General features: G+C 33.9%; 53 protein-coding genes, 2 tRNA genes and 1 other RNA gene (2 of these 56 running past the window's edge). 22 read left to right on the plus strand and 34 right to left on the minus strand.

Annotated elements, in window-relative coordinates; genetic code table 11:
* From FEZ18_RS11920 to FEZ18_RS11930, 3 genes are all read left to right on the plus strand, one after another.
* Positions 1 to 816, plus strand: partial view of a SulP family inorganic anion transporter gene (locus tag FEZ18_RS11920; protein ID WP_153268524.1) — the 3' portion only. The gene continues 840 nt to the left of window position 1, outside the view; 816 of the gene's 1,656 nt are visible here — the last part of the coding sequence; its start codon lies off the left edge, out of view; it ends in the stop codon at positions 814 to 816.
* A 169-nt stretch (positions 817 to 985) separates the two neighbouring features.
* Positions 986 to 1,240 (plus strand): hypothetical protein, encoded by a 255-nt coding sequence (locus FEZ18_RS11925; RefSeq protein ID WP_153268525.1) that lies wholly within the window; start codon positions 986 to 988, stop codon positions 1,238 to 1,240.
* Positions 1,237 to 1,533 (plus strand): type II toxin-antitoxin system RelE family toxin, encoded by a 297-nt coding sequence (locus FEZ18_RS11930; RefSeq protein WP_153268526.1) that lies wholly within the window; start codon positions 1,237 to 1,239, stop codon positions 1,531 to 1,533. Before FEZ18_RS11925 ends, FEZ18_RS11930 begins: the two co-directional genes overlap by 4 nt.
* A 75-nt stretch (positions 1,534 to 1,608) precedes the next feature.
* Here the strand turns inward: FEZ18_RS11930 and FEZ18_RS11935 are convergent, their stop codons facing one another.
* The 5 genes from FEZ18_RS11935 to rlmD all read right to left on the minus strand — a co-directional run bounded on the left by FEZ18_RS11935 (position 1,609) and on the right by rlmD (position 6,223).
* A complete protein-coding gene (locus tag FEZ18_RS11935) occupies positions 1,609 to 2,328 on the minus strand; it encodes a 3-ketoacyl-ACP reductase (RefSeq protein ID WP_153268527.1) in 720 nt (239 codons plus the stop codon).
* A 110-nt stretch (positions 2,329 to 2,438) separates the two neighbouring features.
* Positions 2,439 to 3,452 carry an AI-2E family transporter gene (locus FEZ18_RS11940; protein WP_153268528.1) on the minus strand — a complete coding sequence of 338 codons (1,014 nt, stop codon included), beginning with the start codon at positions 3,450 to 3,452 and terminating at the stop codon, positions 2,439 to 2,441.
* Positions 3,453 to 3,529: 77 nt separating this feature from the next.
* Entirely contained in the window at positions 3,530 to 4,198 is a 669-nt protein-coding gene (locus tag FEZ18_RS11945; protein ID WP_255473316.1) for a DUF6048 family protein, read from the minus strand.
* Between the two features lie 25 nt (positions 4,199 to 4,223).
* Positions 4,224 to 4,763 (minus strand): DUF6452 family protein, encoded by a 540-nt coding sequence (locus FEZ18_RS11950; RefSeq protein ID WP_153268530.1) that lies wholly within the window; start codon positions 4,761 to 4,763, stop codon positions 4,224 to 4,226.
* A gap of 47 nt (positions 4,764 to 4,810) precedes the next feature.
* Entirely contained in the window at positions 4,811 to 6,223 is a 1,413-nt protein-coding gene (gene rlmD, locus FEZ18_RS11955) for a 23S rRNA (uracil(1939)-C(5))-methyltransferase RlmD (protein ID WP_153268531.1), read from the minus strand.
* Positions 6,224 to 6,578: 355 nt separating this feature from the next.
* Here rlmD and rocD point away from each other — a divergent pair, with 355 nt between their 5' ends.
* Positions 6,579 to 7,859 (plus strand): ornithine--oxo-acid transaminase, encoded by a 1,281-nt coding sequence (rocD, locus tag FEZ18_RS11960; RefSeq protein ID WP_153268532.1) that lies wholly within the window; start codon positions 6,579 to 6,581, stop codon positions 7,857 to 7,859.
* 4 nt (positions 7,860 to 7,863) lie between these two features.
* The gene (locus tag FEZ18_RS11965) at positions 7,864 to 8,319 is read left to right on the plus strand and encodes a DUF5362 family protein (RefSeq protein WP_153268533.1); all 456 of its coding nucleotides are present in this window, start codon (positions 7,864 to 7,866) and stop codon (positions 8,317 to 8,319) included.
* A 60-nt stretch (positions 8,320 to 8,379) separates the two neighbouring features.
* Here FEZ18_RS11965 and FEZ18_RS11970 read toward each other — a convergent pair whose 3' ends face one another.
* Both FEZ18_RS11970 and FEZ18_RS11975 read right to left on the minus strand, forming a co-directional pair.
* On the minus strand, positions 8,380 to 8,709 hold the full coding sequence (locus FEZ18_RS11970; RefSeq protein WP_153268534.1) for a CCC motif membrane protein: 330 nt from the start codon (positions 8,707 to 8,709) through the stop codon (positions 8,380 to 8,382).
* A gap of 9 nt (positions 8,710 to 8,718) precedes the next feature.
* Positions 8,719 to 9,009 carry a DUF2752 domain-containing protein gene (locus tag FEZ18_RS11975; RefSeq protein ID WP_153268535.1) on the minus strand — a complete coding sequence of 97 codons (291 nt, stop codon included), beginning with the start codon at positions 9,007 to 9,009 and terminating at the stop codon, positions 8,719 to 8,721.
* A gap of 394 nt (positions 9,010 to 9,403) precedes the next feature.
* Here FEZ18_RS11975 and FEZ18_RS11980 point away from each other — a divergent pair, with 394 nt between their 5' ends.
* Positions 9,404 to 9,604: a hypothetical protein gene (locus FEZ18_RS11980; protein WP_153268536.1), complete on the plus strand. Its 201-nt coding sequence runs from the start codon at positions 9,404 to 9,406 to the stop codon at positions 9,602 to 9,604.
* Between the two features lie 2 nt (positions 9,605 to 9,606).
* Positions 9,607 to 10,170, plus strand: a complete 564-nt coding sequence (locus FEZ18_RS11985) for a Smr/MutS family protein (protein WP_153268537.1) — start codon at positions 9,607 to 9,609, stop codon at positions 10,168 to 10,170.
* Here FEZ18_RS11985 and FEZ18_RS11990 read toward each other — a convergent pair.
* Entirely contained in the window at positions 10,167 to 11,123 is a 957-nt protein-coding gene (locus FEZ18_RS11990) for a hypothetical protein (RefSeq protein WP_228122746.1), read from the minus strand. The two genes, FEZ18_RS11985 and FEZ18_RS11990, sit on opposite strands and share 4 nt — an antisense overlap.
* A gap of 71 nt (positions 11,124 to 11,194) precedes the next feature.
* Here FEZ18_RS11990 and FEZ18_RS11995 point away from each other — a divergent pair, with 71 nt between their 5' ends.
* Entirely contained in the window at positions 11,195 to 12,340 is a 1,146-nt protein-coding gene (locus FEZ18_RS11995) for a cysteine desulfurase family protein (RefSeq protein WP_153268538.1), read from the plus strand.
* Positions 12,341 to 12,436: 96 nt separating this feature from the next.
* Here FEZ18_RS11995 and FEZ18_RS12000 read toward each other — a convergent pair whose 3' ends face one another.
* Positions 12,437 to 14,122, minus strand: coding sequence for a M23 family metallopeptidase (locus FEZ18_RS12000; protein WP_153268539.1), 1,686 nt, complete (start codon positions 14,120 to 14,122; stop codon positions 12,437 to 12,439).
* Between the two features lie 213 nt (positions 14,123 to 14,335).
* On the opposite strand from FEZ18_RS12000, the gene FEZ18_RS12005 reads away from it, so the two are divergent.
* The 4 genes from FEZ18_RS12005 to rny all read left to right on the plus strand — a co-directional run bounded on the left by FEZ18_RS12005 (position 14,336) and on the right by rny (position 16,754).
* Positions 14,336 to 14,626, plus strand: coding sequence for a hypothetical protein (locus FEZ18_RS12005; RefSeq protein ID WP_153268540.1), 291 nt, complete (start codon positions 14,336 to 14,338; stop codon positions 14,624 to 14,626).
* A 15-nt stretch (positions 14,627 to 14,641) separates the two neighbouring features.
* A complete protein-coding gene (locus FEZ18_RS12010) occupies positions 14,642 to 14,935 on the plus strand; it encodes a cell division protein ZapA (protein ID WP_153268541.1) in 294 nt (97 codons plus the stop codon).
* 58 nt (positions 14,936 to 14,993) lie between these two features.
* A non-coding RNA gene (ssrS, locus tag FEZ18_RS12015) (6S RNA) lies at positions 14,994 to 15,120 on the plus strand.
* A 56-nt stretch (positions 15,121 to 15,176) separates the two neighbouring features.
* Complete coding sequence (gene rny, locus FEZ18_RS12020) at positions 15,177 to 16,754, plus strand: ribonuclease Y (protein WP_153268542.1); 1,578 nt, start codon at positions 15,177 to 15,179, stop codon at positions 16,752 to 16,754.
* A 240-nt stretch (positions 16,755 to 16,994) separates the two neighbouring features.
* On the opposite strand, the gene xerD is transcribed toward rny, so the two are convergent.
* Positions 16,995 to 17,891: a site-specific tyrosine recombinase XerD gene (gene xerD, locus FEZ18_RS12025; RefSeq protein WP_153268543.1), complete on the minus strand. Its 897-nt coding sequence runs from the start codon at positions 17,889 to 17,891 to the stop codon at positions 16,995 to 16,997.
* Between the two features lie 175 nt (positions 17,892 to 18,066).
* Between xerD and FEZ18_RS12030 the strand changes: the two genes are divergently transcribed.
* Positions 18,067 to 18,549, plus strand: a complete 483-nt coding sequence (locus FEZ18_RS12030) for a hypothetical protein (protein ID WP_194269477.1) — start codon at positions 18,067 to 18,069, stop codon at positions 18,547 to 18,549.
* Between the two features lie 242 nt (positions 18,550 to 18,791).
* Entirely contained in the window at positions 18,792 to 19,208 is a 417-nt protein-coding gene (gene aroQ / locus FEZ18_RS12035; RefSeq protein WP_153268544.1) for a type II 3-dehydroquinate dehydratase, read from the plus strand.
* A 188-nt stretch (positions 19,209 to 19,396) separates the two neighbouring features.
* Here the strand turns inward: aroQ and lpdA are convergent, their stop codons facing one another.
* Together lpdA and msrB are read right to left on the minus strand one after the other, a co-directional pair.
* On the minus strand, positions 19,397 to 20,773 hold the full coding sequence (lpdA, locus tag FEZ18_RS12040) for a dihydrolipoyl dehydrogenase (RefSeq protein ID WP_153268545.1): 1,377 nt from the start codon (positions 20,771 to 20,773) through the stop codon (positions 19,397 to 19,399).
* Positions 20,774 to 21,239: 466 nt separating this feature from the next.
* A complete protein-coding gene (msrB, locus tag FEZ18_RS12045; protein WP_153268546.1) occupies positions 21,240 to 21,722 on the minus strand; it encodes a peptide-methionine (R)-S-oxide reductase MsrB in 483 nt (160 codons plus the stop codon).
* A 162-nt stretch (positions 21,723 to 21,884) separates the two neighbouring features.
* On the opposite strand from msrB, the gene FEZ18_RS12050 reads away from it, so the two are divergent.
* Entirely contained in the window at positions 21,885 to 22,703 is an 819-nt protein-coding gene (locus FEZ18_RS12050) for a M48 family metallopeptidase (protein WP_153268547.1), read from the plus strand.
* Positions 22,704 to 22,877: 174 nt separating this feature from the next.
* Positions 22,878 to 24,212, plus strand: a complete 1,335-nt coding sequence (locus FEZ18_RS12055) for an MFS transporter (RefSeq protein WP_153268548.1) — start codon at positions 22,878 to 22,880, stop codon at positions 24,210 to 24,212.
* Positions 24,213 to 24,235: 23 nt separating this feature from the next.
* Here FEZ18_RS12055 and FEZ18_RS12060 read toward each other — a convergent pair whose 3' ends face one another.
* Genes FEZ18_RS12060 through FEZ18_RS12075 form a run of 4 tightly spaced genes read right to left on the minus strand, consistent with a single transcriptional unit; the run spans position 24,236 to position 27,215 of the window.
* Positions 24,236 to 24,970, minus strand: coding sequence for a head GIN domain-containing protein (locus tag FEZ18_RS12060; RefSeq protein ID WP_153268549.1), 735 nt, complete (start codon positions 24,968 to 24,970; stop codon positions 24,236 to 24,238).
* 51 nt (positions 24,971 to 25,021) lie between these two features.
* Positions 25,022 to 26,107, minus strand: a complete 1,086-nt coding sequence (locus FEZ18_RS12065) for a hypothetical protein (protein WP_153268550.1) — start codon at positions 26,105 to 26,107, stop codon at positions 25,022 to 25,024.
* Positions 26,085 to 26,651, minus strand: coding sequence for a hypothetical protein (locus tag FEZ18_RS12070; RefSeq protein WP_153268551.1), 567 nt, complete (start codon positions 26,649 to 26,651; stop codon positions 26,085 to 26,087). Before FEZ18_RS12070 ends, FEZ18_RS12065 begins: the two co-directional genes overlap by 23 nt.
* A gap of 6 nt (positions 26,652 to 26,657) precedes the next feature.
* Positions 26,658 to 27,215, minus strand: a complete 558-nt coding sequence (locus tag FEZ18_RS12075; RefSeq protein ID WP_153268552.1) for an RNA polymerase sigma factor — start codon at positions 27,213 to 27,215, stop codon at positions 26,658 to 26,660.
* A 495-nt stretch (positions 27,216 to 27,710) separates the two neighbouring features.
* Between FEZ18_RS12075 and FEZ18_RS12080 the strand changes: the two genes are divergently transcribed.
* Positions 27,711 to 28,988: an amidohydrolase gene (locus FEZ18_RS12080; protein ID WP_153268553.1), complete on the plus strand. Its 1,278-nt coding sequence runs from the start codon at positions 27,711 to 27,713 to the stop codon at positions 28,986 to 28,988.
* A gap of 143 nt (positions 28,989 to 29,131) precedes the next feature.
* Here the strand turns inward: FEZ18_RS12080 and FEZ18_RS12085 are convergent, their stop codons facing one another.
* Positions 29,132 to 31,681 (minus strand): ATP-dependent Clp protease ATP-binding subunit, encoded by a 2,550-nt coding sequence (locus FEZ18_RS12085; RefSeq protein WP_153268554.1) that lies wholly within the window; start codon positions 31,679 to 31,681, stop codon positions 29,132 to 29,134.
* A 246-nt stretch (positions 31,682 to 31,927) separates the two neighbouring features.
* On the opposite strand from FEZ18_RS12085, the gene gyrA reads away from it, so the two are divergent.
* Positions 31,928 to 34,483, plus strand: coding sequence for a DNA gyrase subunit A (gyrA, locus tag FEZ18_RS12090; protein ID WP_153268555.1), 2,556 nt, complete (start codon positions 31,928 to 31,930; stop codon positions 34,481 to 34,483).
* A 14-nt stretch (positions 34,484 to 34,497) separates the two neighbouring features.
* Complete coding sequence (locus FEZ18_RS12095) at positions 34,498 to 35,751, plus strand: tetratricopeptide repeat protein (protein ID WP_153268556.1); 1,254 nt, start codon at positions 34,498 to 34,500, stop codon at positions 35,749 to 35,751.
* A 53-nt stretch (positions 35,752 to 35,804) separates the two neighbouring features.
* On the opposite strand, the gene FEZ18_RS12100 is transcribed toward FEZ18_RS12095, so the two are convergent.
* Both FEZ18_RS12100 and FEZ18_RS12105 read right to left on the minus strand, forming a co-directional pair.
* A complete protein-coding gene (locus FEZ18_RS12100) occupies positions 35,805 to 36,554 on the minus strand; it encodes a C40 family peptidase (protein WP_153268557.1) in 750 nt (249 codons plus the stop codon).
* 181 nt (positions 36,555 to 36,735) lie between these two features.
* Complete coding sequence (locus FEZ18_RS12105) at positions 36,736 to 37,914, minus strand: acetyl-CoA C-acyltransferase (protein ID WP_153268558.1); 1,179 nt, start codon at positions 37,912 to 37,914, stop codon at positions 36,736 to 36,738.
* A gap of 130 nt (positions 37,915 to 38,044) precedes the next feature.
* On the opposite strand from FEZ18_RS12105, the gene FEZ18_RS12110 reads away from it, so the two are divergent.
* The 3 genes from FEZ18_RS12110 to FEZ18_RS12120 all read left to right on the plus strand — a co-directional run bounded on the left by FEZ18_RS12110 (position 38,045) and on the right by FEZ18_RS12120 (position 40,407).
* Positions 38,045 to 40,093 (plus strand): HD family phosphohydrolase, encoded by a 2,049-nt coding sequence (locus FEZ18_RS12110; protein ID WP_153269116.1) that lies wholly within the window; start codon positions 38,045 to 38,047, stop codon positions 40,091 to 40,093.
* A gap of 91 nt (positions 40,094 to 40,184) precedes the next feature.
* Positions 40,185 to 40,272, plus strand: a tRNA-Ser gene (locus FEZ18_RS12115).
* Between the two features lie 60 nt (positions 40,273 to 40,332).
* A tRNA-Pro gene (locus FEZ18_RS12120) sits at positions 40,333 to 40,407 on the plus strand.
* A 136-nt stretch (positions 40,408 to 40,543) separates the two neighbouring features.
* Here FEZ18_RS12120 and FEZ18_RS12125 read toward each other — a convergent pair.
* The 15 genes from FEZ18_RS12125 to FEZ18_RS12195 form a co-directional block, all read right to left on the minus strand.
* Positions 40,544 to 41,644, minus strand: coding sequence for a hypothetical protein (locus FEZ18_RS12125; RefSeq protein ID WP_153268559.1), 1,101 nt, complete (start codon positions 41,642 to 41,644; stop codon positions 40,544 to 40,546).
* 200 nt (positions 41,645 to 41,844) lie between these two features.
* Complete coding sequence (locus FEZ18_RS12130) at positions 41,845 to 43,044, minus strand: zinc-dependent peptidase (RefSeq protein ID WP_153268560.1); 1,200 nt, start codon at positions 43,042 to 43,044, stop codon at positions 41,845 to 41,847.
* A gap of 11 nt (positions 43,045 to 43,055) precedes the next feature.
* Positions 43,056 to 44,717 (minus strand): DUF6493 family protein, encoded by a 1,662-nt coding sequence (locus FEZ18_RS12135; protein WP_153268561.1) that lies wholly within the window; start codon positions 44,715 to 44,717, stop codon positions 43,056 to 43,058.
* Between the two features lie 12 nt (positions 44,718 to 44,729).
* Positions 44,730 to 45,026 carry a hypothetical protein gene (locus FEZ18_RS12140; RefSeq protein WP_153268562.1) on the minus strand — a complete coding sequence of 99 codons (297 nt, stop codon included), beginning with the start codon at positions 45,024 to 45,026 and terminating at the stop codon, positions 44,730 to 44,732.
* A gap of 157 nt (positions 45,027 to 45,183) precedes the next feature.
* Positions 45,184 to 45,567: a hypothetical protein gene (locus tag FEZ18_RS12145; protein ID WP_153268563.1), complete on the minus strand. Its 384-nt coding sequence runs from the start codon at positions 45,565 to 45,567 to the stop codon at positions 45,184 to 45,186.
* Positions 45,568 to 45,763: 196 nt separating this feature from the next.
* On the minus strand, positions 45,764 to 46,309 hold the full coding sequence (locus tag FEZ18_RS12150; RefSeq protein ID WP_153268564.1) for a hypothetical protein: 546 nt from the start codon (positions 46,307 to 46,309) through the stop codon (positions 45,764 to 45,766).
* Between the two features lie 85 nt (positions 46,310 to 46,394).
* On the minus strand, positions 46,395 to 47,105 hold the full coding sequence (locus FEZ18_RS12155) for a hypothetical protein (RefSeq protein ID WP_153268565.1): 711 nt from the start codon (positions 47,103 to 47,105) through the stop codon (positions 46,395 to 46,397).
* A gap of 53 nt (positions 47,106 to 47,158) precedes the next feature.
* Positions 47,159 to 47,374, minus strand: a complete 216-nt coding sequence (locus FEZ18_RS12160) for a hypothetical protein (RefSeq protein WP_153268566.1) — start codon at positions 47,372 to 47,374, stop codon at positions 47,159 to 47,161.
* Positions 47,375 to 47,452: 78 nt separating this feature from the next.
* Positions 47,453 to 48,004, minus strand: coding sequence for a hypothetical protein (locus tag FEZ18_RS12165; RefSeq protein WP_153268567.1), 552 nt, complete (start codon positions 48,002 to 48,004; stop codon positions 47,453 to 47,455).
* Between the two features lie 24 nt (positions 48,005 to 48,028).
* A complete protein-coding gene (locus FEZ18_RS12170; protein WP_153268568.1) occupies positions 48,029 to 48,931 on the minus strand; it encodes a hypothetical protein in 903 nt (300 codons plus the stop codon).
* A 297-nt stretch (positions 48,932 to 49,228) separates the two neighbouring features.
* Positions 49,229 to 49,642, minus strand: a complete 414-nt coding sequence (locus tag FEZ18_RS12175; protein WP_153268569.1) for a DUF6326 family protein — start codon at positions 49,640 to 49,642, stop codon at positions 49,229 to 49,231.
* A gap of 1,156 nt (positions 49,643 to 50,798) precedes the next feature.
* The gene (locus FEZ18_RS12180) at positions 50,799 to 53,753 is read right to left on the minus strand and encodes a response regulator (RefSeq protein WP_153268570.1); all 2,955 of its coding nucleotides are present in this window, start codon (positions 53,751 to 53,753) and stop codon (positions 50,799 to 50,801) included.
* A 473-nt stretch (positions 53,754 to 54,226) separates the two neighbouring features.
* Complete coding sequence (locus FEZ18_RS12185) at positions 54,227 to 55,813, minus strand: hypothetical protein (protein ID WP_153268571.1); 1,587 nt, start codon at positions 55,811 to 55,813, stop codon at positions 54,227 to 54,229.
* Between the two features lie 18 nt (positions 55,814 to 55,831).
* Complete coding sequence (locus tag FEZ18_RS12190; RefSeq protein ID WP_153268572.1) at positions 55,832 to 56,479, minus strand: collagen-like protein; 648 nt, start codon at positions 56,477 to 56,479, stop codon at positions 55,832 to 55,834.
* Between the two features lie 717 nt (positions 56,480 to 57,196).
* Positions 57,197 to 57,671, minus strand: the end of a protein-coding gene (locus FEZ18_RS12195; RefSeq protein ID WP_317164440.1) for a TolC family protein. It continues 848 nt past the right edge of the window; only the last 475 of its 1,323 coding nucleotides appear in the window; its start codon lies beyond the right edge, outside the window; it ends in the stop codon at positions 57,197 to 57,199.

A 57,671-nucleotide genomic window follows, 5' to 3' on the forward strand; every position in this document is an offset into this window, starting at 1 on the left:
ATGAATTTAGTAGATGAATTAACCGAAACTCGAGGCGACGGAAATAGAGAATGTATTGCCCAAGGCGCTGGGAATATTGTAAGTGGCCTTTTTGGGGGAACTGGCGGTTGTGGTATGATTGGCCAGACCGTAATTAATATTAAAGCAGGAGGACGTGGACGCCTCTCTGGAGTTGTAATGGCTGTATCTCTATTAACATTTATTCTATTCACAGATAAACTTATTGAGCAAGTACCTATCGCAGCTTTAATTGGTGTTATGTTTGTTATGGTAATTCAAACGTTTGCCTGGTCGAGTTTCAGAATTTTAAAGAAAATACCGAAATCTGACGCCTTTGTACTAATTACAGTTTCGGCAGTAACGGTTATTTACGATTTGGCTATTGCTGTTTTTGTTGGGGTTATTATTTCGGCATTATCTTTTGCTTGGGAAAGTGCTAAACGTATTCGTGCTCGTAAAATGACCCTTGAAGATGGCACGCGAGTTTATGAGGTATGGGGACCTTTATTCTTTGGTTCTATTACAGAGTTTAACGACAAATTTGATATTAAAAATGACCCCAAAAATGTGGTTATAGACTTTATTGAGTCTCGTGTAAGTGACCATTCTGCAATCGAAGCCATATATAATTTGGTGAATAAATATGAGGCCGAAGGCAAGACCGTTAAGCTAAAGCATTTAAATGAAGACTCTAAAATATTACTGTATAAATCGAACCCTAAATTTAGAGATATTGTTATTGATGATGTTGATGATCCGCGTTACAACTTAGCCAACGATCCAGATGCTTTTACGAAAGGGCTTTCAGACATATAAATTTTTAAACTGTAGTGCTGTGTTATGTTTTTGTATACACCAACTAATTAAATTATTTTAAAGCTTAGATATTGATACATCCAGACTTATAAATATGTTACAGTGTATCCTGGATTATTTGCTTTACAGCTGAAGTTTTATGTGTATATTTGATTAAATTTTGAGTGTTATGAGAAAAAATATCGATATAGACGAGTCAACCCTAACAAAACTGAAAATACTTTCGGCGTTTGAAGGGATGAGTGTAAAATCACTTATGGAAAAGGCAGTGTCTTTTTATGTGGCCTATAAAGAGCAGGAGAAATTCGAAAATATGACGGAAGAAGAAAAACACGATGCAGGGCTTTTATTTTTAATGCAGCAGTCTGATAAAGAAGATGTGGTTGGATTAAATGAAATTTTATATATTCTTGATAATAAATGAAAGTGGTCTTTTTAAAAACCCTCAAAAAAGATATTGAGAAGTTAAAAGACAACAATATCAAGATTGAGTTAAAGCAGGTTATTCAAGGTATAGAGCAAGCAAATACTTTGCAGAGTATCGATAATTTAAATAAGTTACGTGGGTATTACTCTATGACGTATCGCATAAAAATACGGGAGTATAGGCTTGGACTCTACCATCAAAATAATATAGTATATTTAGCTAGATTTGTTAAAAAGGAAGATGTACATCAAGTTTTTCCTGATAAAAGATTAAAAAAAACAGAAGTTTAGAAGATTAAAAGATAGTGATGTCATAATTAAAAACCTCGAGCTGTAAAGCTTGAGGTTTTTAATTATTATTAGGCGCTACGGATTTGTAGACCACAATGCAGCACTTTTTAGCATAGCTCTTCTTGGTAACTTTAAACCAGCCACAATAAGTTCTGCGAAGTCTTCAGGTTGCAAGACGCTGTCTTGACTGTCTTTATTAGCGATACCAAGTTCAAAAGACATATCGGTCGCTATGGTACTAGGGGTTAAAGTACACACTCTAATGTTGTTTTTACGAACTTCTTTCATTAAGGCTTCAGACATGCCGATAACCGCAAATTTTGAGGCCGAATAAGCCGATGTGTTGGCGTTGCCACTTAAGCCTGCCGTAGAAGATACATTAATTATATCGCCTTCGTTTTTAGCGATTAAGTAAGGGAGTACTTCTTTGGTGACATAATACATACCCATGACATTGGTTTGAATAATTTTATTCCATTGGCTAACCTCCATGTCATTAAAAGTTCCAAAAGCGGCAATTCCAGCGTTGTTTACAAGAATGTCGATGCTGCCAAAAGTATCTACAATGCCTTTAATACCAGTTTTTACGTCTTCATAGTTGCTAACATCAAAAACAGAATAGATGGCTTGTACACCAAGTGCTTCTATTTCAGATACCGTTTCTTTTAAAACAGTTTCATTTCTTCCCGTTATAGCAATTTTAATGCCTTCTTTAGCAAATGCGAGAGCGGTTGCTTTACCTAAGCCTCTACCTCCTCCAGTTATTATCGCTGTTTTGTTTTTTAAAGTTGTCATAATTTGTGTTTAGAAGTAAATATTTATGGTTTGTTAAGATTCTAGTTTTTTAATTGATATTATGTAGGTAGAATTAATTCGCGCTTTTAATTCTATAATAATTTAAAATTTTAATATGATTGGCCATATTCATTTTTATAAATTTTAACCAAGACAATAAAGACACTTATTAATAACGGACCAAAAATTAAACCGATAAATCCAAATAGCGGTACACCAACAATAACGCCAACTAAAGTTACTAGCGGGTGTACATTATCTAATTTTTTTAATATTAATAGCCTAATAACATTATCGGTAGAAGTAACCACCACGATACCGTAAATGAGAATGCCCCAGGCCTGGAAAGATTGTCCAGTGGACAGGGTTAATATAAACACAGGAATAATACCTACAAATGTACCTACAAAAGGAATCATAGAACCAATGGTGACAATTACAAACCAAAATAACGGATCTTTTATTCCAAAAATTAAAAAACCAACTAAAGCTATAATGCCTTGAGATAGGGCAACTAATGGAATTCCGATTGCGTTAGATTTTACCATGTTTTGAATTTCACGTCCTATTTTATTTAAGTTGTCTGTGTCCATAGGTATATAATCACGTAAGGTTTGCTTTAATTCGAAGCGATTTAAAAGCATGTAATGCAACAGAAAATACATTAAACCAATGGCTATTAGTACATTAAAAGTGTTTCCAGCCATACTCTGTAAATTAGTTGAAAGCCATGTGGTGATAGCTTGTGTATCAATTTGAGAATTGACATCAATACCAGTTTTACTTTCTATATGGCTCACTTGTTCTTTAAAAGCATTAATAACACGTTCACTATTCCTCACAGCTTCAGAGACCTTGTTACCAAGCATAAAACCAAAACCGGTTAAGGGAATAAGAACAATTACAAAAGAACCAAGCATAAGGGTTAAGGACGCAAGAACGGGTTTCCATTTGTGCACTACTATTAATTTTGTCATCAAACCTTTTAATAGAATATAAAAGGTAACGGCACCTAACACGCCACTTAAATAAGGACGCATCTCAATAAAAATTAAGCTACCCACCAGTAATATTAACAATAAAACAAAAATCTGACGAATTATTTTTGGTGCAATTTGTATCATGAGTAAATCTTATAGCCAATAGAAGCTAAATGTAAGCATTAATGAGGAGTTTACTGTACAGACACCCTGTTTTTAAGTTATCTGTGACTCTTGTACAGTGGTATGCGATAAGCAATAGTATAGCCATATCCAACGCCAATGCGGCTACTATCGAAAGTTTTATGAAACCCAGGAATGTATATGTTTTGAAAATTATCGGGTTGATTTTCGTTTGCTAAAAATTTAAGCTGCACGTTAAGCCCCATATAGAGGTTATTAAAAAGTTCGGCTTTTAATCCCAGAATAATTTCACCCCATATAGCGGTTAAACCTTCAAATTTTTCAGAGGTATTCGAAGCAAATTGATCTCCCCAGTATTGGCTGGTATTATAGGTTTTAAAACTATTTAACGTATGGTTAAAACTGCTTGCACCAACACGAAACCCAAAGTAAATCATGTTGTCCATGTCTAACCAATTTTGATAGGAGTTATAATCTATTCCAGCTTTAAAATAACTCCCACTTGTTGTAACGTTTAAATAATCTGTAACATTATCCTTTTCATCAAAACCAATTTCTCCAGCTAAGTATATGTTTTTTTTAAGGCGGTAATCGGCAGCTATTTCGAAACCCGTGTATTCGTCGTCGATAGCTGTTCTAATAAGCTTTCCAATATCACCACCAATGCGCAGTCCATATTTACGCTCAATTTTTAGCGAATCGGCATTATTACTTTTAACCGTTTCGTTTTGAGCACTTAAAGACATGCAAAAAAGTATTAAAAACGTGCTGTTAATGAAATAATTTAAAATGAGTCGCTTTTTCATCTTCTACAGATTGTGGGTTGTTTACAGGTTGGATAAATTGTATCCAATTATTAGTATCTACGGTAATTGAAACATCTTTAAAAACGGTTTTATAACCACAAGCTCGAGATACATAAACTTGTTCGGTGGTATAATTTACGGTAACGGTGTCTAGATTCCCAGTTACAATATCGTCACTCTCATCGGCTGGTGTGCCATTGTTGTCTATGGTAGAATTGGTATAAATCTTATAAACAACACTATTAGTTGCCGTATTTAAAGGTAAAACTATAGAGTCTGTGGTTACTTTTTTATAGTCTTCTAAAAACTGATCTACACCTTCTCCTTTTATGGTGACATCGAACATATTCTTTTTGTTTTCTTGTATCGAAACATCAAACGAGGTAATAATTAAATTCGGCGTAGTTGGTGTACTTTCTGGACATATGTCGTCGCGTTCGCAATTTACCAAAAGCATGCACGCGAATACCAGAAAGGGCAAAAAAAGATATTTGAAATTTTTCATTTTCATCGTATAAAAATAAATGAATTTACGTGGTCCAGTAGCATGCTTTATCGTTTTTCCAACAGTACCACATTTTCAACGTGATAGGTTTGCGGAAACATATCTACTGCTTGTGTCTTTGTAACTTTATACATACTGTTCATTAGGGCCAAATCACGAGCTTGTGTTGCGCTATTACAGCTTACATACACTATTTTTTTGGGCGCAATATTAAGTATTTGCTCCACAACGTCTTTGTGCATACCATCTCGTGGCGGATCGGTAATAACAACATCGGGTTGACCATGGGCATCTATAAATTCGGTATTAAAAACCTGTTTCATATCACCAACAAAGAACTCAACGTTATTTATCTTATTTAATTGTGCATTTTCTTTGGCAGCTTTTATGGCATCTGGTACAGCTTCTACACCTACCACTTTAAGGGCTTTTTTTGCTACAAATTGTGCTATAGTTCCTGTGCCTGTATATAAGTCGTAAACCAACTCGTTTCCTGTTAACCCAGCGAAATCTCTTGTTATTTTATACAGTTCGTAAGCTTGGTCGGAATTGGTTTGATAAAAAGATTTCGCGTTTATTTTGAAGCGCAGGCCTTCCATTTCCTCAAAAATATGATCTTGACCTTTATAGCAAATTACTTCTTGATCGTAAATGGTGTCGTTTGCTTTTTCATTAATAACATATTGTAATGAGCTGATTTCTGGAAAAGTTTTAGCGAGAAAATCTAATAGCAATTCACGCTTGAGTTTATCCTCTTTAAAAAACTGAATCATAACCATGATGTCTCCCGTGCTTGATGTGCGAATCATCATGGTTCGTAATAGGCCTGTTTGATTTCTGGTGTTGAAGAATTCTAAATTATTTTCAACAGCAAATGTTTTAACCGCATTTCTAATGGCGTTTGACGGATCGGCTTGCAAATGGCATTTTTTTATATCTAAAATTTTATCCCACATGCCTGGAATATGAAAGCCTAAAGCGTTCCGATCGCCTAAATCTGCATCCGATTGTACTTCTTCTACTGTTAGCCATCGCGAGTCGCTAAAAGAAAACTCCATTTTGTTCCTGTAAAAATAAGGATTCGAAGCACCTAAAATAGGGGTAACCTCAGGCAACTCAATGTGCCCAATACGCGTTAAATTATTTGTAACTTCTTTTTGTTTGTAGAACAACTGATGCTCGTATGCCATATCTTGCCATTTACAGCCGCCGCAAGTGCCAAAATGCTCGCAAGCAGGTTTGGTTCTCTTATCGGATAGTTTATGAAATATGGTGGCTTTCCCTTCATAATAGGCTTTGCGTTTTTTAAAGGTTTGCACATCTACCACATCACCAGGAACGGTATTGTTTAAAAAAATAACCTTGCCGTCTGGTGCTTTAGCAATACTTTTGCCTTTTGCACCAGCATCGATCACTTCGATGTTTTCAAAAATTTGTTTTCTTGTTTTTCTTCTAGACATGCTGCAAAAATACTGAACTCATTGATACTTTTTTAATTGAAGTTAAAAATAGTATCAAATAAATAAAAATAGCTCAACTAATATTTTAACAATCAAGGAGGTTGTGCAGGTTTACAGCCCTAAATAAGTAAGTTGTAAAGTAAAATAGTGTTTTAAAAATCGTAAAATTTCATTAAATTAGCAGGATTCGTAATACGATCGCTCTCGCATTGGTTTTTTTTAGGATACTTCAAACTAAATTAAGTACAAATTGAATAAATGCATAAAACATCGAGCGGGATTTAATTATTATTTTACTGCGTAATCGGTATTAATCAATGTCATTTTATGGCGTTTAACATCAAAAAAAAAAAGAATGAATATTTTAAAGCAACAAAAATCTCAAGAAGCAATAGATTTAGAAAATAAATACGGTGCACACAATTATCACCCATTACCTGTGGTATTGAGTAGAGGAGAAGGCGTTCATGTTTGGGATGTAGAAGGCAAACAATATTACGATTTTTTATCGGCATACTCGGCTGTAAACCAAGGGCATTGTCATCCAAAAATTGTGAACGCCATGGTGCAACAAGCGCAAACATTAACATTAACATCTAGAGCTTTTCATAATGATATGTTAGGCAAATATGAAAAATTTGCTTGCGAGTTTTTTAATTTCGAGAAGTTGTTACCTATGAATACGGGTGCAGAAGCTGTAGAAACCGCTTTAAAAATTTGCAGAAAATGGGCGTATGAGGTCAAAGGCATTGACGAAAACAAAGCTGAAATTATTGTCTGCGAAAACAATTTCCATGGTCGAACAACAACTATAATTTCCTTTTCTAACGATCCTGTTGCTCGAGAAAATTTTGGGCCCTTCACTAAGGGGTTTGTAAAAATTGAATACGACAATTTAGAAGCGTTAGAAGATGTTTTAAAAACGAATCCTAATGTTGCTGGTTTTTTAGTTGAACCCATTCAAGGTGAAGCTGGTGTTTACGTACCAAGCGACGACTATTTAGTTAAAGCTGAGGCCTTGTGCGAAAAATATAATGTACTATTTATAGCAGACGAAGTGCAAACAGGAATCGCTAGAACTGGGCGTTTATTAGCAACTTGCGGTAACTGCAGTTGCGAAGATAAAAATTGCTCGAACACACCAGATGTAAAGCCAGATATTTTAATACTTGGTAAGGCTTTAAGTGGTGGGGCTTATCCTGTAAGCGCTGTTTTGGCCGATAATTCTATCATGGACGTTATTAAACCTGGCAATCACGGCAGTACATTTGGAGGCAATCCTATCGCTGCTGCAGTGGCTATTGCCGCTCTTGAGGTGGTAAGAGATGAGAATTTAGCCGAAAATGCTTTTGTTTTAGGTGAATTATTTAGAAGTGAATTAAACAAATACATATCAACAAGCTCTATTGTAAAATTAGTTAGAGGTAAGGGTTTGCTTAACGCTATTGTTATTAATGATGATGAAGATAGCGATACCGCTTGGAATATTTGTTTGGCATTACGTGATAATGGATTGTTGGCAAAACCAACACATGGAAACATAATTCGTTTTGCGCCACCTTTAGTAATAACCGAAGCGCAATTGTTAGATTGCGTTAGCATTATTATTGAAACTTTAAAACAGTTTGAAAATTAAGCACATGGCAGAAAAATCTATGTTTGAAGCTTTTGAGCTAGATATTAATCAGGATGTTAGAGCACTATTAAAAGAAACGTCTAATTGGACGTATTTTCTATCTCTTATCGGGTTTATAGGAATAGCATTTATGTTTTTTTTGGGGTTGTTTTTTACGATTTTTATGGGAACTGGAGTGCTAAACAATAGTGATCTATATGGGAACATGGGGTTCTCGATGGGGTATTTAGGATTGGTATATGTAGTTCTGGCTGTGGTGTATGCGCTTCCAGTATATTACTTGTTTAATTTTTCAAGAAAGATGAAGAGTGCTTTGCGCCAATCCAATACTACAGATTTTAAATTAGCCATTTCCAGTTTAAAATCGCACTACAAATTCATGGGAATATTTACTATAATTATTATTAGTTTATATCTAATAATAATTATAGCAAGTTTATTCACAGTATTTATATTTTAAAAACTGTGAGATTAATTATCATAAAAAGCGATCGATCGATCGCTTTTTATGATAATTTTTTTAGCCCATATATTCTAGCATTCGCTCTTGCAGAAGCTCTTGATCTTGCAGGGCGTCCCAGCCAAAAGTGGCTACTAGCCAAGCAACAAATAGTAGATATAGAACACTTAATACAATACCTATGATGGCTAAGATGCGTCCTGTCGTCACATTGCTATAACCAGAATATTGTTCTGGGTTTTCGGCATAAATTTTAGAGGCTTTATTCGCTAAAACCAACGCTATAACACCAAGTGCTATACCAACTACACCATAACAACAGCAGGTAACTATCGATGCGATTCCAAAAACGAGTATCAGTGTTGCATTAGGTAATTTTGTTTGTTCCATATTCTAGTTTTATTTGATTAAAAATGTTTTACTTACAAAATGTACTACTATAATAATGACGTTTATAATAGCTAAAAAAAATATTATTTTATTGCTGTATTTAAAATTCTTAAACACGTTTATCGCGATAACTACAAAAAGTACCATGAGAGAGTAAATAGCAGGATGCATATTAAAAGCTGCGGTGAATTCTCCTTCTAAGACTAAAGAAAATGCGCGTTGCATACCACAACCCATACAATCTAAACCAAAAAGTTTTTTATTTAAACAAGGAAGCATGTACTCTTCTATTGCTGACATGACATTTTTTTTATCAAATTTAAAAAAAAATGTGAGTAAACCCTGTGTTTTATAAATTATTTGATGGTCTATAAAGTATCATTCATCTAAAAATTACTCGCGTGTAATGATATTTCTCTTTTCTTCATAAAAACAATTTTTTATTTTTCGTAAATCAGCTTAATCTGCTAGGCAATTCTGTTGGGTGCTACAATTGTTTTCCGCAGACTACGAAGAATATCGCAATGTTTTACAAATATGATAAAAAACGAATGCACAAATAATTAGCTATACTTTATTTAAGACGAAATAATAAAAACAATTTCAATAGTCATAAATAGTATATTTGCAGAAATGTAACCGTACAATCTATTTTTTTTCTGTAGCTTGTAGTGGATGATAAGATTATAATCTAATGAAGTATTTTAACTATATATTAATAATTTTAGGAGCTATTATTGCTATATATTCGAAGGCTGGTGCCAATCAAAATCAATATGTGTTAATTGGCGGAATTGTGTTATTAATGGTTGGTGTTTATCGAATTTCCAGAAATATTCCGAGTAAAAATGCAGACGAGATTGATGAGGATAATACAAATAATAAAGAAGACTAATTATGAATTTTGAATTAGACGATGCGGTATTGGTTATAGATGAAGACTTATCTGGAAAAATAAAAAAAATAAGTGGTCATGTTATAACTATTGAAACTACAGATGGATTTTTGTTAGATTTTGCTGCTGATGAATTGGTTAAGTTTAAGCCTGATAAAACCATAAAGCGGGAGCTGTTTACGCATGCTAATATTGAAACTGTCATCTCAGAAAAAGAGCAATCTAAAAAGAAATCTATAAAAAAGACAAAAGCCAAAGCACGTTACGAACCCACTATGGAAGTGGATTTACATATTCATCACTTGGTAAAATCGTCAAAAGGAATGACAAATCACGACATGCTAACCCTGCAATTAGATACAGCTAGGCGGCAATTGGAATTTGCCATAAAAAACCGCATTCAGAAAATTGTTTTTATCCATGGTGTTGGAGAAGGCGTTTTAAAAACAGAATTAGATTATCTTTTTGGGCGATATAATAATGTGAAATTCTACGATGCCAATTACCAAAAATATGGTTTAGGCGCCACCGAAGTTTACATCTATCAAAATGTGCCCGTAAATTAATTAAATGCCGGAGTAACTGTTCTGGTGCTTATTGTTTTACTATTAGTGAGTTGTCCGAAATCTAGAAAGTCTTGCGATAAAATATCTAAATTTATGTCTGTTAGTTGCAGTGTAACAATATACGTTTTACCAATAGTATGCGCTCTGTAAGCTGTGGCTGGTATAACATTGGCAACGTCCTTATTTAGGTAATCTGGACCAATATCGCTGTTTGTAATATCGTTTGTAGGATTTTGATCTTGAGAATTATTTTCTTCATCTCTTGTTTTTACACCATCACCATCATCATCGTCGTCTAAATAATTAGGTATGCCGTCGCCGTCGGTGTCATCATTGGTAAAATCGCCATCACCATTTAAATCTTCATCTTTAGTTAACACGTTGTCGCCATCATCATCGGCGTCTAAATAGTTTGGTATACCATCACCATCAGTATCATCGTTATCTAGGTTTCCGTCACCATTAATATCTTCTAAGGCGGCAGGAATCCCATCATTATCATCTTCAACCAAAGTTACGGTAATTACAGCATTAGTATTTGTACTCTCGTAATCATTAATTATTGTAATGTTAGACGGTGGTACAGCGTTGCAAAACAAGTCGCTGCCTGAGATATCATCATTGTTGTAGGTTCTGTAGTTAAAAACATTATTAAGCTTAGTTATAGTCGTGTCTTTACCTTTAAAGTCGAAAATTTGGTCTAGAGTTAAAGATTTAATAACGACTGAAAGCGATTCAGAAGGGCTATTTTTTGTTTTGTAAAACACTAAATCTGATGTCCCACAAGTTAGTGCACTAAACTCATTTTCAAAATCTAATTCAATATCAATAACATCACCATCGTTACAAGACAAAAAGGCGGTGAAGCTAAGTGTTATTAGGGCAAAATATAATTTACGCATGGGTTTTGGTTTTAAAACAAAAGTATAGAATTGTATTTTATAACGTATCATATTGCTAATAATTTTATTTAAAGTATTTTTGAGCTTTTTAACACCAACCTTAGTTACCAAATTTTTATTTTATGAAGACTTTCTATTTCGATAATGCAGCAACTACTAAAATGCGTGACGAAGTTATTGATAAAATGACTCAGGCCATGAAAGCTAACTACGGTAATGCTTCATCATCACATAGCTTTGGAAGAGCATCTAAAACCTTAATTGAAAAATCTAGAAAAACAATTGCAAGTTATCTAAACGCTTCTCCTAGCGAAATAGTGTTTACTTCGGGAGGCACAGAGGCCGATAATTTAGTCTTGTTAAGTGCCGTTCGTGATTTAAAGGTTGAGCATATTATTACTTCCAAAATTGAACATCATGCCGTTTTACATACGGTAGAGCAACTTGAAAAAGAATATAATGTAACGGTTAGTTATGTGAATATTACCAGTAATGGAAGTGTAGATTATGCACATTTAGAAACGCTGCTTCATACTTCAAAAAAAACTTTGGTTAGTTTAATGCATATTAATAACGAAATAGGTAATGTTCTAGACTTAAAAAAAGTAAGCGATTTGTGCCAGGCTAACCAGGCTTTATTTCACAGTGATACGGTGCAATCTATTGGGCATTATAAACTCGATTTACAAGCAGTAAAAATAGATTTTCTTGCTGCAGCAGCGCATAAATTTCACGGTCCAAAAGGTATTGGGTTTGTTTTTATTAGAAAAAACTCTGGTTTAAGATCTTTAATTTTTGGAGGAGAACAAGAGCGCGGTATTAGAGCAGGCACCGAATGTGTACATAATATTGTAGGTCAAGAAGTGGCTTTAAAAATGGCCTATGATAATTTAGAAAAAGAGACTGCGTACATTAAATCTTTAAAGCAGTATTTTATAACAGAACTTAAAAGAAAATTCCCTTTAGTTAAATTTAATGGTTATTCTGGCGACCTAGAAAAAAGCACGTATACTCTCGTTAATGTTTGTTTGCCCGTGGCCCCAGAAAAGGCAGCTATGTTATTGTTTCAATTAGATTTAAAAGGAATTGCCTGTTCTAAGGGTAGTGCTTGCCAGAGTGGAAGCGCAAAAGGTTCTCATGTATTATCAGAAATTTTAAGTGATGATGACATGGCAAAGCCATCCATCAGATTTTCGTTTAGCATTTATAATACCAAGGAAGAAATAGATTATGTAATTGATGTTTTAAGCGAGTTTGTCACGCATTAAAATTTGTTATAAGTCGCTTAGTACGGTTAATCTTGATTTTTTTTTTGAGCGAATCAAGCCTGTTGTTCTGTTCATGTAGAAAAGGAGATTATTAATTTATTTTCTGTAAAACATGCTTTCAAAAGTAGCGCTATTGCCAACGTTGTCGGTAACAATTAGTTTTAAATTGTTTTTAGTTTCGCTAATTAAACCGTCGTTAAAATCGTGAGTTAAGGTCTTTGTCTTGTAATCGTACTCCATTAAAATCCATTTACCGTTTACTGTAGCTCTGTAGTTTGATATTCCAGAAAGGCTATCGTCAATTTTAATTTTTAAAAATCTAAAATTACTGAGCCACTGGCCCTTTTTAAAGTTAATAGGGGTGATGGTTGGGTTTTCGGTGTCGGTAGCAAGTGCAAACGTGCCCAATGTTCTCGAATACGTTGTTAATACGTTGTCTTTACGTTTGGTTTTGGAATATGCTGGGAATTTATTGTGCCCTATCAATTTAGCGATATATAATTTCCTTTTATCGGCATCGGAATAGCTACTTACATCAAAACTAATTTGAAAATTCTTTTTTGTCGGGATGATATCTTCGTGTAAAAATAAAGTGTCGTTTTTCACCTTGAAATCCAAATAAAAATCATCATAAAACGTATTTTTATTAAAGGTGACTAAAACTTTCCCTTTTTTTAAAGTTGTTGTTTCGTTATTATTAATGAAATAAGGACTTGTTTTTTCCGGTTCTGGTGTATTTACTTTGTTTTTTTTACCCTCTATATTAATGGTTACCCAAGCGTTATTTTGTTTAAAATCGCTAACTTTTATTTTAAAAACAGAATGCGTGCTATCTTGAATAAATAAAACACCATCGTTTAAAACATTTTTATATAAGCTTAACGGTTGGTATGGTTTAAACAGCTTTTGTATGCGTTTTTTTTTAGATTTATAATGTTCATAATCAATAAGCCTATTAATATGTTTGGTTTCTCCAAAAGAAAATTTACTAAAATCAAGCTCGAAATTTTTTCTACCATTAATGAAGCTCTGGATGTTGTAAACCCCATTTTTATTTGCTGCTAAGTCTAATCGATCGATAGTTTCAACACCAAAACCTATGTGCCCATAGGCTTCAATATTTTCAACATTATAATCTCCGTTTTGCAAGGGGATTAAACGCAGTTTTTTTCTCGAATTAGAATTGTTAATAAAAGATTTATCATCAAGAGGATACGCGTAAACGGAGTACACAAAAGGGTTTATAGAATCTTTAATATCTATGCCAAATAAAAGTGGGTTAATAGGATGTTGATTTTTATCGCGAATTTCGAAATGTAAGTGCGGGCCACCAGAACCTCCCGTATTTCCGCTTAAAGCGACCATGTCACCTTTTTCTATTTTTAAATCTCCAGCTGTGGGGAATAACTCGATCTCGAAAGTTTCTTTTTGGTATTGATTCTTTTTGACGTATGCTTCAATCTCGGGCGAAAATTTATTTAAATGAGCATAAACCGTAGTGTACCCGTTAGGATGCGTAATGTATAAGGCTTTCCCATAGCCAAAATGCGAAACTTTTATTCTACTCACAAAACCTCCAGCCGCCGCATATACGTTTAAACCTACACGCTGTTGAGTTTTTATATCCAGACCAGCATGAAAGTGATTAGATCGTAGCTCTGCAAAAGTACCCGAGAGTATTAACGGTATGCCTAAAGGGCTTCCAAAATAGTCTTGCGGATAGTTGTTTTGCGCTAAAGCACTAGTAGAAATGGCTACAAAAAAAAAGAATATTAATCGCATATCTAGAAATTACTAATTGTTTTGATATTGAGCTGGTGCTGAATGGTTTTTGCGCTAAAATATCAATTTGGTATTAATAAGCCAAGTTAAAATAAAAATCAGGGCTAGGAATTGGTTTTAAATAATAACGAAATATTTAAAATTTTATTAAAAAACTGTTGTAACTTAAACAAAGGTGTGTTAACTTTGTAATATAAGTATTGAGATTTGAAGATGAGTAATATTGAAGATGTAGTTGGTTCTTTAGAAGATAAAATTGGTAAAATTTTAGAAAAATTAGAGCGTTTAGAACAAGCTAATTTAAAATTAAATAATGAGCTACTATCTTTAAAGCAAGAGCTTCTTAATAAAAATGAACAATTCGTCATTTTAGAAGAAAAACATGAAGCGCTTAAAATGACAAATGCAATACTTGGTAGTGACGAAAATAAAAGAGAAACAAAGCTTAAAATAAACGCATTAATTAGAGAAATAGACCATTGCATTGTGCAACTGTCGGATTAGTGTGCGATAGATGACATGTCAGAAAAGCTCAAAATAAAGCTGTCGATTGCAAATCGTGTTTACCCATTAACTATTGAGCCTAGCCAAGAAGAGGGGTTGCGAAAAGCTGCAAAAAATATCGATGTTATGATAAAGCAGTTTGAAAAAAGCTATTCTGTAAGAGATAAACAAGATGTACTAGCCATGTGTGCTTTACAATTTGCTTCTCAAGTTGAACAAAAATCTATTGAGAAAGCAAGTGTAAACGAGCATATAGAAAACAAAATAAAGGCTTTAAATGATTTGCTTGATAAACATTTAATCTCTTAAAACGTTCTTTAAAATAGACTAAAAAGTTACTGCCTACATTGGTTATTTTTTTTGATGAACTCAACGTTAATTCTTTAAAAAGGGTGAGTTTAAGTTGTAAAAGCATGCTGCTACTATTATTAATTTAATAGTTCGAGCAGACCCTTGATCAGCTTGTTAGCCCTAAACTTGTTTTTAAGGAGTTTATACAAAACTTTATACCGATGTAGGCTTTTTTATATATTTAAACCAACTAACAAAAATGGAAATTGACACAATAATATCAATAGTAGGAGGTCTGCTATTAGGGCTAATATTAGGTTTTATAATCGCAAAAATTCTAGAAAAAAATAAAGCTTCAAAATTAATCGCTACGGCAAAACGAAATGCTACTAGTATAATTAGAGAAGCTAAAAAAGAAGGCGAAAGCATAAAAAAAGATAAAATTCTTCAGGCCAAAGAAAAATTTATAGAGCTAAAAGCTGAGCATGAGAAAGTTATTTTATCTCGAGATAAAAAGATTTCAGAGACAGAAAAACGCACGCGCGATAAAGAATCTCAGTTGTCTAGTGAGCTTTCGAAAACTAAAAAACTTAACGATGTCATTGAGGCAAAGCAAAAAGATTATAGTTTTAGACTTGATGTTTTAGAAAAGAAGCAACAAGAACTCGACAAACTTCATAAAAGTAAAGTGCAACAACTGGAAGTCATTTCTAGTCTGTCTGCCGAAGAAGCTAAAGCACAACTTATTGAATCTTTAAAAGGCCAAGCTCAAAACGATGCCATGGCGTTTATTCAAAACGCGATGGAAGAAGCAAAAATGACGGCTCAGCAAGACGCAAAAAAAATTATAATAAATACCATTCAACGCATTGGTACAGAGGAAGCTGTAGATAATTGTGTGTCTGTTTTTAATATCGAATCAGACGATGTTAAAGGACGTATAATTGGGCGTGAAGGTCGAAATATTCGAGCTATTGAAGCAGCTACAGGTGTCGAGATTATTGTTGATGATACCCCCGAAGCCATTATATTATCTTGTTTTGATTCTGTTCGAAGAGAAGTGGCTAGGTTGTCATTACATAAATTAGTAACCGATGGGAGAATTCACCCCGCTCGAATTGAGGAAATTGTGAATAAGACCCAAAAGCAAATCGAACAGGAAATAATTGAAGTTGGTAAGCGTACGGTTATAGATTTAGGAATTCATAACTTACATCCGGAGCTTATTAAAATGGTGGGACGAATGAAATATCGATCGTCTTATGGTCAAAACCTCTTGCAGCACTCGCGTGAAGTTGCAAAACTTTGTGGTGTTATGGCAGCAGAACTCGGACTAAATCCTAAATTGGCCAAACGTGCTGGTTTACTGCATGATATCGGTAAAGTTCCCGATGCCGAAGTCGATATGGAAACACCTCATGCTATTCTTGGTATGCAATGGGCAGAAAAGTATAACGAAAAACGTGACGTTTGTAATGCCATTGGGGCTCACCACGACGAAATTGAAATGACCTCGTTATTAGCGCCAATTGTGCAGGTTTGTGATGCCATTTCTGGTGCTCGTCCTGGTGCAAGACGACAAGTTTTAGATAGCTATATTCAACGTTTAAAAGATTTAGAAGAGATTGCCGTTGGCTTTCAAGGTGTAAAGAAAGCCTATGCGATTCAAGCGGGTAGAGAGTTGCGTGTTATTGTTGAAAGTGAAAAAGTAGACGACCAAAAAGCTGCCGATCTATCGTTTAGTATCTCGCAAAAAGTACAAACAGATATGACTTATCCAGGGCAAGTTAAAGTGACCGTAATTAGAGAAACTAGAGCGGTTAATATTGCCAAATAGACCAAATTAAATATAACGAAAAATCCAGTTTAAACTGGATTTTTATCTTTTTATAAAATCGCGATCACATCGTATACCAATTTAATTTTGAAATGGCGTATGGCTAATTTAGTATTAATCGTTCAATTATACTGAGAATAGGCCAACGACTATATTTTTAATAAAAAGGGTTTCTCGAGGAAACGATTTAGTTTTTATGGATTGTAATTGATTATTGTCGTTTCTTGAATGATGTATTTTTTACTTTCTTGGATGAAACTTCTTTACAACTTCAGTTAAATGACTTTTATCCAAATGCACGTAAACTTCAGTAGTTGTAATGCTTTCATGTCCTAGCATAAGTTGAATGGAACGCAAATCTGCGTTGTTTTGTAATAAATGTGTTGCAAAAGAATGTCTAAAGGTGTGTGGAGAAATGTTCTTTTTTAAACCAATTTTTTCTGCAAGTTGCTTAATAATTGTAAAAATCATGGCTCGTGTTAATTGTTTACCACGTCTGTTTAAAAACAAGGTGTCTTCAAAACCAGCCTGAATATTAATATGGTTTCTTACTTCCGTCCTATAAATATTAATATATTTTTGAGTTATTGGCACAATGGGCACAAAGCGTTGTTTATCGCCTTTACCAGTTACTTTAATAAAGCCTTCATCAAAAAATAAATCTGATAATTTAAGAGTTACCAGTTCACTAACGCGTAAGCCACAACCATAAAGGGTTTCTAATATTGCACGGTTACGTTCCCCTTGTGGTTTTGTTAAATCGATAGCATTAATTAGGCTATCTATTTCTGCTTCAGATAACACGTCTGGTAATTTTCTGCCTATTTTAGGGGATTCAATCAATTCTAGTGGGTTGGTTTCTCTGTAATCCTCAAAAATCAAATAATTAAAAAAACTTCTCAAACCTGAAATTATTCGGGATTGTGAGCGCGCATTCACATGTTTAGCAGTGTCATAAATAAATTGTTGTACAATCTCTGGAGTGATAGAAATAGGAGACAAGCTCATGTTATTTTCTTCCAGAAAAAGAATCAATTTTTTAATATCAAGGGCATAACTGTCAATAGAGTTTTGCGATAACCCACGTTCTATTTTCAGGTATAATTGATAGTCTTTAAGTGCGTGTTCCCATTTCATTTCGCAAAAATAAAGTATGTTGTGGTTTTAAGAGTTACTAATATATTGAAATTAATAGTTTTGTTTTTTAACGATCAAAATTTCGGTGTTTGTTTTAAGAGACAACAAACACTACTTTTTTTTATATCATTATTATAGTCTAGATTTGTTTATTAATTAATAAAACAAATCTATTATGAGAAAATTATTTTTATGTGCTGCAATTGCAGTACTGGGAATAACAAGTGTTAATGCACAGGAGTTTAAAGCGGCTGTTAACGCAGGATTAATTACTGGAGATGCTAGCGATTTTTATTCTTTTAATTTAACGTTAGATGCAGCTTATCTATGGGAAGTTTTAGATCAAGTACAAGTTGGTGTGGCATCGGGCTATTCGCACTCTTTTGCTAAAGAGATAGCAGGTTTTAAAGGAGACGATGTTAGTTTTTTACCACTAGCTGCAGCAGGACGTCTTGCACTTTCTGAAAGCTTTGCTTTTGGCGCAGACCTTGGGTATGCTATAGGGCTTAATGACGGTAATGATGGTGGTTTTTATTATGCGCCAAGAATTCAATATGGAGTTAGCGAATCTATAGATATTGTAGCTAAATATACGGGTGTGAGCCGTGATGGGGGAACTTTTAATACTATTACTTTAGGTATAGAATTTGGTTTATAGTTCTTGTATACCATGTGATACCAATTTAACCATATAAAGTCGTAATAAATAGCTTCTTTTTTGCTTACTTTTTATCAAAAATAATTACCGTAACGATGCTATGCTATTTATTTTTCAATTCAATTAATCAAAAAATAATTCAATTTATTTGCACGACATTACAAAGTTAAATTAGTATTATTTTTAGAAAAAGGGAGCTCAGGCTTCCTTTTTTTATCTCTAAATTTTAATATATTTGGCACATGAAAAAACTAATCATTATTAATGGACCAAACTTAAATCTCCTCGGAAAGCGAGAAACAAATATTTATGGAAATTTGTCGTTTACAGAGTTCTTTGAGCAAGTAAAAGAAAAGTATTCTCAGGTGGAAATAGACTATTTTCATTCGAATATCGAAGGGGAAATTATTGACAAATTACAAGAGGTTGGTTTCAGTTATGATGGTATAATTCTCAATGCTGCGGCTTATACGCACACTTCAGTAGGTATTGGCGATGCAGTTAAGGCTATTGAAACTCCTGTAGTTGAAGTGCACATTTCTAACACGTTTAATAGGGAAGAGTTTAGGCACCAGTCTTTTATTTCTCCAAATGCTAAAGGCGTCATTCTTGGTTTTGGTTTGCAAAGTTACGAGTTGGCGATACAGAGTTTTTTTTAAGCCTCACCAAACCTGCCCTGCGGAGTGGAGATACGCCACTATGGTGTTTAAATTTTAAAAAACTTGGCAATGGTTCCTGCTTTTTTGGTAATAAAAAATGCGATTCTCCTCATAATCATTAGGAGAATCGCATTTTTTTATCCAAGTAAGAATTTCTCCTCTTCGGAGAAGCTCGGTAGGGCTTTTTTCTACAAATGTATCACCTCGCCATAAGCATCGGCAACAGCTTCCATAACCGCTTCGCTCATTGTAGGATGCGGATGCACCGTTTTTAACACTTCATGCCCCGTGGTTTCAAGTTTTCTGCCTAAAACTGCTTCGGCAATCATGTCGGTAACGCCAGCACCAATCATGTGGCAGCCTAACCATTCGCCATATTTAGCATCAAAAATAACTTTTACAAAACCATCTTTTGTACCAGCAGCACTTGCTTTTCCAGAGGCAGAAAATGGAAATTTACCAACTTTAATATCTAAGCCCTTATCTCTAGCCTGTTTTTCGGTTAAACCTACCGATGCAATTTCTGGAGAGGCATAGGTACAGCCTGGAATGTTTCCGTAATCTAAAGGTTCAACTTGTTGTCCTGCAATTTTTTCAACACACAAAATACCTTCTGCAGAAGCGACATGGGCTAAGGCTTGACCCGGCGTAACATCGCCAATGGCATAATATCCAGGAATGTTGGTTTGGTAAAAATCGTTAACCAAAATTTTATCTTTATCTACCACAATACCCACATCTTCTAAACCAATATTTTCAATATTCGATTTTATCCCAACGGCAGATAGAATAATATCAGCTTCAAGTACTTCTTCACCTTTTTTGGTTTTTACGGTAGCTTTCACACCTTTACCAGAAGTATCTACTTTTGTAACCTCAGACGATGTCATTATTTTAATGCCACTTTTCTTGAAAGAACGCTTTAATTGGTTCGAAACATCTTCATCTTCAACAGGGACAATATTTGGTAAATATTCTACAATGGTCACTTCAGTGCCCATGGCATTATAAAAATAAGCAAACTCTACGCCAATAGCGCCAGAACCCACTACAATCATTTTTTTAGGCTGACTTTTCAAGGTCATCGCATCTCTGTAGCCAATAACTTTTTTACCGTCTTGAGGCAAGCTAGGTAATTCACGAGAACGCGCTCCAGTAGCAATAATAATATGGTCGGCACTATATTCTTTACCATCAACATCAATCTTTTTCCCAGCTTTTAGCTTGCCAAAACCGTCTATGACATCAATTTTATTTTTTTTCAATAAAAATTGTACCCCTTTGCTCATACCGTCGGCAACATTCCTGCTGCGTTTTACAACGGCATCAAAATCTTTATCGAATTCTTTTACAGTTAAACCGTAATCTTCGGCATGCTTAAGATATTCAAAAACCTGTGCAGATTTCAGTAAAGCTTTGGTGGGGATACAGCCCCAATTTAAGCATACACCACCTAGGTTTTCCTTTTCAATAATGGCAGTTTTAAAACCTAATTGAGAGGCTCTAATAGCTGCAACGTATCCACCTGGACCGCTTCCAAGAACTATAATATCGTATTTACTCATGAGTTGTTTTTAGAGAACGAATTTACAAAATCGATTTTGATTTATGAATTTACAACTCTATAAATCTTAATAAATTGTAGAGTTACAGTCCTGATTTGTTTTATAAATATCGCGTTTATTTGTAGTTCGAGACTTGCTTTTACAGGGTTTATGTTTGGGCGAGTTGCCAAAAAAGGCAAACAGGCTTTCCATTATATCTTTTTAAAACCCCAAAACAAGGTGGTTCTATAGTGTGTTTTTGCTAATTCCGTTTTCTCGGTTCAATAATAAGTCGACTAAGTTTTAAAAAGGATGCCATTTCAATCCTTCTCGCGGGCTAGTTTGCTAACTTATAGTTTTCAAGTTAATTGGCTTTCTTTGCTAACTTCATTTTCTTTTAAATTCGGCACATCTAAATTAAAATCCATCTAAAGATCAGTTGTTTTTTTACAAATTATGATGACTTAAGAGTTTAAAATGTCATATTTTAATCGTCTGCAACAAATTTTAATGCAGCACCATTAACACAATGCCTTTGGCCTGTTGTGTTTTTAGGGCCATCGTTAAATACATGACCTAAATGACCGCCACAGGTGGCACAATGCTCTTCGGTTCTCGTGTAACCTAATTTATGGTCTGTCGAAAACCCCACGTTCCCTTTAATTTCTCTGTCAAAACTTGGCCAACCAGAACCAGAATCGTATTTATGCTCACTTTTAAACAAAGGAGTGTTACAAGCGGCACAGTGGTAGGTGCCTTTTGTATAATTGTTGTTTAGTGGGCTGGAAAATGCGGATTCGGTGCCCGATTGTCTTAAAACATAAAATTCTAATTCAGATAATTGTGCCTTCCATTCATTTTCAGTTTTTGTTATCTTAAATACTTTAGATTCTTCTTTTTCAGATTTTTGAGCGTTACTATTACAATTAAATAATACAAGCGTAAAACACAAAACGATTAAATTTTTCATAGTTATTTTTAGTTTCTTTATTCAGTCGAAAAAAATTAAAAAACATGACATTTCAATTAGGAATGCTTAGACTAGAAAGGTTTCCATCAAATAAAAAAATTTAAGTCTTTTAAATAAAGGTACAATTTTTGTACTTTTATATCCTATAAAAATCTTGAGAGAATGAAATTAAAAAATATACTTGTAGTTATTATTTTGGCACTACTTATTAGCGCTTGTGCTGAAAATCCTTTTACAGGAAAGAAGACTATGGCTATTGTGCCCAATTCCCAGTTGTTTCCAACAGCTTTTGCTCAATACGACCAATTTTTAAGTGAAAACAAAGTTGTAAAAGGCACCAAAGAGGCCGATATGATTAATCGTGTGGGACAACGTATTGCAGTGGCGGCAGAGCGTTGGTTAGATGCAAACGGCTATCAAGGATATTTAAACGATTATAAGTGGGAATACACCTTAGTTGAAGACAAAACAGTAAACGCTTGGTGTATGCCAGGCGGTAAAATCGTATTTTATACCGGTATACTGCCAATTGCTAAAAATGAAGCTGGTGTTGCCGCTATTATGGGGCATGAAGTTGCTCACGCTTTAGCGAATCACGGACAACAAAGAATGAGTGGAGGGGTGTTGCAGCAAATAGGGGCGGTAGGGCTTAATGTGGCTTTGCAGGACAATGAAAACCTAGAGTTGTTCAACCAAGCTTACGGTATTGGATCGCAAGTCGGGTTTATGCTGCCCTTTAGTAGAAGTCATGAAACAGAAGCAGATGAAATTGGTATTTATTTGATGGCTATTGCGGGTTATAATCCCGATGAAGCCGCTGAACTATGGAAACGCATGAAAGCGAATAGTGGCGGACAAGCACCTCCAGAATTTTTAAGTACACATCCAGCGAGCGATACCCGAATTGCTAACTTACAAGCACTATCGCCAAAAGCAAAAGTAGAAGCTCAAAAATTTGGGGTCACTTCATTTCGTAACTAATCCTATGATGTTTTTAAAATATTTGATTACTTTACAAGCTGTTCACTAAAAGAGCAGCTTTTTTTTATGAGCATTTATTTTTTTGAGTGCTTATTCTAATCTTAAAGTCTTTAAATTGTAAATAAATAATGGTACTTGATAACATAAAAACGGGCTTATTACTAAACACTATCTATGAAACCACTTGAAAAAGGAAGTAAAAAACTTCTTAACGCCTGGGCATTTTACGATTGGGCAAATTCTGTGTATACCCTAACCATTGCCTCGTCTATATTCCCGATTTTTTATTCAGCTTTATTTTTGTCTGAAATAAAAACGGTTCAAGCCTTTGGAATGGAATTTAAAAGTACGGCCTTAATAACTTTTGTAACAGCGTTTACCTTTTTAGTCGTGGCTGTAATCTCTCCTATATTATCTGGTATTGCAGATTATGTTGGGAATAAAAAGCAATTTTTAAAGTTTTTTTGCTACCTAGGAAGTGCGGGTTGTATTGGTTTATACTGGTTTGATATTTCTCCTGAAGGCATACATTTAAGTTTGTTATTTTATTTTATGGGGCTTATTGGATATTGGGGAAGCCTGGTGTTTTATAATTCGTATTTACCAGACATTGCTTTTAAGGAACAACAAGACCGCATTAGTGCTAAAGGGTTTTCAATGGGGTATATTGGTAGTGTACTTTTACTGCTTTTAAACCTGTTTATGGTTATGAGTCAAGATGATGGAGCATCTAAAATACAAATGATGCGCTATTCGTTTGTTACGGTTGGCATTTGGTGGGCTTTATTTAGTCAGTACGCTTTTTATTGGTTGCCAAAAGGAACGTCTTCAGGGCAAAAAGTGACACAATCTGTCTTTTTTAATGGTTTAAAAGAATTAAATTTAGTTTGGAGAGCGCTTAAACAAGACTTAAGATTAAAACGTTATTTGTATGCGTTTTTCGTGTTTAGTATGGCGGTTCAAACCATAATGCTCGTAGCTGTATATTTTGGTGAGGAAGAAATTGATTGGGGTGGCTCGAGTGAAAAAACAATGGGTTTAATCGTAAGTATTTTAGTCATACAAATTGTTGCTGTTTTTGGAGCAATACTAACTTCAAGAGCTTCTAATGCATATGGGAATATTAAGACTCTTGTGGCGGTTAATATTATTTGGATGAGCTTGTGTTTTTATGCTTATTTTATGAAAACCCCGCTACAATTTTATATTGCGGCATCTCTAGTAGGTTTGGTAATGGGTGGAATTCAATCTTTGGCCAGATCGACGTATTCTAAATTCTTACCAGAGACTGAAGATACCACCTCGTATTTTAGTTTTTACGATGTCGCCGAAAAAATAGGTATAGTTTTAGGGATGCTTATTTTCGCCACTATCGATCAAGTTACTGGGAGTATGCGCAACGCTATTTTGTTTTTATTTGTGTTCTTTTTATTCGGAATTGTTTTATTGTTGCGAGTGCCAAAAAGTCGCAGCATAAAAGTTGAGCAGCAAAACACAGCTTCGGAGTAGTTTCTTGCTGCATATTTTTTAAATTAATGTTTGCTAATGTTTCCTGAGCCAATAACTTTCGAGTTGTTTTTAGTTGGCTCTCCTTTGTATTCTATGGCTCCAGTACCAGTAACTTTAGCTTTTAATTTTTTGTTACTTACCACTTCTGCATCGCCAGAGCCAGTAACAGATACGTCTGTATGATCGGCCTGTAAATCGAATCCATGGAAATCTCCAGAACCAGTAATCTTGGCTTCTAGAGCGCTGGTGCTCCCTTTTAATGTTAAATCTCCAGAGCCAGATACAGCGGCTTTTACAGCCGTTGCTTCTAGATTTAACACAACATCTCCAGAACCCACCAAAGAGGCCTTGAAGTTAGTTGTGGATATCAAATCATTATTCCATAAATCTCCTGAGCCAGAAAGCGATACGCTATTAAGGTCTTTAAAAGGAATGGTAATTTTTATAGTCTTGTTTTTACTAGATTTGAGGTTTACACCTTGTTCTGCTCTAACGCTTAAAATATCATCCTTTACTTCGGTTACAATATAGTCGAGTAAATTTTCTTCGCCTTCAAGGCTAATATTTCCCTCGTTTCCATCTATTAAGATAAAATCCATGGTTCCAGAACATTTTATGCCGCTATAAGTTTCCGTAGTTCGCTTTACTGTAACAATATTACCATTACCAGTAATAGATTTTGATTGTGCATAACTTGTTGTGGCAAAAAATAGGCTTATACAAAAAGATGCTATTTGCTTTGTAGTTAATGTTTTCATCTGTTTATTTTTATAATATGAATGGTTTGTGTTATTTGTATTAAAGATTTGTTAGTTTTTTAATAGTGAAACGTTACCGTAATCGGATTCAATTTTAATAGTATTGCCAGAATTATCACTACCGTAAAATCCTTTGTAGTATTTTGAGATATTTTTTTCTTCTGTTACTATAAATTGTAGATCTTTCTTATTTTTTAAAGACGCATAATCTAAATCGATTTCGAAATTAAAATGATAACTAGGATCAAAACCAATTTTAATTCCAGTATAATCTGAATTTATATTGATGTTGCCCGCGTTTTGAGTTATATTTTTTATTTTAATTATACCGTAATCGGCATCAAGCTTAAGGTTTTTATAAACGTCGCCAATTAAGGTGGTTAAGTAGTCGCCATTTCCTGTGATATTATTCGCTTTTTCAATTTTAATACTGCCATAATCACAGTTGTAATTTACGTTTTCGGCAATTTCTACTATGGAGTTTGTGTAATCTGCTTTTATGTTTAAGTTATTTGTTTTCCCCACGGTAAAACTGCTATAATCGGCATCAATTTCACCGCTTTTTATATAATCAAAGTAACAATTGTTGGTGTAATTAAAGTTGATTTCGTTCCCATCGGCTAGCAATTCTTTTGTAGTTATTTTTCCATAATCGCAATGTATTTTTGCAGACCCTTCAAGTTTAGCTACATTAATATTACCGTAGTCGTTATTTAAGACAATACTATTGGTAATAGGAATTTTTACAATGTAATTTATTTTCATATTCACATTGTTATAGTTTGCCCATGGCCACCACGACTTGCTACTTTTTTTAAAGTTTGTTTTTGCATAAACCATGTTTGATGACGCTTCAAAATCAACTTCAATTTCTTTTAATTTATTCGTTACTTTTTCTTCGTTATTACCCGCAGTCGTAATGGTTATTTCGAACGCAATTTTATTTTCATTCCATGTAACAATATCTATGTTTCCGTAGCTGTTATCAATCTTTAAAGTCGCATTTGTGTTTACAGAAAATGTTTTGTTAATCACTTTTTCCTTAGTGTATTTACGGTCTTGGTTTACGTTTGCTGTGGCAAAAACAGGCAACAAGAACAGCAGTAAAAGCAGTTTATAGGGTTGTGTAAGTTTCATTGTCTAAGTGTTTTAATTGTTTAATGTTTTGGATGTGTTCTAAAGTATTTTGTAATAAATGTATTCTATTTTGAAAATTAGAAATCATGGCAAAAATAACACGATTATCATCTCCACTCTTCGATAGATCTTTTTTTAGGGCTTCGTATTCTATTTCTAGGGCTTCCAGACGTCTCATGGTGTCTCTAATTAATGCCTGTGTTTCTGGAGTCGTTTTTTTTTCAACTTTACTTAGCTCGTAGGCTATGGTTGTTGTGAAAAAATCTTGTGTTTCGGCCATTTTTGATGACACACTGGCTAAATCGCTTGTGGCTTGATTTTTATTAGTACCTATATAAAGGGCGATTAGTAAAACAAAAGAAGCCGCGAGACCTACTAACGGCTTTACAAAACGCCAATTTTTTTTATTGTTTTTTATAAGGAGATCGGTATTGTTTTTATTCAATTTAATTAAAAACTGCTGTTTATGATGTTTAGAAGGCTCTTCAATATCAAAACCATTTCTTAGGCTTTTAAATAATTGATCTATCTCGTCTCTATTCATTTTTATTTAACTTATTATTTGTAATTTTTTCCTTAAGCTTTCTTTTGCTCTCGATATGGTTGTTCTGCAATTGGAATTTGAGATTTTCATAATGTCACATATTTCCTCGTAATCATAACCTTCTATAAGGTTTAAGGTTAGCACTATTCTATAATTATCTTTTAGCGTTTTCAAAGTATTTAAAATGTGCTGTACTTTTATGCTTTTTAATCCATAATTACCATCTGTTATCTCATTTTGGTCTTCAATTTTATGATAAACAGCTTCCAAAGGTACCTGTGGCATCCTAGTAGTTTTATTATAATGACTAATGCTATTATTAATTACGATTCGTTTAAGCCATACTCCAAATGTTTTTAAATCTTTTAAATTTTCCAGTTTTGTAAAGGCTAATAGAAAAGCATCTTGCATAATATCTTCTGCTTCAAATCTGTTTTTAACAATACGTAAAGCGGTATTGAACATCGCTTTATAATAGCGGTTATAAATTTCTAGCTGCGCAGTTTGGTTTCCTGCTTTACAAAGGGTTATAAGTTGTTCTGTATTTAATTTTTTTGGCCTCAAAAAAAATATATTCTTACTATTATAGATTAACTTTTTGTTGTTTTGTTACAGTTGTGGCGAAAAAAAATAAACTTATGTTCCTTATGAGCTTTATAAGTTGGGTTTTTAAGGATATAAAAAAATAAACACGCCCATAAAGTGGGCATAAGAATAAGCAAACTATTAAAATGTGTTCTTCACATTTCTCTTTTTGACGAGCAGTAAAAATTACAAAATGATTTTGTAAACAACAGTGCTTCCCTAAATAAGTATTGAATTTAATCTTGTCAAAATAAAAAAAGGCTTAAAATTCACCTCAAATTTAATCATATATAGAGGTCTTAATTATGTTGTATAGTGTTGGGGTTTCACTGAAGTTTTTTTAAAATGAGTAAATCAATTACACTTTTAATAAGTAATTTTTTGTTAATTATTTAGTAAAAAGAATAAAATACTAGTGAAAGTTAAGTTGATATTTACATATATTTGAATAAAATAAACTAAAACTACCTAATTATGAGAAAATTGATTTTAGCAGTTTTTCTGTGCTCTTCGTATTTTGCAATAGGGCAAAATGCAGAATTGGAAAAAGATTTTACTGCCATAGAAAGTAAGGTTATTGAGTGGAGGCGTTATTTACATCAAAACCCAGAACTTAGTAACCGTGAATTTAAAACCGCAGAAAAAATTGCCAAACATTTAAAAGCTTTAGGGCTTGAGGTTCAAACTGGGGTTGCCCATACTGGGGTTGTTGGGCTTTTAAAGGGCAATTCGCCTGGAAAAGTAATTGCCTTACGGGCTGATATCGATGCGTTACCTGTTGTAGAGCGTAATGATTTACCTTATAAATCTACCGTTACAGCAGAGTATTTAGGCGAAAAAGTTGGTGTTATGCATGCCTGCGGACATGACACCCATACTGCTATTTTAATGGGAGTAGCCGAAGTGCTGTCTAAACATAAAGATAAAATTAACGGTACCGTTAAATTTATTTTTCAACCAGCAGAAGAAGGACCCCCACCAGGTGAAGAAGGAGGTGCTTTACTGATGGTAAAAGAAGGAGTTTTAGAGAATCCGAAAGTCGATGCTATATTTGGTTTGCATATTATGTCGCACGTTCCTGTGGGTGAAATTCGTTATAAATCTGGTGGTTTAATGGCAGCAGCACAGAGTTTTACCATTAATGTAAAGGGGAAGCAAAGTCATGGTTCGCGACCATGGACAGGCGTAGATCCCATTTTAATTAGTGCAAAAATTATTGATGGATTGCAAACCATTATAAGTCGTGAATCAGATCTTACCAACGAGGCTGCTGTAATTACTGTGGGGAAAATAAAAAGTGGTGTGCGAAGTAATATTATACCAGAAACTGCCGAAATGATTGGTACTATTCGTACACTGGATTACAGCATGAAGGAAAAGCTTAATAAGCGTATGGTAACTATGGTAGAAACAATCGCTAAGGCTTATGGCGGTGAAGCTACTTGTGAAATTGTAGATGCCACCGAAATTACTTTTAATAATCATGATTTGGTAGCACAAATGTTGCCTACCATGAATCGTGTTGCTGGTGCCGATAATGTGCAAATACAAAAAGCGACAACAGGAGCTGAGGATTTTTCGTATTACCAAAAAGAAGTTCCTGGTTTTTTCTTTTTCTTAGGCGGCATGACACCGGGTAACAAGACTCCTTATCCGCATCATACACCAGACTTTTTAGTGGATGACAGTGGTTTGCTTTTAGGGGTGAAAACCTTAACAGAAATGAGTTTAGACTACTTAAATGCTGAGTAATTGGTTTTTTTGATTACAACAGTGGATCCTTTAAACTTTTAGATAAGATGAAGTTTAATATGTTTTTAGGATGAGATTATATTTTAAAACACAAACAGCCCGAAATTTTCGGGCTGTTTGTGTTATTAAATAATGTGTTTAAACTAAGATTCTGTAGGTTTCTCAGCCTTTTCAATAGTGATTTTAAGTTCTTGAGATGCTTTATCTAAATCGATATTTATTTTATCGCCTTCTTCTACGTGAGATGATATAATTTCTTCAGCCAAGGCATCTTCAACATATTTTTGAATGGCTCTTTTAAGTGGTCTCGCACCGTATTGTTTATCGAAACCTTTGTCTGCTATAAAATCTTTCGCACTTTCAGTTAGGGTTAAATTATAACCTAAACCTTTAATTCTAAATAACAGTTTTTCTAATTCTATGTCGATGATTTGGTTTATATGTTCTTTTTCTAAAGCATTAAATACGACCACATCATCAATTCTATTTAAAAATTCTGGTGCAAACGATTTTTTCAGGGCGTTTTCAATTATTTTAACGGCATTTGCGTCTTCTTGAGCTTTTTGAGAAGCTGTACCAAAACCTATACCTGTACCAAAATCTTTTAGTTTACGAGCTCCAATATTAGAGGTCATAATAATGATGGTATTTCTAAAATCTATTTTTCTGCCTAAGCTATCTGTTAAATATCCGTCGTCAAGTACTTGTAAAAGCATATTAAAGACATCCGGATGTGCTTTCTCAATTTCATCTAAAAGAATAACAGCATAGGGTTTGCGTCTTACTTTCTCGGTTAATTGGCCGCCCTCTTCATAACCAACGTATCCTGGAGGTGCACCAACGAGTCTAGAAATCGCAAATTTCTCCATGTATTCACTCATGTCAATTCTAATAAGTGAATCTTCACTATCAAATAGTTCGCGCGATAACACCTTGGCGAGTTGGGTTTTACCAACACCAGTCTGGCCTAAAAATATAAACGAACCAATTGGTTTGTTAGGGTCTTTAAGGCCGGCTCTATTACGCTGTATGGCTTTAACGACCTTAGCCACCGCTTCATCTTGACCAATAACTTTACCTTTAATAAGATTAGGTAGTTCTGCAAGTTTATTAATCTCGGTTTGAGCGATGCGGTTTACAGGAATACCAGTCATCATAGAAACGACATCGGCAACATTATCTTCGGTAACCACCTCACGGTTTAATTTAGTGTCTTCTTCCCATTTTTCTTGGGCGATAGCCAATTCTTTTTCTATGCGCTTTTCATCATCTCTTAGCTTTGCGGCTTCCTCGTATTTTTGTTTTTTAACAACCGAATTTTTGGTCTCTTTAACTTTTTCTAGTTGTTTTTCTAATTCAATAATTTGCTTAGGAACATCTATATTAGTGATATGAACTCTGGAGCCCGCTTCATCTAAGGCGTCAATAGCTTTATCTGGTAAGAATCGCTCGGTCATATATCTATTCGTTAGTTTTACACAAGCTTCAATAGCTTCAGGGGTATAATCAACGTTGTGATGCTCTTCGTATTTACCTTTTATATTGTTTAAAATTTCAATAGTTTGTTCTACCGTAGTGGGTTCTACTATAACCTTTTGAAAACGACGTTCTAAAGCACCATCTTTTTCGATGTACTGTCTGTATTCGTCGAGTGTTGTGGCACCAATGCATTGAATTTCACCACGAGCTAAAGCTGGTTTAAACATGTTTGAGGCGTCTAGGCTTCCGGTAGCTCCTCCAGCACCTACAATGGTGTGGATTTCGTCGATAAACAGAATAACATCATCATTCTTTTCAAGTTCGTTCATTACGGCTTTCATACGCTCTTCAAACTGTCCACGGTATTTTGTGCCAGCAACCAAACTCGCTAAGTCTAGGGTAACCACGCGTTTATTAAATAGAATTCGCGAGACTTTACGTTTTACAATTCTAAGGGCTAAGCCTTCAGCAATAGCCGATTTACCAACGCCTGGTTCTCCAATTAAAAGCGGGTTGTTTTTCTTTCGTCTACTTAAAATTTGAGATACACGTTGAATTTCTTCCTCTCGACCTACCACGGGGTCAAGTTTACCTTCTTCAGCCATAGCTGTGAGGTCGCGTCCAAAGTTATCTAAAACTGGTGTTTTAGATTTTTTGCCTGTTTTACCTGTTGGTGCATTAAAAACATTATCTTTTGATGCGCCTTCTTGTAATCCGGAGTCGTCATCTTGGAAAGACTCAGATTTTGGTTCTATATAGTCATTGTCGTTTGTGATCATAAGTTTAAATTGTTCTTTAACATTGTCATAATCCACTTTAAGCTTATTTAAAAGCTTAGTAGTAGGGTCATTTTCATTTCGTAATATACACAAAAGCAGATGCGCTGTATTTATGGAGGCGCTTTGAAATAGTTTTGCCTCTAAAAACGTTGTTTTTAAGGCGCGTTCTGCTTGTCTTGTAAGATGTAAATTCTTTTTTTGATTTGAAGCTTCAATAATACTGGGGTTTGCCGGACTTAAAATTTCAACTTTGCGCCTTAAATGATTTAAATCAATGTTTAAAGCATTCAAAATATTAATAGCCTTGCCATCGCCATCGCGCAAAAGCCCTAGCATTAAGTGCTCGGTTCCTATAAAATCGTGACCCAGCCTTAGCGCTTCTTCTTTGCTGTAAGCAATTACATCTTTTACTCTTGGCGAAAAATTATCATCCATATTGTTTTCTTTTGTCTTTAAAAATACTAAAACATTTTATCAATGGCAAAAACTATACCTTAAAATGCTAAGTGACAAAAATACTTCAGAAATTCAAAATTTTTGCAGGTTTACTTATTCACTTTTAAAGAATGTTAAATTGTTGATAAAAAACATAAATTAGCGAATATAGAAGTGTGCTATGACTAATGAAATGGTTATATTAGCACGTTTTGAAAAACTCACAAAAATTTAATTAAATTATATATGGCAGAAGGAGAAAAATTGATTCCTATTAATATTGAAGATGAGATGAAATCGGCTTACATTGATTATTCAATGTCGGTCATTGTGTCACGTGCCTTACCAGATGTAAGAGATGGTTTAAAGCCAGTACACCGACGTGTACTTTACGGCATGCACGAGTTAGGTATTCGAGCTAATTCGGCTCATAAAAAATCAGCAAGAATAGTAGGTGAGGTTTTAGGTAAGTATCACCCTCATGGAGATAAATCAGTTTACGATACCATGGTTCGTATGGCTCAAGAGTGGAGTTTGAGGTATATGTTGGTAGACGGGCAGGGTAACTTTGGATCTGTAGATGGCGATAGCCCGGCAGCAATGCGTTATACAGAAGCGCGAATGCAAAAAATTTCTGAAGATTTCTTAGCAGATATTGATAAAGAAACCGTAGAGCATAAGCTAAATTTTGACGACACACTGCAAGAGCCAACAGTTTTGCCTACTCGCATTCCTGGTCTTTTAGTTAATGGGGCCTCAGGTATCGCTGTGGGTATGGCAACCAATATGCCACCACACAATTTAACAGAGGTTGTAAATGGTATTATCGCTTTCATTGATAATAATGACATTGAAATTGACGAATTAATAACCCATATCAAGGCGCCAGATTTTCCTACTGGTGGGATTATCTATGGGTATGACGGTGTTAAGGAAGCCTTTCATACAGGTCGCGGGCGTATTGTAATGCGTGCTAAGGCTAATATTGAAGAAATAAATGGTCGTGAGTGTATTATAGTAGATGAGATTCCGTACCAAGTTAATAAGGCAGAGATGATTAAAAAGACTGCCGACTTGGTTAACGAAAAGAAGATGGAAGGAATTGCTTCCATTCGTGATGAATCGGACAGAAATGGAATGCGTATCGTTTATGTTTTAAAGCGGGATGCCATTCCAAATATTGTTTTAAACAAATTATACAAATACACGGCATTACAATCGTCTTTTAGTGTTAATAATATTGCTTTGGTCGACGGTCGTCCACAATTATTAAATCTAAAGGATCTTATTCATTATTTTGTTGAGCATAGACACGATGTTGTGGTTAAACGAACCACTTACGAATTGCGTAAAGCTGAAGAACGTGCTCATATATTAGAAGGTTTAATTATTGCTTCAGATAATATTGATGAAGTTATAAAAATTATTAGAGCCTCTTCAAATGCCGATGAAGCCAGAGCTAATTTAGTTGAGCGTTTTAAACTTTCAGAAATTCAGGCCAAAGCTATTGTAGAGATGCGTCTGCGTCAATTAACAGGTTTAGAGCAGGATAAATTACGTACAGAGTACGATGCGTTAATGATTACCATTGAAGATTTAAAAGATATTCTCGATAAAAAAGAGCGTAGAATGGACATTATTAAGTCGGAATTGGAAGCCGTAAGAGAAAAATACGGCGACGAGCGTCGTTCTACTATCGAATATGCAGGTGGCGATTTAAGTATTGAGGACATGATTCCAGACGAAAAAGTAGTCATTACGATTTCTCATGCGGGATATATTAAACGTACCTCTTTAACAGAATACAAAACTCAGCATAGAGGTGGTGTAGGCCAAAAAGCATCTACCACTCGTAACGAAGATTTCTTAGAGCATTTATTCGTGGGTACCAACCACCAATATATGTTATTCTTTACGCAAAAAGGAAAATGTTACTGGATGCGTGTTTATGAAATTCCAGAAGGCAGTAAAACCTCTAAAGGTAGAGCGATTCAAAATCTTATAAATATCGAGCAGGACGACAAAGTGATGGCTTTTATTTGTACTCAAGACTTAAAAGATGAAGATTACATAAACAGTCATTACGTTATTATGGCAACCAAAAAAGGACAGGTTAAAAAAACATCCTTAGAGCAGTATTCTCGTCCAAGAGCTAACGGTATTAATGCCATTACTATTAAAGAAGGCGATGTTCTATTAGAAGCGAAGTTAACCACAGGCGAAAGTCAAGTCATGTTAGCTTTAAAATCTGGTAAAGCCATTCGTTTTGAAGAAGCCAAAACAAGACCTATGGGGCGTGGTGCATCTGGGGTTCGAGGTATTCGTTTACAAGACGAAAAGACTGATGAGGTTGTAGGTATGATTGCTGTAGACGATATGGAAAGCGATATTCTAGTTGTTTCTGAGCATGGTTATGGTAAGCGTTCTAGCCTAGATGATTACCGAATTACAAATAGAGGCGGAAAAGGTGTTAAAACCATTTCTATTACAGAAAAAACCGGTAATTTAGTAGCTATTAAAAACGTGACAGATGAAGATGACTTAATGATAATCAATAAATCTGGTATTGCTATTAGAATGGCAGTTAAAGATTTAAGAGTGATGGGAAGAGCGACACAAGGGGTTAAATTGATTAACCTTAAAGGGAACGATACTATTGCAGCGGTTGCTAAGGTAATGCATGATGAAGAAGAGGTTGATATCGTTGAAAACGACGATATTATCGCTGATTCTGAAGATGGCACAACTCTTGATAATCTTGATACTGATAGCGATCAAAACGAAAATAATTCAGATAATTAATTAAATATTTTAAAATGAAAAAACCATTAATCATAGCTTTAGCTTTATCAATAAGTGCATTTTCATTTGCACAGAAAAAAGAATTGAGAGCTGCAGAAAAAGCTATTAAAGGAAATAATTTTGCAGAAGCTAAAACTGCATTAAATCAAGTAGAGCCCTTAATGGCTTCTATGGATGAGAAAAATAAAGCTAAGTATTATTATTTGTTAGGTCAAGCTCTTTACGCTAATGGAGCTGGTTCTAGCGAAGATATAGACAAAGCTTTAGCGAGTTTAAATAATGTTAAAAGTTCGGCGTATGAGTCAGATGTTTTACAATTAAAGCAGAATATGACCAATGATATTTTAACAAAAGGAAATGCAGCTTACGAGAAAAACGATTTTTCTACAGCATCAAAGCACTTCGAGCACGCTTACAGAACATCAGAAAAAGATACGTTGTTTCTTTATTATGCAGCGGCAACCGCGGTAAATGTTAGAGAATATGATAGAGCTTTAAAATTATATGAAGAACTCAAGCAGCTGGGCTACACAGGTATACAAAAAGAGTATTTTGCCACTAATGTGGAGACCGGGCAAGAAGAGGTTTTAGACAAAGAAAGTCGCGATTTATATGTTAGAGCGAAAAGTCATATTAAACCAGGCGAGCGTTTAACAGAATCTAAAAAGGCTGAAATCGTTAAAAACGTAGCTCTTATCTACGTTAATCAAGGTGATAACGAAAAGGCTTTAGAAGCTATGAAAGATGCACGCGCAGAAAGTCCAGACGATATTAACTTATTACTTTCTGAAGCTAACGTGCATTTTAAGATGGGAAATAAAGAGGAGTTTAAAAAACTATTGGAAGAAGCCACTCAAAAAGATCCTGAAAACGCAGAATTACAATACAACTTGGGTGTAATTGCTGCAGAATCTGGTGATAAGGAAGCTGCCAAAAGGTATTACGACAAATCGATAGAATTAGATCCTAATTATATAAATGCCTATATAAATACAGCGGCTTTAATTCTTCAAGGAGAACAAGCGCTAATTGAAGAAATGAATAATTTAGGGAGTTCTAAAAAAGACGACTTGCGTTACGACGAGTTAAGAAAGGAGCGCCAAGACATTTATAGAAGTGCTATTCCTTATTTAGATAAGGCCATTGCTATTGATGATAAAAATATTAATGCTGCGAAGACTTTAATGAATATTTATAGTGTTTTGGGAGAAACAGATAAATACAAAGTATTGAAGCAAAAAGTTGAAGCGATTGAAGCTGGAAACTAATGGAGTAGTATTTTTGGTATGAAATTTAAAAAAACCGCAATTTGCGGTTTTTTTTATATCACTTTTTTAATAACTCTTAATTTATGCGTATGCTTTTCTTCATCGACATTAAAAATACCAGAATGATCTAGCCTATCAATTCTTACTTTGCCATAGGCATGAATAATATAGTTGTCTTTCATTATAATGCCAACGTGGTTAATAACACCTTCGTCGTCGTCAAAAAAAGCTAAATCTCCAGGTTCGCTTTCTTCAATAAAACTTAAGGCCTCACCTTGTGTAGCTTGCTGTGAAGCCGTTCGTAATAATTTGTAACCGTTTAATTTATAAACCATTTGTGTAAAACCAGAACTGTCTATCCCAAAGGGAGTTTTACCACCAGATAGATAAGGTGTGTTTAAATATATAAAAGCCGTTTTTACAAGATTACATTTCGTTGATACCCCAAAAAATGAAGTGCCATCAAAACGGTGATTTAAAACCTCTAAACCGTTAAGCGTGGATCCCAAAGGGATGGCATATAATTGTTCGTTTGGGTCTTGAACAAACTCTACAAGGTCTTGGGAAAATGTAGCATTTTTGTTGTTGATAAACTTATAGTTCTCTTCTGTAATATTAAGGTATTGTTTATTATCGATCCAACCTTCATTACCATCAAAAGCAAGTCTAATTTTGCTCCAGAATTTACGTTGTTCTAAAACTTTAAAATATTCACCGTATAAAACTTGCGAAATAAGTGGACTGTCGTTTGTGGGCTCAGATCTTAGTGATACCATGCTTAAATTACAAATTCCGTATTGCATAAATTGATTTTTTTACTGTCTATTGCGGTTAATTATTTATGCATTTATTTGAATTGAAAAAACGGTAACACCATGGTTGTTTTTTAGTGTATGTCATTTGATGTATTTTAATACGGTTTAAAGATTACGATAGTATTACCTCTTTAAAGGGTTATGCTAAAAACTTATTTTAAAGACAATTTTAATTTCGTTCAATAATAACGGCAGATGCGCCACCACCGCCATTGCAAATAGCTGCAGCACCTATTTTGGCATTGTTTTGTTCTAACACATTAAGTAAGGTAATAAGTATTCGAACACCAGAGCAACCTAAGGGATGCCCCAGAGAAACTGCACCTCCATTAACATTTACTTTACTGTTATCAAGACCAAGAATTTTCATATTCGCTAAACCAACAACGGCAAAAGCTTCGTTTAATTCAAAGTAATCCACATCGTCCATAGTCATTCCGGCCTTCTTTAAAGCCTTTGGTAAAGCTTTGGCAGGTGCTGTTGTAAACCAGTCTGGATCATGCGCCGCATCAGCATAACTTTTAATAGTTGCCAAGGGTTTTAATCCTAATTCTTCAGCCTTCTCTTGACTCATTAAAACCACCGCGCCAGCACCATCGTTTATGGTTGAAGCGTTGGCAGCAGTTACCGTACCATCTTTAGAAAAGGCAGGACGTAGTTGTGGTATTTTTTCCATTTTCACATTAGTAAATTCTTCGTCTATACTAACGGTAATAGGTTCGCCTCTGCGTTGCGGAACTTCGACAGGCACAACCTCATTATCAAATTTACCGGCCTGCCAAGCTGCGGCCGATCGGTTATAAGATTGGATAGCAAAAGCATCTTGGTCTTCTCTAGAGAATTCATACTCTTGAGCGCAAGCATCAGCGCAAACACCCATAGCATTTTGGTTGTAAGCATCAACCAATCCATCTTTTTGCATGCCGTCTGTTAACGACGTTGGGCCAAATTTCGTACCCGTTCTTACTTGTAAATAATGCGGAATTAAGCTCATGTTTTCCATTCCACCAGCAACGATAATATGGGCGTCTCCAAGGGCTATAGCTTGTGCGGCTTGCATAACAGCTTTCATGCCAGAGGCACATACTTTATTTATGGTTGTGCAGGGCACCGTATTAGGGATTCCAGCGTGAATTGCAGCTTGCCGTGCAGGCGCCTGTCCTGTTCCAGCTTGTACTACGTGACCCATCAAAACTTCATCAACTAGCTCTGGTTTAAGCTTAATTTTATCTAGTGCACCCTTAATAGCAATAGCGCCTAATGTGGTGGCAGGTATTGTAGATAAAGCACCTAAAAAACTACCTATTGGTGTTCTTGCAGCCGATACTATAACAACTTCTTTTCCCATACTTATTTGTGATTAGGTATTAATGTTACGAAATTAATCATTTTTATTAGAAATCTGAATGATTACTATAATTATAAAATTAATAGAATACCCTTATAATTTTATTACATTTGAACTTATTAAGTATTTAATGAGAGATTTTATAAATAAATTTTACAAGCATCATTCCTTAATTTACAAAGGAATATTGTTTATCTGTTCTACAGTTTTAATTGTTTATCTGTTTCCAAAAAGTGGAAAGTTTAAGTATAATTTCGAGAAAGGGAAACCATGGCAGTCCGAAAACTTATACGCTCCTTTTAATTTTGCTATTAAGAAGACGGTCGATGAGCTCAAGCTAGAAGAGAAAACCATTAGAGACAATGCATTTCTTTACTTTAATATCGATAATACGATTGAAGCAAAAATACGAGAGTCTTTTGAGAGCCGATTTGATAAAACATTTTCAGATTCGATATTAAAGGTTGAACGTACTAAATTGTTTAAAGCGGGAGAAACAATTATCACAGAATTGTATCAATTTGGAGTTTTAAGTGAGGATTACGAGTTCTCTGAAACAAAGGTGGCGATTCTTCTTGATAATCGTGTGAAACAAGATAAAATCTTTTTTTCAAACTTAATTCAGCAAGATGAAGTGGTTTTAGTGATTGAAAAAACACTTTTAAATTGGAAGCTTTCAAATTATAAAAACACCTTTATATCTCTTTTTTTTGATATCGTTGAGCCTAATGTATTCTTCGATAAATCGACGACAGATAAAGTTTTACAAGAGGCTTTAGATAAAATAGTTCCTACTCGAGGAAGTGTTGAAAAAGGAACTTTAATAATCTCTAAAGGCGAAGTTATTGAAGGTGACAAATATCAAAAATTAAAATCTTTACAGTCTGAGTATAAATCTCAAGTTTGGAATAAATCTAATTATGTTTGGATTCTTTTTGCCTATACCTTGTTAGTAGCGCTCGCTTTATTAATGTTATTGTTATTCATTAAAAACTACAGACCTCATATCTTCGAAAATAATACAAAAGTGACTTTTATTTTGTTCAATGTATTACTCATGGTTTTTTTAACCACAATTGTGGTGAATTATAATTCAGAATATATTTATGTGGTCCCTATTTGTATTTTACCGCTCGTTTTTAAAGCTTTTTTTGATGCGCGATTAGGACTTTTTGCGCACGTTATAACGGTGCTGTTATTGGGGTTTATAGTCCCTAATAGTTACGAGTATATGTTCCTCCAAATCATAGCTGGAATTGTTACTATTTTAACCGTTTCAGAATTATATAAAAGAGCAAATTTATTTATTTCTGTAGGTCAAATTACCTTGATTTATATCGTGGCCTATTTTGCCTTTTTTGTGATACATGAAGGCACTGTTGAAAACATGGAATGGGAGGTTTTTATTTGGTTTATTTTGTGTGGACTTGCAACTTTATTTGTACAGCCCTTAATTTATGCCTACGAGAAACTTTTTGGTTTGGTTTCAGATGTTTCACTTCTGGAACTATCAGACACCAATTCAAAATTGCTCAAAGAATTGTCTAATAAAGCACCAGGTACATTTCATCATTCTTTAAATGTTGCTAATTTAGCTGAATCCTGTGCCAATGAAATTGGCGCTAATGCCATGCTAATAAGGGTAGGAGCCTTGTATCACGATATTGGAAAAATGCAAAATCCAACCTATTTTACAGAAAACCAGTTAACGAGTTTAAATCCTCACGATGAGCTATCAGGTAGAGAAAGTGCTAAAATTATAATCAATCACGTTATTGATGGTATAGAAATAGCCCGAAAAAATAAATTACCAGATCGAATTATTGATTTTATTAGAACACATCACGGTACTACCGCAGTTTATTACTTTTACAAAAAAGAAAAAGATTTGGATAACGAGGTTGATAAAATAGATTTTTGTTATCCAGGACCAAAACCTTTTAGTAAAGAAACGGCTATTTTAATGATGTGTGATAGTGTAGAGGCCGCATCAAAAAGTATAAAAGATCCAACGTCTACAAAAATTAATGATTTTGTAGAAAAAATAATCAATAAACAAATAAAAGAGGATCAGTTTTTAAACGCCGATATTACTTTTAAAGAAATTGAATCGATAAAAAAAGTGCTAAAGTACAAGCTTGCAAATATTTACCATTTACGAATTGAATATCCCGAATAATTTTAAAAAAATAGATGACAAAATAGTTGTTTTATCTAAAGTGATATATTAAATTTGCACCCGCAATCGAATTGCTAAGTTCATTAAAAGAGGAGAGGTGCCTGAGTGGCCGAAAGGAGCGGTTTGCTAAATCGTCGTACCCCAAAAGGGTACCCGGGGTTCGAATCCCCGTCTCTCCGCAATATTAGATAACCAGCTAAGTTTTTTTGTAAAAAAAATCACATAGTAAATTACATTTTCGGGGTGTAGCGTAGCCCGGTTATCGCGCCGCGTTTGGGACGCGGAGGTCGCAGGTTCGAATCCTGCCACCCCGACTAAAAAGCTGAATATTTTACGATGTTCAGCTTTTTTATTTTACAAAACACAGATCAAGTCAAAAATTACGGTTGGAGATACAGAAAATGGTAAAGTACAATGTGCGCCATGCGTCGTGTTGAGGATTATATGTTGTTAAAAACGATCTCCATTCAATTCATACAAATGTTTGTTGCTTTTCCACCATTTTTTCAATAATTCAAGGGTTATATATGTTTTGTTATAATTGATTAATAGCTCTGGTTTATTTCTAAAAATATTAGATAGTGCTGCTTCTGCAATACGGCCAACTGTTGTGTTGCCGTAATCGTCTGCCGGCAAATCTAAACTGCGGTCATCATTTAGATAATCCATTAAAATGGGTACTATTTTAATAGAATTGCATTGTCCTAAATCTTCAATTAAATTTCTAATACCCCTGGGGTTGTAATACGTATCGTTATAGGTAGCAACCATTTTTACCTTGACTTTTTCTAGGTGTGGTGGGTGGTAATCTATATCATAATATTGAATAGAATGGTTTATTATAAGTGATTCATCTTTATTGCCAATTAGCTGGTTAATAAAATCTTGCTTACTTTTTATGGTTTCTTCAATAGATATGTTTTGTTGTTTAGCATAATCCCAACTATGGTGTTTGTAAACGATAACTCCGTTTGTGAACTTGGATTTTGTAATATGTGGAATCGCATTTAATTTTTGATGCGGATACAGAAAATCTCCTAAATATCTATTATCATAAATGCCGTAATAGGCTTGACCATCAATTATGGCGAAAACAGGATTTGAACCTTGACCAGTGCCTTTATATGTAGAGCCAAACACTTGTACTTCGCCTTTTTCATTGAGCAGAAAATCGATAACAAATGGGTCATAATTTTCTGTTTTAGACCCCATAAAAGCGACTTGAATAAGTACTTCTATACCATCATTATTATTAAACACATTTTTTGAAATATGAATAACACGTGTTTTGTTTTTATCTAGAATTCTTCCTTTTGGGGCTGTGTAATAATCTTCATAATCGACTATTTGTTGCAAAGGAATAGTGGTTTTTTGGGAAGCTTGCTGTATTTCAATTTCATTTTTTGTAAAATTTAAATTAAATGAAGCGTCTTCATTTTCGGGCATCATTATAAACGCTCCGTAATTTTTCTGAATATTATTTTCTAACATTTTATTGTTATTATTACAATTTGAAAAAGTGAAAAGTAAACCTAGCAGTAGTAGTTTCATTTTATGTATTACAATTTTATTTCGAACGATTTTCTCTACTCTGAGACGTTCACATTGTTTTCTTTTGAATTATTTAGTACGTTATAAAAATAACCTACATGGCATTTTCTGATTAACCAAGACCTGGCAGATACTGTGTTAAAATCCTAATTGTTTTACTTTGTTATCTTTATCATATACAAAGTTTATCTCATTAAATTTCAAATTTTTAAAACACTCATTTTTGAAAAGAAAGCTAATTTAGCGTACTCTAAAGTATTGGCTTTTTTATTCTTTTTGGGCGTATAACCATATATTCTAATTAAAGAATCATGAATAGTTGGCAATTGTTGTTGTAATAGTTCTGGGTCTTTAAAAAAGGTTTCGTTGCAAACTGCAAAAAATTCTAGTACGTTTTTAAAAGCATAAGGGTTTAAGAGTGATTGTTTTTGTTTTTCTTGCTCGAAGGCTGTTGTCCAAATTTCACTAAATTTTCTAGATACGCTAGGCACACCGTTTAGTCCGCCATTTGTAAAATCTATAACATGTGCCATTTCGTGTACAATCAAGTCTGTATCATTTTGAAAATCTTTTATGATAGATTGCCACGATAAATGCAAAGACACTTGATTAGGGTCTTTAAGCATTGGTAAAAATTTATTTAAAATGTTTAATTGATTTTTTATTTGGTTGCATCCTACAGTTACCACGTCTGTTACCGATTTTAATCTATGATCTGTTTCTAAAATTTTTGGTAAAACTTCCGTAATAAATACTTCTATTTTTTGTTTTAATTCTTTTGTTTTTTGTGCAATTCTATCTTGAAAATGAGTTTGTTGTTTGTTAATAATAGCTTCAATATATTTTAAATCATCTATCCAATTATTGTGCGTTTTTTTTATAAATGTTTCGTTAAATTCAGATAGCATTAAAATTAATGATGCTTCTGGGGTTTTATAAGTTTCATTTAAAAGGTCGATTAAGTTATAGATGGTATGGATTGGTTTTAAAAGCATATTTACACCTTGGCAAACCACTAATCCGCTTTCATTTAATACTTTACGTAATTTAAACGTTGGATATATTACAATTGAAGAAATAATATTAAGAGAAACGACCTCATTGTAAATAAACATTTTTCCTATAGAGTAGGATAGATATAACCTGTGATAAACGCCTAAAACACTACCGTTAGAGGTAATCATAGGAACAGTGTTTTCAATTTTTTCTGTTATTTTTTGAAGGTTTTGTTTTTCTAAATCACTTAAATTTTGGTAATAATTTTGTCTTGCCACAAATTTCCAAAGCCATTTTTTTTCATCTTCAGTTGGTGCGATATAATCTTTTGGCAATTTGGTTAACCAGCAGTTTTTATAAAGGTCTTTCTCTGATGAGAATTCTATAATAGTATCTAATATCATAATCTAAAAAATTAAAAGCATTGCCAATAAAAGGATAACGGGTTGTTATGGTTTCTGTTTTTTAGTAAATATCCTATTCCCGAGTCTCCAAACATAAAGGGTAAATTATCGTTTGAAGCTAGCTGAAAGAGTAAGTGCTCATTATCCGATTTTAGAGTATTGGTAAACTCAGAACTTTGCAACCAATGCGGATAACCAAATAATTTATCGTTGGCATTTGTGGTTCCAATATTGTTGGCCATCATATAATCATAAATAGCATCAGGAACTTGTAATTCAATACCCATTTTATAATAATCTTCACGGTGCGGATAATCTATAAATTCTATAAATTGTGTAATTCGTTTTTCAGGAAAAATAGGTTCCTTATCTGGACTATCTATTACGGAATTACCTGTAATTTCCAGCTTTCTGAAAATACTAGTGGTTAAATTTTTTGATGTTAATTTAGATTCGCATTGAGTATTTGGGTTGGTACAAAAGTATAATTGAATGAGTCCGTTTTCTGTATTTTCAGGCAGGTCTTCAAGATTTAATTGTACTAATAGTTGAAGGTGTTTTCCGCAATTAGAGCATTTAGGGTAATCGTTTTCTGGTGTGAGATACGGTAAACCTCCAAATTTTGAATGTATTGAATGTTCTGCCTTTACCGTTTCTGTTAAAGGAATGTATGCCTTTTTGCTATGCTTATTTAAGCTTGTAATGGCTTGTAGAATTTCGCATTTTACTTCATTAGTTGTAAAACCTTTAAAAACGGGCAGTTTGTTGTTGTGTATTACTTTCTTAGCCTCTAAATATTCGTCAATAACATAGCGCAATTCTGGCAAAAAGACTTCTTTAAATGTTTTCGCATCTATTTCTGGTTGCAAAAAAGCAGTTTGTATGATTTCTAAATTTTTTGCTTGATATCTTAAAACCAGTTCTTCTTCTATCTGTTTTAGTTCTTCTTTGGTTGGTTTTAATTTTGCAAATAATTTATAAAACCAATGTCGTGTATTCACTTTTAAATTTTTTAAAGGTGTAAACATACAAGTGGTTAAAAGTTTAACCCTGTCTAGTTCTATTGTTTCGTATAGTTTATAGATAATTTTAACCCAACTGTCTATATCTATATAATACGCTTTGTACCTAGACCTGCTTTGTGCGTCTTCAAAATAGTTTTCGGCTTCTTCTGTAAATAACAAATAGATGTGTTGTTTCACAAATTTTGGATAGTTACTTAATAGTGAAACAATTGTGCTTTCAAACGTATCTTTTGGATTTATTTCGTACAATTCATCTAAATGAATGAGTTTTTTAAGGATTAATTTATCTTTAAAAACGTAGTTGTAACTGTTAATTAAATCTGCAATAGTTTCAAATTGAATTGCATTTAGATTTTTTAAATAGCCATCAATATAGTCTTGAAACCATTTTGGGCGGTATTTTTGGTATTGTTTTTCAGCAAAATAATACTCTGGTAGGGTTTTAAAAATGGATAGGTAATCTTTTAATGAAAACGCCATTAATCCGCAAAGTGCTAATTGTTGTTTTTGGAATGCCGTATGGTTTCTTCCTGCTAATTCTAATATACAAGGTTTTAAATCTTGTTGTTGCGTAGCTGATAACTGAACAAATTTTTCAATTAGGTCTTCGCTAGCTTTATGTAGATTTCTAAATTGGGAAGGTGTCATTTTGCTGTACGATTATTTCATGTCAATATTCATTTTTGGCATCAATAACTCAGATAAGCTATAAGGGTCTATAAGTAACCAAAGTAATGGTGTTAAAAATAATACCCAAACAATTAGCGCTAAAATTTGGTTTGAGGGCTGTTTTTTTAAAATTGATATGAGAAACAAAACCATTAAGTAATAACCAAAAAGAATACTAGTAGGCACTGCAACTAATGTAATTAGTGATTGCAACATGACCAAAACAATTGTTGCTACAAGTAATAGAACTACTATTATTATTGTGCTGACTTTTAAGAATTTAATCATTTGTTTTTGTTATTTTGTTAAGTTCTTAACGAGTACTGTTGCTTTTTTAGGGTCTGTTTTTAAAAACTTAATGGGTATTAAACTTTGCAGTTTTAATGCTTCAAAAATGGTGTTATCATTTGCGTAAAAACTATTATTATAGGTGTTGTTTTTATATTTATAAGTATAGATTATATTGCTCAATCCAATCTTTTCTATAGCCCGCATTTCCAACGGTTCCAACCGTTTCATAATAAGAGGCGTCTTCTATTTCTTTATTGGTAATGGTTGCTTTTATGTAATGGCCATATTTTTTGGTCATAGCTTGCTCATAATAGTGCATAAAACTGGATGGCACCGTAAATAAAACACCAAAAAGAGGTAAGGCTACAACAAAGGCTCCAACAACATATAGTATGATAGATTTTTCGTGTACAAAATTAAAATAGATTATAGCCACACCAATAAGAATGAATAGTGAGGCTATTAGTAGTATTCCACTATTTTTTAGCAAAGCTATTCTGAAAAAATTAAATTTATCTGTAAGTCTAATATTTTGCATTTATAGATTGTCTTTTTTAATATGTAGGGTCTGGTCGTAAACAGACTATTTTTACAATTTGAATTATTTTTGATGCCGTGTTTATCTACTTTTTGTGAGTTGATGCTCTATCATCAGATGATTAAAAACAAATGGAAAGGGTGCAAAAAGAAACAAAATTAATGTTGCTATGTTTAGGTCCAGACACTATTTAGGTTCAGTCCACTTCAATATTTTCGTAAACCATAGTAAGAACGGCATCTGGATAAAGTGTGTCCACGCCATCTACAAAAGTTATATGCCCTTGAAAAAACACGTCTTGGGTAGATTGGTATTGCCAATTGTTATCTACTAGATTAAAAACCGCGGTTTCTTGTGAAGTATTATGGGTAAATCGCAATGTAAAAGAAGTGTTAGTGGTAGCCGTAACTACGCCGTTTACCGTTAAAGGGGCACATTGTAAATCTGAATAAAATCCGGTAGAATTATTATAGGTTTGAGATATGATTTGGGCATTCCATACAAATGAAAAATCTGGTTTTATTTCCAAAGTAATGTCCTCACATGTAAAATGCGGCGTAAGTTCGGAATTGCTTCCTATATAACCTCCACTTCTAAGGTTGGTGTCGCTTTTTACAGAAGTTACTTTGTACATTCCAATGATATTGGCGTTTAATGGGGCTTGGTCGTCATCGTTATTATTACAGTTAGTTAAACATAAACTTAATAAAACGAGAAGAAGTAGGTGGGCTTTTTTTTGCATGGTATTAATTTTATTTTTGGGATTATACATGAACGAATCTACAAATTATATATTTAAAAAAGTATCACTCACTTATGTGGTACTATTATTTAGTTAGACCATTTTTAAAATCTCCCAAGACGAATCTTGTTTTGGTTTTTAATAAGTGTTTAAACTCTTGTTTTGGCTTTAGCCTTAATCCTAATTGTAAGTGTTTGTGATGGTTAAAACCCATATATTGTTGTCCGACAAACCGAATGAGTACCTCTCCTTTTTTAGAATCATATTTTAAAACTGTAAAACCAGACCGTTTAAATTTGGCATAATTTAACTCATTTATTGCTTTTATAAGCGCTGTAATTGAATTTAATTTTGAAAAATCTGTATTAGTCTCGCTTTGTATCTGTTTAATCCACTTGTCCTGTTTTAATGCCTTTAGAATACTTTTCTTTGTAAAAACATCTGTTAAATAAACGTCTTTGTTGGTATTTAGGTTAATGGTTTTAATTGCTACTATACTTCCTGGAACTCCACAGCCAAGAATTCCACCTTCTGAGGCCTCGTAACTGTAATAATTACCAACTAATGAGAGCGGAGAATAATTAAATGAGTAATCATGAGGGCATTCATCCGAGTCTTCAATTTCTTTTAGTTTTTCTAAATCTTTTTTGGCGTTATAAATTTCTGTGCCTTTGAATATTGCTGACGATTTATAAATTTTAAATCCATCTTTTTGATACAGTAAATTGTTCTCTTGACTGATTGCTTTTCCGCCAATAATAAACAGTAGTACTAATACATATTGGGTAATTTTCATTTGAACGTTTTAATGGTTTATTTCTTTTTAAATTGACGATAATTTATACCAGCTTATTCTTTAAACAGTGTTGCTTTTATCTCAATATTTGAGTAAATTTCTAAAGGTTTTTTTACGTCTTGCACGTAGCTGAGAAAAGAAAGTGTAATAATATCTCCGACCCTCAATTGGGCATATTCAATATTTTTTATGGTATTATCCTCTTTAAGAGCTTTTTTAAAGTCTGCTAAGAGCTTATTGCTTAAGGGATTTAAATTTTTTGCAAACATGGGTGTTGAAATTGTGATTAGAAAAAAAGTAAAAATGCTTCTAGTGTCCGTACTTTTTTAAAACGACCGTTTTTGTTGTTATTTTTTAAGTTCGTCTATTATTTTACGACAATGAGTAACCAGTCTATTTCCCACTTCTGAATTAGTAGCCGTAGTTACATCTTTTTCTTTTTTTTCATTGTCTAGCCATAGATATAAATTTTCATTATTGAAATAATATCTGTTTTCGGTTATTTCTGTTTTTTGCGGGTCAAAAACCTCATCGTCATCTAACATTTCTATGGAGTCCTTTTTGGTCCAATAGATTGGCCGATTGTATTTAAACGCCTGCTCGAATGCAAAGATTAGTTTATCATTATAAAAATAATATTCAATCATTTTCTTTCCAGTTTCACCAAACCAAACGACTTGAATTAATTTTAAGTTAGAGCGGTTATAAAAAGCTGTTGCTATTCCACCCTCAGCAGATTCGCCCCAAATATCAATCTTTGTGGAATCTAACGTCCCTAAATTGGTCCTGATATTATTGTATTTTAATCTGATATCTTGGGTTAGGGAATCATTATTTTGAGCTAAAATTGAATTAGAAATCAAAAAGAGAATAAGAAATATGTTAAGTGTTCTAGTCATTTTTTAGATTATTTCATGTTGTTTTTAACACATTGCACTCCAATATTCGGCAGTTTTCAAAAAATTTAAAAATGAAACTTTTTTAGGACTTGAGCCTTTCGTTTTAATATAGAATATTCCTTTTTCTCGATTCCATCCTAAAACTAACGACTCGTGCTTTATTTTTGTGTACAAATCATATTTGCATTTTAATTCCTTGAGATATTTTATCAGCTCAACTTTATTTTTAAAGTAATTTTTATCGTTAACCGATTCGTTAATTAGTTTCATATCTTGATTTGAAATTTCATCAAATCGACTATTCAACAAATGGTTTAGTGTTTCTTCATCTTGTAAATCTTTAACTATGTTATAAATAAGTGTAGGGTAATGGCTAATGCTTGAGTAACCCAATGCTTCAGAATACCCAAATTCAATATTTTTTTTGCTTTTAATATGTAATCCAAACGGAATCATTTTTATCGAGACTTTCGTATCTGTTCCGGTTTTTGGAATTTCAATATCGAGATAAAATGTGGCATGATGCGTTGTGTTTTCTATTTTTTTTGAAAAAAAACCATCAGACTCAAAATCAAATGGAAAAATTTTATTCAAACTTTTACTTGAAGTTATATTTTTTCGCCAAGAGCAGTTCCAACTATTTTTATCGACAAATACATAAGCATCAGAGTTTGTTTTATAAGCAGCTATGGTGCTTTCACAAGTACAACCGCAAGTGGGATAAGTGCCTGAAACTTTTAAATATCCATTTTTAGAATCGTCGATTATTTCATCATAATCAACTTTTCCATCTCCATCAGAATCTTCAAACATTGCATAGCAATTTTGTGCTCTTTCCCAAAGTGCTTCACTTAATGTTTTATTTTCTTGTCCATAAACATGAAATGAAATGAATAGAATTATAATTAGTTTTATTTTTTTCTTCATTATGCTGTTAGGTTTAAAATACTAAGGTTTATATATTTCCGTAAGATTAAAATTGGTAGAATACATGTTTAACTATTGATTCTAACGAACTAATAAACAGAAATGCCTTAATTTACAAAATAGCTCCTTTAATTCTTAACAATGGTTTCAAATAAGCAAGATAACATTTTAAAAAATGTTCAAAGTTCTTTATTTTAAAAGGATTAAGAACATCATAATATGTGTAACTAGATATTAGTGATTAAATTAAAGTCATCCTGCTATTCGAGCTGTCTTGTTTCTTACTGTTGTACACATCTAGTATTGTTTGATATGTTTTGGCCATTTAAAGGCGTACCATACAATTAAAAATGTAAGAATGCTTTCTAAAAATGCTAGAAAGACGTAAAAGCTATACCATTCCGTCATTGAATTGATTCCTATAAATACCATCATTAGGGTAAAGAACAAACCAAATATGATGTTGAGAATTCGGTTTAATTTTGGTTTAAGTAGAACTGATGCAGCAACCATTACGGAAGAGATTGCTAAAATTATTGAGGCTATTAAAATTTTGGTTGGACTGTCTAGAATATTTTTACCAGTAAGTAAACTGTCTATTTTTCCTGGTGTGTAAAGTTCGAAATAGTCTCCATACAAATAGCAAAAGGTTACAGATGCCCATAAAGCCGCTAGTTTGATTTTGATGTTTACTTTTGGATTTTCTAACATATTTCTTTGGTTTATTTGGTTATTAAATTCAACGTGTTCTTTATAAAGCCGTATTTTTTACAAATGGTTGCCTAGAGATTTGGAAGCCTTCAAGTCACCTACATTACCTGTTATCCAAACCAAATAGAATGCTGCAAAATCCTGCAGTAGGTTTAAAATATTCCCGACAAATATCTTGGTCAATTTTTGGTATGTCCGCAAGTGCGCGAACGTATGTAAACAAAACATCAAAATAACGTCGTTTTTTGAGAATTCATCATTTTTATTTTTTAGACGAATTCATCATTTTATTTTTTTATTTGACGGTTTTCATCTGCTTTTGTTACAAATGATGGCTAGTAAACTAATTAATTTGTTTAGAATTTGATTTAAAACTGTTAACAACAACTTTGCAAAAGGTGTTTTTAGATTAAGTTTTGATGCAATTTTGCTTAACTGTAGATTATGGAACGTGATCGACTTGAAAGTTTATTGAATTTAATGAGGAACAAATTTTTTTCGTTTTTCCCTGTATTGAGTTTTAACTTCAGCTAGTCCCATATCTGTGGTCGTTCAATTCCAATTGTTATTAAATAACTCAATATTTGCCCTGTGTGAACAGATTTCTCTCGATTCTCAAGTTTTTCAGATTCGATTCTTTAAGTTCATTTATCATACTTAAAAATTACGCTAGATATTTCATGGGGAAATCGAGTTCCTTTTTCAAATTAGGGTGTTTTAATGCTTTTCAAGGCGATTGATAATCCCCTAAATTTCCTTAATTCTCAATTATTTTATGGAAAAGATGCTCGCCTTCTAAAACAGGCTTAATCGTTTCTGTAAACGTAAAAGTATTTTCGTCAGGCTTCCAATTCATATAGTTATTGGGAATTCCATTCTATAATTATGTACTGCGTCTTCTAATTTCAGAAATATTTAATATGATAATTTCTATTGAAGTCATTAATTTTAGATTTTTTTACGAGTTACTTTTATTTGGTTTTTCTTCAATTGAACTCTTAGGGTTGAAAAGATTTATTCCTAACACATTGAAAAACAGCACAAAAATTTTGAAAGGCTATAAATTGATGCTTTAAGTAAATAAAGAGGTTTGCAGATTTACACAAAAGCTCTTGCCACAACTAACATAGCTTGAATCTCACAATAAAGCCTTCTGTTAAAAGGCGTAATCAGACGGGGAACAACCAAAATATTGCTTGAAGCAGGTTGAGAAATATGCGGGTTGATTAAATCCAACCGTGTATGCGATTTCTGAGATGTTTACACCGCCATCTTTTAGGAGTTTGGCTGCAAGTTTAAGCCGTTGTATCCTGATAAATTCTGTGGTTGAAAATCCGGTAAGGGCTTTTAGTTTTCGGTGTAAATGCATTCGACTTAACCCAATTTGGTCGGAAAACACTTGTGCTCCAAAATTTGGATCCGTTAGTTGGTCGTCAAGCAGGCTCTGAATTCTATTGAGTAACTTGGAGTCAATCGGTGTGAGTTCCATGTCTTGAGGTTTAAGAAAGACTTGCTGGCTAAATTTATCCTGAATAGTGGCTCTAGATGCTATCAGCTTTTCAATAATCACTCTTAGTTTTTCTTCCTTAAAAGGTTTTATCATATAAGCATCGGCACCAGTTTTAAGCCCAAGTAATTCATCTTCTTCTGCCGATTTTGCCGTTAGCAGCACTATAGGAATATGGGAGGTGCGCTCATCAGCTTTTAAGGTATTACTTAAGTAAATTCCGTCTTTAACAGGCATCATAATATCAGAGATAATTAAATCTGGAATGGTCTCAAGCGCCTTATCTATTCCTTCTTTTCCATTTTTAGCTTGTAGAATACGATAATCATTTTTTAGTAATGATTTTATAAAAAGTCTAATTTCTTCGTTGTCATCAACAATTAATAATAGCGGAAGGGATTCGCCTGTTGTGTGTGCTATATCCTCGGGTTCTAGTATGAGTTCCGTATTAAGTTCTGTTTCTGTTTTTTCCAATAGATTAGTTGTCAAGATGAAGTCTTCCTTTGCAAAGACATCCTTCGAAATAGGCAAGGTTACCCTAAATCTCACAGTTCCTGTGCTGGGCTTATCTGCTTTTACTTTTCCATGGGATAGAAGGGATAATTCTTTTACCAAAGACAATCCAATACCAAATCCTTCGTTTACCGAGTTATTTTGATAGAAACGATCGAACAGTGTGGGGAGCTCTTTTTCGGTTAAGCTCGAGTTTTCGTTGGTAACACTGATGCAAACCTTGGCGTTTACCATTTCTGCTCTAAAATCAATGTGCCCGTTTTGCTCACTATATTTAAGTGCATTGGAAAGGAGGTTGCTCACAATTTTTTCTACTAGATCACGATCAAACCAGGCTTCTTCAGCAACATTAATGGCACTGTTAAAAGTCAAGCCTTTTCGTGTAGATTGATAGCTAAAGGGCTCTACAAGATGCTCAAGAAACAAATTCAAATTTCCTTTGGATATTTTTAGTTTTCTTCGTCCAGCCTCGATTTTAGACAAGTCTAATAGTTGATTTACAAGATTTAATAGTCTATTGGCATTTCTGTCTATTAAATTTAGGTCGGTTTTATCTTCGGGAGTCAATCCCTTTTTAGAAAGTTGGTGTGCCACGGGACCAGAAATAAGAGTGAGTGGGGTACGGAATTCATGAGAGATATTGGCGAAAAACCTGGATTTAGCAGATTCTAACTGTCGCAGTTTGTCGTTGGTTTTTTGCTTGTTTCTAAAAAGGATATAAAGTGCAATTAGAGCAATGCCCAAAATTAGAATGCCCACAATAAAAAGCGTTTTCTCATTTTCGGATTTTTGCTTTTTCAATTCGGCTTGTGCGGTTAGTAACTGTATTTCTTGTTCTTTTTTTTCTGTTTGATATTTTTTTTCAAGTTCTTCTACCACCAAACGGTTTTGATACCTTTTAATACTATCCTCTAAAACGTCTTTTTTTTCATAGGTTTTAAGAGCTGTTTCAAAATCGTTTAATGCGGTATATGCCTTTATTAAGCCTTTGTGTGCTTCCAAAATATTGAGTCCTTCTGCTTTATTGTTTTCAAGGCCACTACTAATTTGAATCGTTTTTTTATAATGAGCGATGGCCTTTGGATAATCTTTCTTTGCACTATAAAGATTACCTAAAGCAGTATAATTGGTAGCCAAAAAAGTAATTCTCTTAGAGTTTTCGGAAAGGCTATTGCTTTTTAAAAGATATTTTTCAGCTTCTTCAATATTTTCTTTTAAATAGCAGTTGCCTAATCTCATATATATTTCCGCAAGCATATTTTCATCTTTATAGGCCTCGTAAAAATCTTTAGCTTTTAATAAGTATTGTATGGAAGTTTTGCAATTACCCTGAAGCGCGTAATGTATGCCCAAAGCAGCTTCTCCATAATGCACGCCTTCTTGATGCCCTAGTTTTTGGTACACATCAATACTTTTTTTCAAGTATTTAACAGCAAGCGAATCTTTAAATTCTGAGTAGATGAGACCTATGTTTGAGTAGGCCGCAGCCAAGGATTTATCTAAACTATTATTTGTAGTGTAAATAGAATCTGTTTTTAGATAATAAGATAATGCTTCAGGATATTGTGTGAATTGAAAACTCCGATTACCAAGTGCCACATATATAGAGGATAGCAGCCGCCAGTCGTCTGTGTCTTTTGCATTTGCTAAAGCCTTATTGATGAATTTTAGCGATAAGGAATCTTTTCTCCAAATATCATAGATAATCGATATTTTTTTATAATTATCAGCCATAAAGGCTTTATTGCCTAGCGTTTCAGCTATATTAGCTGCTGTTTCTATATGGAGTAGTGCACTATCAAGATTGCCTTTGGCAAAATAGTATCTACCACTCTGGGAGTTATAAAAATAATTACCTTTAGTATAAGAATACTGCTTTGAAATTTGTCCGATTTTTTTACGGTAACGATCTGCTGAATCTAAAGATGTGTATAAATACGACTCAAAAAGCGCCTTTGAAATACTTACGGTTTTGGCTACGTCCTTTTCATCATTAAGAAGCCGCTTCAACGAATCTATTTGCGAAGTTTCTTGGCTAAAAGCGAAGTAAGGTACTAATAAACTTAAAAAAAGATAAAGTCGATTTTTCATATTAGATAAATCTTACTTAAGTAAGATACAAAATTTTCACTTTTAAAAAGCATGATAAGTAACTTGTGTTTTGAATCTTGTTTACACTGGGCTATTGAAAATCTCTTAACCACCAAGATCTTTAATGGCTACTATTAAGTGAATTCATTCTTTTGCAGCGTGACTAAAAATGTTCCCAAGACAAGCCGTATAAATTTTTAACTATTCCAGATTTTCTAAGCTTGTGTTTTATCAAACTCAAATGAGTTTTTATTTATTGAATTCGACATCGGAACAAAGGACGTAAGACTCTCGATTGATGAAAATTCGATTCATCGATTAATCCCAAATAATAAACTATTATCACAAGTATTTTAATCTTGTGTTCTAAGTCATAAAATCCTAAGTCCTGTGTCCTGCATATCGAAATTTAGTTTCCAAAATATTCGTGGTAGAACCATAAATGTTTTTGTAGTTGTCTTGTGTTCTTGAGCTTATCGCTTCGCAACGAAGGTTTTTTTCTTATCTGTAAATCTGTGTAATACATTGTGTTTAGTACCTTTCTTATAATAGTCTCCAACAAATTTTCCTCCTTTAAATGCTTCAATATGTATAGCGTTCAAGTTCCAATTGTCTCCACCTGTTCCTCCCTTAAACGTGGTTTGGAGTACTACTCTAGAGATCTCAGAAATATTGACGATGTTGGTATTAAGGGTAATATCAACCGAGTTTACACTTTTATCTTGCCAGCGCGTTCCTTTATTTACATTCTTTATAACCTGTTGTTTCCCGTTCTTATAATGAATCACAATATTCAGGTTGTCGTTGCCTCCCCTTAAATCATCATCTCCGGTACGTATCCAAAATCGTAATTTATCGATTTTCTTTCTGCTTAAAGGGATTCGTTTACCGGCATTTCCCGCTGTTCTGTGATTGGATGGCTTACGAGTTAATATGGGTGGATTGGCATTTATAAGAGCCTTATAACTTTTGTCTTTTCCTGTAAAACGCTTTAAAGGTGCTCCTCGTTTGTCGTATATCTGTTTGTTCACAAGGTGTCCCCTGGCATTGATTCGTAAAGCATTTAAATTAAAATTGTCATTTCCCGATACGGTATTTAACTGAACTGATTTTATTCTATTCAAAGCTACGGGAGATTTTAGCGGAATGGTGATATACTGCGAATAGTTGTCTATCCATTTATTTCCCTTGTTAATGTTATATACTCTTTGTGTAGCGGCACCATGATAGTTAATGCTAAGGTTTAAGTTATCATTACCTCCGCGCAAATCATCTTTCCCAACAGCAAATTCAAATACAAGCTCATGTATTTTTTTGTCCTTTGGATAATCTCGAAGTGATATGCGCACTGGTGTTTTAACGCTATAGTTTTTATCCACAAAATAGGTTCGCCATCTTTTTTTTGGATTTTCCAGGTAGTAAAATGTCTCTTCCTTAAAGTTTGGAACCATGGTTTTTGTTTTTCCATTAAAATTGGGGTCGTAAACATAAATTCTCATTTTACGTTTATAATTCCCATTGGAAATATCTTGCGGTGTACCAAAGTCGTAACCAATTGCCAATACTTGATGGTTGCCTGGATCGGAATCTTTTTCGCCCACACTTTGCATTCCCAAGGGAACTGGAACGCCCCGATCTATGTAAGCTCGTAATTCGTTTATTCTGCTACCGGTCTTGTTTTCTATTCCCCAGTTGAAGAACTCACTATTGCGAACTCCATCTGGGTTAAAACCAATCTCGCCCCACTTATCGAGGTTTGAAGTCAGCGAAGTTACTTGGCGGTCATACAAATATTTCTGCAAGGGACTGCCCTCGGTAGGTCTATAGGCCGTTTTAGGTATCGATCTTCCGCGTGTGTTGTAATAATCCAAGGCTGAATATACCATGCCTCCGCATAATCCTCCTGTCCTCCAGTCTAGGGCGTCTATAAAAATGTTCTTGAAGGTATTATCAAACTTGAAACCATGTTGTTTTGGCTCAAAAGCGGTCATTTTTTTAGTTTGTCCTATACCTTGGAATCCCCATAGTATTAATGTGCCTAATAAAATTAAATTTTTCATCTGATTTGCGTTTAGTTATTAATCTGGAATATTATAAAATGCTTTTACAGCTTCGTAGTTGCTATAATCCAATGGCGATTTTTCGTTGGCCTTGTTCGAAGATGATTTTCCGCCAGCGTTTATATTTCCAGGAATTATAACATAACGAAGTCTATTGTAGGTAATCCCGTCATACTGTCCATAAGTATCCCGTATTTCAAAATCTCGATCGTACCTTCTGATGGTTATCCATACATCGCCAGAGCCGCCTCTAATATTCATGGACCTAGAAATAATTAATGCCCCAGTACTTGAGCTATATGTATTCCATGGCACTAGAAAAGTAGAACCGTTATTGGTAATCCAATAAAATAAAATGACGCCATCATCATAATTCTTACCAAACTCTGGGTTTTTAACAACCATTCGCTTAGCTCTTGGTGTATCAAACTCATTCCACACCGGATAGAACCAATCGGAATAAATAACATTAGCATTTCCATCTTGCCCGTCTGTTCCGTCGGCTCCATCTTGTCCGTCTGTTCCATCTTTTCCATCTACACCATTAATCCCATCTTTTCCTGGTTCGCCTTGTGGACCAACGGCTCCATCATCGGCTGAGCATCCTGCTAATCCAATTAATAAAACGAATAATAATAGTTTTGAAATTCCTTTTAATTTTTTCATAATAGTTGATTTAATATTAATAAATTATTGATGTTTGGGGAATTCTGAACTATTGAATAATCACATTCAAGAAATAAAGTATTCAAAGAACAAAACAAAAGTAGATCGGTTGGCCTAAGCTCTTTTTTTGATATGTAACAAAGACTTTCGTATATGTAACATGAGTGAGTTTAGCATTTAAAAGATAATCTTGCTAGGGAAGATCATTAGGGAGGTTACCTTAGGTCTAATGAGATATATAAAATAAGAGCAATTGGTAGTGTTTTTTGGTTACCTAGGCACCGTTTCTATTATCAAACTGAGCTTATTTACCATGACTCCCAGTGGTATTGTAATCTGTTGTACTTATTTTAAAGAGGGATTCGGTGTTATCGTGATTAAACACATTAGAGTCTACATCCATTAAATAGGATTTACCCCTAACCATTTATAATTTATTAGAAAAAAGAAGGGTATGTTGACAATTTTGCTTGTAGAAATGTCTTACAGCTAATAGTCCTTCAACGCTGGTTTTGGTTAAGTATGATCTTCTATAATTTTTAAAGAGGATGACAAATCCAAAATAATTTGATTCGTAAGTTTCTCTTACTTCATGACTTTCAACTACGACCTTTGTGGATGTTAAAATTAAAGGAACGCCTAGCGTAAATACACTTTCCTTAGTCTATGAGTGGGCAAGTGTTCTACCGAATCTAAACAAGTTACGCCGCTATTTAACTAATATTCCACATTTAATAAATCTCCTGTTAATTGCAATAATTCCAGCTCGATTAATTTGGCATTGAATTTTTCGTTATTTAGTGCCGTTTGTGCGTTTAACAGATTTATTTGTGCTTGACGAAATTCTATTGAAGTGACCTGCCCCAATTTATAACGTTCTTGAGTTCTATCGAAATTATTTTGATTGGTAAGTACATTTTTTTCCTGTGCTTGTATCACAAATAAGGCATTTTGAAACGATTCAAATGTATTATTAAGGGTGTTTTCAATGGTTTCTATATGTTGTGTTTTTAAAATCTCTTGGTTTTCCAAAGCAATTTTAGCATTGGCTACTCGAGTTTTAGTACTGCCTCCATCAAAAATATTCCAAGATAAATTTATGCCTGCATTCAATCCAGATGAATTAGAGCCTGCTAAAAAGGATGTTGCCGGATTGTCGCTTTTATTCCAACCATAAGACCCAGATAAACTG

Source organism: Oceanihabitans sp. IOP_32, from assembly GCF_009498295.1.
Taxonomy (GTDB): domain Bacteria; phylum Bacteroidota; class Bacteroidia; order Flavobacteriales; family Flavobacteriaceae; genus Wocania; species Wocania indica.

What these genes read in the sequence shown, in the direction of transcription:
- FEZ18_RS11925 (WP_153268525.1), top strand. Translation starts at nt 986, where the DNA reads ATGAGAAAAAATATCGATATAGACGAGTCAACCCTAACAAAACTGAAA.
- FEZ18_RS11930 (WP_153268526.1), top strand. Translation starts at nt 1,237, where the DNA reads ATGAAAGTGGTCTTTTTAAAAACCCTCAAAAAAGATATTGAGAAGTTA.
- FEZ18_RS11935 (WP_153268527.1), bottom strand. Translation starts at nt 2,328, where the DNA reads ATGACAACTTTAAAAAACAAAACAGCGATAATAACTGGAGGAGGTAGA.
- FEZ18_RS11940 (WP_153268528.1), bottom strand. Translation starts at nt 3,452, where the DNA reads ATGATACAAATTGCACCAAAAATAATTCGTCAGATTTTTGTTTTATTG.
- FEZ18_RS11945 (WP_255473316.1), bottom strand. Translation starts at nt 4,198, where the DNA reads ATGTCTTTAAGTGCTCAAAACGAAACGGTTAAAAGTAATAATGCCGAT.
- FEZ18_RS11950 (WP_153268530.1), bottom strand. Translation starts at nt 4,763, where the DNA reads ATGAAAAATTTCAAATATCTTTTTTTGCCCTTTCTGGTATTCGCGTGC.
- rlmD (WP_153268531.1), bottom strand. Translation starts at nt 6,223, where the DNA reads ATGTCTAGAAGAAAAACAAGAAAACAAATTTTTGAAAACATCGAAGTG.
- rocD (WP_153268532.1), top strand. Translation starts at nt 6,579, where the DNA reads ATGAATATTTTAAAGCAACAAAAATCTCAAGAAGCAATAGATTTAGAA.
- FEZ18_RS11965 (WP_153268533.1), top strand. Translation starts at nt 7,864, where the DNA reads ATGGCAGAAAAATCTATGTTTGAAGCTTTTGAGCTAGATATTAATCAG.
- FEZ18_RS11970 (WP_153268534.1), bottom strand. Translation starts at nt 8,709, where the DNA reads ATGGAACAAACAAAATTACCTAATGCAACACTGATACTCGTTTTTGGA.
- FEZ18_RS11975 (WP_153268535.1), bottom strand. Translation starts at nt 9,009, where the DNA reads ATGTCAGCAATAGAAGAGTACATGCTTCCTTGTTTAAATAAAAAACTT.
- FEZ18_RS11980 (WP_153268536.1), top strand. Translation starts at nt 9,404, where the DNA reads ATGAAGTATTTTAACTATATATTAATAATTTTAGGAGCTATTATTGCT.
- FEZ18_RS11985 (WP_153268537.1), top strand. Translation starts at nt 9,607, where the DNA reads ATGAATTTTGAATTAGACGATGCGGTATTGGTTATAGATGAAGACTTA.
- FEZ18_RS11990 (WP_228122746.1), bottom strand. Translation starts at nt 11,123, where the DNA reads ATGATACGTTATAAAATACAATTCTATACTTTTGTTTTAAAACCAAAA.
- FEZ18_RS11995 (WP_153268538.1), top strand. Translation starts at nt 11,195, where the DNA reads ATGAAGACTTTCTATTTCGATAATGCAGCAACTACTAAAATGCGTGAC.
- FEZ18_RS12000 (WP_153268539.1), bottom strand. Translation starts at nt 14,122, where the DNA reads ATGCGATTAATATTCTTTTTTTTTGTAGCCATTTCTACTAGTGCTTTA.
- FEZ18_RS12005 (WP_153268540.1), top strand. Translation starts at nt 14,336, where the DNA reads ATGAGTAATATTGAAGATGTAGTTGGTTCTTTAGAAGATAAAATTGGT.
- FEZ18_RS12010 (WP_153268541.1), top strand. Translation starts at nt 14,642, where the DNA reads ATGTCAGAAAAGCTCAAAATAAAGCTGTCGATTGCAAATCGTGTTTAC.
- rny (WP_153268542.1), top strand. Translation starts at nt 15,177, where the DNA reads ATGGAAATTGACACAATAATATCAATAGTAGGAGGTCTGCTATTAGGG.
- xerD (WP_153268543.1), bottom strand. Translation starts at nt 17,891, where the DNA reads ATGAAATGGGAACACGCACTTAAAGACTATCAATTATACCTGAAAATA.
- FEZ18_RS12030 (WP_194269477.1), top strand. Translation starts at nt 18,067, where the DNA reads ATGAGAAAATTATTTTTATGTGCTGCAATTGCAGTACTGGGAATAACA.
- aroQ (WP_153268544.1), top strand. Translation starts at nt 18,792, where the DNA reads ATGAAAAAACTAATCATTATTAATGGACCAAACTTAAATCTCCTCGGA.
- lpdA (WP_153268545.1), bottom strand. Translation starts at nt 20,773, where the DNA reads ATGAGTAAATACGATATTATAGTTCTTGGAAGCGGTCCAGGTGGATAC.
- msrB (WP_153268546.1), bottom strand. Translation starts at nt 21,722, where the DNA reads ATGAAAAATTTAATCGTTTTGTGTTTTACGCTTGTATTATTTAATTGT.
- FEZ18_RS12050 (WP_153268547.1), top strand. Translation starts at nt 21,885, where the DNA reads ATGAAATTAAAAAATATACTTGTAGTTATTATTTTGGCACTACTTATT.
- FEZ18_RS12055 (WP_153268548.1), top strand. Translation starts at nt 22,878, where the DNA reads ATGAAACCACTTGAAAAAGGAAGTAAAAAACTTCTTAACGCCTGGGCA.
- FEZ18_RS12060 (WP_153268549.1), bottom strand. Translation starts at nt 24,970, where the DNA reads ATGAAAACATTAACTACAAAGCAAATAGCATCTTTTTGTATAAGCCTA.
- FEZ18_RS12065 (WP_153268550.1), bottom strand. Translation starts at nt 26,107, where the DNA reads ATGAAACTTACACAACCCTATAAACTGCTTTTACTGCTGTTCTTGTTG.
- FEZ18_RS12070 (WP_153268551.1), bottom strand. Translation starts at nt 26,651, where the DNA reads ATGAATAGAGACGAGATAGATCAATTATTTAAAAGCCTAAGAAATGGT.
- FEZ18_RS12080 (WP_153268553.1), top strand. Translation starts at nt 27,711, where the DNA reads ATGAGAAAATTGATTTTAGCAGTTTTTCTGTGCTCTTCGTATTTTGCA.
- FEZ18_RS12085 (WP_153268554.1), bottom strand. Translation starts at nt 31,681, where the DNA reads ATGGATGATAATTTTTCGCCAAGAGTAAAAGATGTAATTGCTTACAGC.
- gyrA (WP_153268555.1), top strand. Translation starts at nt 31,928, where the DNA reads ATGGCAGAAGGAGAAAAATTGATTCCTATTAATATTGAAGATGAGATG.
- FEZ18_RS12095 (WP_153268556.1), top strand. Translation starts at nt 34,498, where the DNA reads ATGAAAAAACCATTAATCATAGCTTTAGCTTTATCAATAAGTGCATTT.
- FEZ18_RS12100 (WP_153268557.1), bottom strand. Translation starts at nt 36,554, where the DNA reads ATGCAATACGGAATTTGTAATTTAAGCATGGTATCACTAAGATCTGAG.
- FEZ18_RS12105 (WP_153268558.1), bottom strand. Translation starts at nt 37,914, where the DNA reads ATGGGAAAAGAAGTTGTTATAGTATCGGCTGCAAGAACACCAATAGGT.
- FEZ18_RS12110 (WP_153269116.1), top strand. Translation starts at nt 38,045, where the DNA reads ATGAGAGATTTTATAAATAAATTTTACAAGCATCATTCCTTAATTTAC.
- FEZ18_RS12125 (WP_153268559.1), bottom strand. Translation starts at nt 41,644, where the DNA reads ATGAAACTACTACTGCTAGGTTTACTTTTCACTTTTTCAAATTGTAAT.
- FEZ18_RS12130 (WP_153268560.1), bottom strand. Translation starts at nt 43,044, where the DNA reads ATGATATTAGATACTATTATAGAATTCTCATCAGAGAAAGACCTTTAT.
- FEZ18_RS12135 (WP_153268561.1), bottom strand. Translation starts at nt 44,717, where the DNA reads ATGACACCTTCCCAATTTAGAAATCTACATAAAGCTAGCGAAGACCTA.
- FEZ18_RS12140 (WP_153268562.1), bottom strand. Translation starts at nt 45,026, where the DNA reads ATGATTAAATTCTTAAAAGTCAGCACAATAATAATAGTAGTTCTATTA.
- FEZ18_RS12145 (WP_153268563.1), bottom strand. Translation starts at nt 45,567, where the DNA reads ATGCAAAATATTAGACTTACAGATAAATTTAATTTTTTCAGAATAGCT.
- FEZ18_RS12150 (WP_153268564.1), bottom strand. Translation starts at nt 46,309, where the DNA reads ATGCAAAAAAAAGCCCACCTACTTCTTCTCGTTTTATTAAGTTTATGT.
- FEZ18_RS12155 (WP_153268565.1), bottom strand. Translation starts at nt 47,105, where the DNA reads ATGAAAATTACCCAATATGTATTAGTACTACTGTTTATTATTGGCGGA.
- FEZ18_RS12160 (WP_153268566.1), bottom strand. Translation starts at nt 47,374, where the DNA reads ATGTTTGCAAAAAATTTAAATCCCTTAAGCAATAAGCTCTTAGCAGAC.
- FEZ18_RS12165 (WP_153268567.1), bottom strand. Translation starts at nt 48,004, where the DNA reads ATGACTAGAACACTTAACATATTTCTTATTCTCTTTTTGATTTCTAAT.
- FEZ18_RS12170 (WP_153268568.1), bottom strand. Translation starts at nt 48,931, where the DNA reads ATGAAGAAAAAAATAAAACTAATTATAATTCTATTCATTTCATTTCAT.
- FEZ18_RS12175 (WP_153268569.1), bottom strand. Translation starts at nt 49,642, where the DNA reads ATGTTAGAAAATCCAAAAGTAAACATCAAAATCAAACTAGCGGCTTTA.
- FEZ18_RS12180 (WP_153268570.1), bottom strand. Translation starts at nt 53,753, where the DNA reads ATGAAAAATCGACTTTATCTTTTTTTAAGTTTATTAGTACCTTACTTC.
- FEZ18_RS12185 (WP_153268571.1), bottom strand. Translation starts at nt 55,813, where the DNA reads ATGAAAAATTTAATTTTATTAGGCACATTAATACTATGGGGATTCCAA.
- FEZ18_RS12190 (WP_153268572.1), bottom strand. Translation starts at nt 56,479, where the DNA reads ATGAAAAAATTAAAAGGAATTTCAAAACTATTATTATTCGTTTTATTA.